General features: G+C 48.2%; 49 protein-coding genes, 12 tRNA genes and 3 pseudogenes (1 of these 64 running past the window's edge). 53 read left to right on the top strand and 11 right to left on the bottom strand.

Annotated features, from left to right (window positions below):
* The 17 genes from EH198_RS22880 to nifH form a co-directional block, all read left to right on the top strand.
* Positions 1 to 63: transfer RNA gene (locus tag EH198_RS22880), tRNA-Val, on the top strand; it begins 13 nt to the left of the window's first position.
* A gap of 30 nt (positions 64 to 93) precedes the next feature.
* Positions 94 to 170: transfer RNA gene (locus tag EH198_RS22875), tRNA-Met, on the top strand.
* A 25-nt stretch (positions 171 to 195) separates the two neighbouring features.
* Positions 196 to 272 (top strand) — tRNA-Asp (locus EH198_RS22870).
* Between the two features lie 19 nt (positions 273 to 291).
* Positions 292 to 367, top strand: a tRNA-Phe gene (locus EH198_RS22865).
* A gap of 20 nt (positions 368 to 387) precedes the next feature.
* Positions 388 to 463: transfer RNA gene (locus EH198_RS22860), tRNA-Thr, on the top strand.
* Positions 464 to 470: 7 nt separating this feature from the next.
* Positions 471 to 556: transfer RNA gene (locus tag EH198_RS22855), tRNA-Tyr, on the top strand.
* A gap of 4 nt (positions 557 to 560) precedes the next feature.
* Positions 561 to 634: transfer RNA gene (locus tag EH198_RS22850), tRNA-Trp, on the top strand.
* A gap of 27 nt (positions 635 to 661) precedes the next feature.
* Positions 662 to 737, top strand: a tRNA-His gene (locus EH198_RS22845).
* Between the two features lie 20 nt (positions 738 to 757).
* Positions 758 to 832 (top strand) — tRNA-Gln (locus EH198_RS22840).
* Positions 833 to 836: 4 nt separating this feature from the next.
* Positions 837 to 911: transfer RNA gene (locus EH198_RS22835), tRNA-Gly, on the top strand.
* Between the two features lie 9 nt (positions 912 to 920).
* A tRNA-Cys gene (locus EH198_RS22830) sits at positions 921 to 994 on the top strand.
* Between the two features lie 41 nt (positions 995 to 1,035).
* Positions 1,036 to 1,114: transfer RNA gene (locus EH198_RS22825), tRNA-Leu, on the top strand.
* A gap of 219 nt (positions 1,115 to 1,333) precedes the next feature.
* A complete protein-coding gene (locus EH198_RS22820) occupies positions 1,334 to 2,683 on the top strand; it encodes a nitrogenase component 1 (RefSeq protein ID WP_124697827.1) in 1,350 nt (449 codons plus the stop codon).
* Between the two features lie 3 nt (positions 2,684 to 2,686).
* A complete protein-coding gene (locus EH198_RS22815; RefSeq protein WP_124697826.1) occupies positions 2,687 to 3,712 on the top strand; it encodes a nitrogenase component 1 in 1,026 nt (341 codons plus the stop codon).
* On the top strand, positions 3,663 to 3,953 hold the full coding sequence (locus tag EH198_RS22810) for a nitrogenase component 1 (protein ID WP_185703031.1): 291 nt from the start codon (positions 3,663 to 3,665) through the stop codon (positions 3,951 to 3,953). The genes EH198_RS22815 and EH198_RS22810 overlap by 50 nt, the downstream gene beginning before the upstream one ends.
* A 271-nt stretch (positions 3,954 to 4,224) precedes the next feature.
* The gene (locus tag EH198_RS22805) at positions 4,225 to 4,692 is read left to right on the top strand and encodes a NifB/NifX family molybdenum-iron cluster-binding protein (protein WP_124697824.1); all 468 of its coding nucleotides are present in this window, start codon (positions 4,225 to 4,227) and stop codon (positions 4,690 to 4,692) included.
* Positions 4,693 to 4,762: 70 nt separating this feature from the next.
* Positions 4,763 to 5,650: a nitrogenase iron protein gene (nifH, locus tag EH198_RS22800; RefSeq protein WP_124697823.1), complete on the top strand. Its 888-nt coding sequence runs from the start codon at positions 4,763 to 4,765 to the stop codon at positions 5,648 to 5,650.
* 107 nt (positions 5,651 to 5,757) lie between these two features.
* Here nifH and EH198_RS22795 read toward each other — a convergent pair whose 3' ends face one another.
* From EH198_RS22795 to EH198_RS22785, 3 genes are all read right to left on the bottom strand, one after another.
* Entirely contained in the window at positions 5,758 to 7,341 is a 1,584-nt protein-coding gene (locus EH198_RS22795) for an alpha-amylase family glycosyl hydrolase (RefSeq protein WP_124697822.1), read from the bottom strand.
* A 48-nt stretch (positions 7,342 to 7,389) separates the two neighbouring features.
* A complete protein-coding gene (locus EH198_RS22790) occupies positions 7,390 to 8,115 on the bottom strand; it encodes a hypothetical protein (RefSeq protein WP_124697821.1) in 726 nt (241 codons plus the stop codon).
* A 239-nt stretch (positions 8,116 to 8,354) separates the two neighbouring features.
* Positions 8,355 to 10,904: a glycoside hydrolase family 31 protein gene (locus EH198_RS22785; protein WP_246014505.1), complete on the bottom strand. Its 2,550-nt coding sequence runs from the start codon at positions 10,902 to 10,904 to the stop codon at positions 8,355 to 8,357.
* Positions 10,905 to 11,538: 634 nt separating this feature from the next.
* On the opposite strand from EH198_RS22785, the gene EH198_RS22780 reads away from it, so the two are divergent.
* The 14 genes from EH198_RS22780 (at position 11,539) to EH198_RS22715 (ending at position 27,898) form a co-directional block, all read left to right on the top strand.
* Positions 11,539 to 13,335, top strand: coding sequence for a glycoside hydrolase family 66 protein (locus EH198_RS22780; protein WP_124697820.1), 1,797 nt, complete (start codon positions 11,539 to 11,541; stop codon positions 13,333 to 13,335).
* An 82-nt stretch (positions 13,336 to 13,417) separates the two neighbouring features.
* Positions 13,418 to 15,205 carry a cache domain-containing sensor histidine kinase gene (locus EH198_RS22775; protein WP_124697819.1) on the top strand — a complete coding sequence of 596 codons (1,788 nt, stop codon included), beginning with the start codon at positions 13,418 to 13,420 and terminating at the stop codon, positions 15,203 to 15,205.
* A 25-nt stretch (positions 15,206 to 15,230) separates the two neighbouring features.
* Positions 15,231 to 16,805 carry a response regulator transcription factor gene (locus EH198_RS22770; protein WP_124697818.1) on the top strand — a complete coding sequence of 525 codons (1,575 nt, stop codon included), beginning with the start codon at positions 15,231 to 15,233 and terminating at the stop codon, positions 16,803 to 16,805.
* Between the two features lie 48 nt (positions 16,806 to 16,853).
* Positions 16,854 to 18,095: an extracellular solute-binding protein gene (locus tag EH198_RS22765; protein WP_124697817.1), complete on the top strand. Its 1,242-nt coding sequence runs from the start codon at positions 16,854 to 16,856 to the stop codon at positions 18,093 to 18,095.
* A gap of 201 nt (positions 18,096 to 18,296) precedes the next feature.
* On the top strand, positions 18,297 to 18,602 hold the full coding sequence (locus tag EH198_RS22760; RefSeq protein ID WP_124697816.1) for a LiaF transmembrane domain-containing protein: 306 nt from the start codon (positions 18,297 to 18,299) through the stop codon (positions 18,600 to 18,602).
* Positions 18,603 to 18,645: 43 nt separating this feature from the next.
* Positions 18,646 to 19,317 carry a PspA/IM30 family protein gene (locus EH198_RS22755; protein ID WP_124697815.1) on the top strand — a complete coding sequence of 224 codons (672 nt, stop codon included), beginning with the start codon at positions 18,646 to 18,648 and terminating at the stop codon, positions 19,315 to 19,317.
* Positions 19,318 to 19,321: 4 nt separating this feature from the next.
* Positions 19,322 to 19,828, top strand: a complete 507-nt coding sequence (locus EH198_RS22750) for a PspC domain-containing protein (protein WP_124697814.1) — start codon at positions 19,322 to 19,324, stop codon at positions 19,826 to 19,828.
* A gap of 3 nt (positions 19,829 to 19,831) precedes the next feature.
* The gene (locus EH198_RS22745) at positions 19,832 to 20,533 is read left to right on the top strand and encodes a PspA/IM30 family protein (protein ID WP_124697813.1); all 702 of its coding nucleotides are present in this window, start codon (positions 19,832 to 19,834) and stop codon (positions 20,531 to 20,533) included.
* A gap of 176 nt (positions 20,534 to 20,709) precedes the next feature.
* The gene (gene liaF, locus EH198_RS22740; RefSeq protein WP_124697812.1) at positions 20,710 to 21,357 is read left to right on the top strand and encodes a cell wall-active antibiotics response protein LiaF; all 648 of its coding nucleotides are present in this window, start codon (positions 20,710 to 20,712) and stop codon (positions 21,355 to 21,357) included.
* Positions 21,358 to 21,381: 24 nt separating this feature from the next.
* Positions 21,382 to 22,428, top strand: a complete 1,047-nt coding sequence (locus tag EH198_RS22735; RefSeq protein ID WP_124697811.1) for a sensor histidine kinase — start codon at positions 21,382 to 21,384, stop codon at positions 22,426 to 22,428.
* A gap of 17 nt (positions 22,429 to 22,445) precedes the next feature.
* Complete coding sequence (locus EH198_RS22730) at positions 22,446 to 23,099, top strand: response regulator (RefSeq protein WP_124697810.1); 654 nt, start codon at positions 22,446 to 22,448, stop codon at positions 23,097 to 23,099.
* Positions 23,100 to 23,374: 275 nt separating this feature from the next.
* Complete coding sequence (locus EH198_RS22725; RefSeq protein ID WP_124697809.1) at positions 23,375 to 24,220, top strand: YwmB family TATA-box binding protein; 846 nt, start codon at positions 23,375 to 23,377, stop codon at positions 24,218 to 24,220.
* Positions 24,221 to 24,469: 249 nt separating this feature from the next.
* The gene (gene zwf, locus EH198_RS22720; protein ID WP_124697808.1) at positions 24,470 to 26,023 is read left to right on the top strand and encodes a glucose-6-phosphate dehydrogenase; all 1,554 of its coding nucleotides are present in this window, start codon (positions 24,470 to 24,472) and stop codon (positions 26,021 to 26,023) included.
* A gap of 288 nt (positions 26,024 to 26,311) precedes the next feature.
* On the top strand, positions 26,312 to 27,898 hold the full coding sequence (locus tag EH198_RS22715) for a peptide chain release factor 3 (RefSeq protein ID WP_124697807.1): 1,587 nt from the start codon (positions 26,312 to 26,314) through the stop codon (positions 27,896 to 27,898).
* A gap of 93 nt (positions 27,899 to 27,991) precedes the next feature.
* Here the strand turns inward: EH198_RS22715 and EH198_RS22710 are convergent, their stop codons facing one another.
* The gene (locus EH198_RS22710; protein ID WP_124697806.1) at positions 27,992 to 28,234 is read right to left on the bottom strand and encodes a small acid-soluble spore protein SspI; all 243 of its coding nucleotides are present in this window, start codon (positions 28,232 to 28,234) and stop codon (positions 27,992 to 27,994) included.
* A 169-nt stretch (positions 28,235 to 28,403) separates the two neighbouring features.
* Here EH198_RS22710 and EH198_RS22705 point away from each other — a divergent pair, with 169 nt between their 5' ends.
* The 6 genes from EH198_RS22705 (at position 28,404) to EH198_RS25525 (ending at position 33,872) form a co-directional block, all read left to right on the top strand.
* Positions 28,404 to 29,096 (top strand): potassium channel family protein, encoded by a 693-nt coding sequence (locus tag EH198_RS22705; protein ID WP_281278029.1) that lies wholly within the window; start codon positions 28,404 to 28,406, stop codon positions 29,094 to 29,096.
* A gap of 43 nt (positions 29,097 to 29,139) precedes the next feature.
* Entirely contained in the window at positions 29,140 to 29,934 is a 795-nt protein-coding gene (locus EH198_RS22700) for a TrmH family RNA methyltransferase (protein ID WP_124697804.1), read from the top strand.
* A 449-nt stretch (positions 29,935 to 30,383) separates the two neighbouring features.
* The gene (locus EH198_RS22695; protein WP_124697803.1) at positions 30,384 to 31,304 is read left to right on the top strand and encodes an NAD-dependent epimerase/dehydratase family protein; all 921 of its coding nucleotides are present in this window, start codon (positions 30,384 to 30,386) and stop codon (positions 31,302 to 31,304) included.
* A gap of 274 nt (positions 31,305 to 31,578) precedes the next feature.
* A complete protein-coding gene (locus EH198_RS22690) occupies positions 31,579 to 32,568 on the top strand; it encodes a hypothetical protein (protein WP_124697802.1) in 990 nt (329 codons plus the stop codon).
* A gap of 26 nt (positions 32,569 to 32,594) precedes the next feature.
* Positions 32,595 to 33,512 (top strand): hypothetical protein, encoded by a 918-nt coding sequence (locus EH198_RS22685; RefSeq protein ID WP_124697801.1) that lies wholly within the window; start codon positions 32,595 to 32,597, stop codon positions 33,510 to 33,512.
* Positions 33,513 to 33,683: 171 nt separating this feature from the next.
* Complete coding sequence (locus EH198_RS25525) at positions 33,684 to 33,872, top strand: beta-galactosidase small subunit-related protein (RefSeq protein WP_124697800.1); 189 nt, start codon at positions 33,684 to 33,686, stop codon at positions 33,870 to 33,872.
* Positions 33,873 to 33,923: 51 nt separating this feature from the next.
* Here the strand turns inward: EH198_RS25525 and EH198_RS22675 are convergent, their stop codons facing one another.
* Both EH198_RS22675 and EH198_RS22670 read right to left on the bottom strand, forming a co-directional pair.
* Complete coding sequence (locus EH198_RS22675; RefSeq protein WP_124697799.1) at positions 33,924 to 34,673, bottom strand: HAD family hydrolase; 750 nt, start codon at positions 34,671 to 34,673, stop codon at positions 33,924 to 33,926.
* A 21-nt stretch (positions 34,674 to 34,694) separates the two neighbouring features.
* The gene (locus tag EH198_RS22670; RefSeq protein ID WP_124697798.1) at positions 34,695 to 35,345 is read right to left on the bottom strand and encodes a GntR family transcriptional regulator; all 651 of its coding nucleotides are present in this window, start codon (positions 35,343 to 35,345) and stop codon (positions 34,695 to 34,697) included.
* Positions 35,346 to 35,534: 189 nt separating this feature from the next.
* Here EH198_RS22670 and EH198_RS22665 point away from each other — a divergent pair, with 189 nt between their 5' ends.
* The 7 genes from EH198_RS22665 to EH198_RS22635 all read left to right on the top strand — a co-directional run bounded on the left by EH198_RS22665 (position 35,535) and on the right by EH198_RS22635 (position 42,675).
* On the top strand, positions 35,535 to 36,674 hold the full coding sequence (locus EH198_RS22665; protein WP_124697797.1) for a mandelate racemase/muconate lactonizing enzyme family protein: 1,140 nt from the start codon (positions 35,535 to 35,537) through the stop codon (positions 36,672 to 36,674).
* Between the two features lie 62 nt (positions 36,675 to 36,736).
* Complete coding sequence (locus tag EH198_RS22660) at positions 36,737 to 37,765, top strand: zinc-dependent alcohol dehydrogenase (protein ID WP_124697796.1); 1,029 nt, start codon at positions 36,737 to 36,739, stop codon at positions 37,763 to 37,765.
* A gap of 15 nt (positions 37,766 to 37,780) precedes the next feature.
* Positions 37,781 to 38,920: an ABC transporter substrate-binding protein gene (locus tag EH198_RS22655; RefSeq protein WP_124697795.1), complete on the top strand. Its 1,140-nt coding sequence runs from the start codon at positions 37,781 to 37,783 to the stop codon at positions 38,918 to 38,920.
* A gap of 65 nt (positions 38,921 to 38,985) precedes the next feature.
* The gene (locus tag EH198_RS22650; RefSeq protein ID WP_124697794.1) at positions 38,986 to 40,071 is read left to right on the top strand and encodes an ABC transporter ATP-binding protein; all 1,086 of its coding nucleotides are present in this window, start codon (positions 38,986 to 38,988) and stop codon (positions 40,069 to 40,071) included.
* 1 nt (position 40,072) lies between these two features.
* A complete protein-coding gene (locus EH198_RS22645; protein ID WP_185703029.1) occupies positions 40,073 to 40,915 on the top strand; it encodes an ABC transporter permease in 843 nt (280 codons plus the stop codon).
* Between the two features lie 12 nt (positions 40,916 to 40,927).
* Positions 40,928 to 41,728: an ABC transporter permease gene (locus EH198_RS22640; protein ID WP_124697792.1), complete on the top strand. Its 801-nt coding sequence runs from the start codon at positions 40,928 to 40,930 to the stop codon at positions 41,726 to 41,728.
* A 17-nt stretch (positions 41,729 to 41,745) separates the two neighbouring features.
* Positions 41,746 to 42,675, top strand: a complete 930-nt coding sequence (locus EH198_RS22635) for a hypothetical protein (protein ID WP_124697791.1) — start codon at positions 41,746 to 41,748, stop codon at positions 42,673 to 42,675.
* Positions 42,676 to 42,979: 304 nt separating this feature from the next.
* Here EH198_RS22635 and EH198_RS24830 read toward each other — a convergent pair whose 3' ends face one another.
* The 5 genes from EH198_RS24830 to EH198_RS22615 all read right to left on the bottom strand — a co-directional run bounded on the left by EH198_RS24830 (position 42,980) and on the right by EH198_RS22615 (position 48,932).
* On the bottom strand, positions 42,980 to 43,156 hold the full coding sequence (locus EH198_RS24830; RefSeq protein ID WP_185703028.1) for a hypothetical protein: 177 nt from the start codon (positions 43,154 to 43,156) through the stop codon (positions 42,980 to 42,982).
* A gap of 166 nt (positions 43,157 to 43,322) precedes the next feature.
* Positions 43,323 to 44,618, bottom strand: a complete 1,296-nt coding sequence (locus EH198_RS22630) for an IS110 family RNA-guided transposase (RefSeq protein ID WP_124697790.1) — start codon at positions 44,616 to 44,618, stop codon at positions 43,323 to 43,325.
* A gap of 187 nt (positions 44,619 to 44,805) precedes the next feature.
* Positions 44,806 to 46,008 carry a Ger(x)C family spore germination protein gene (locus tag EH198_RS22625; protein ID WP_185703027.1) on the bottom strand — a complete coding sequence of 401 codons (1,203 nt, stop codon included), beginning with the start codon at positions 46,006 to 46,008 and terminating at the stop codon, positions 44,806 to 44,808.
* 47 nt (positions 46,009 to 46,055) lie between these two features.
* Complete coding sequence (locus EH198_RS22620; RefSeq protein WP_185703026.1) at positions 46,056 to 47,615, bottom strand: spore germination protein; 1,560 nt, start codon at positions 47,613 to 47,615, stop codon at positions 46,056 to 46,058.
* A 213-nt stretch (positions 47,616 to 47,828) separates the two neighbouring features.
* The gene (locus EH198_RS22615; protein ID WP_124697787.1) at positions 47,829 to 48,932 is read right to left on the bottom strand and encodes a GerAB/ArcD/ProY family transporter; all 1,104 of its coding nucleotides are present in this window, start codon (positions 48,930 to 48,932) and stop codon (positions 47,829 to 47,831) included.
* An 88-nt stretch (positions 48,933 to 49,020) separates the two neighbouring features.
* On the opposite strand from EH198_RS22615, the pseudogene EH198_RS22610 reads away from it, so the two are divergent.
* The 9 genes and pseudogenes from EH198_RS22610 to EH198_RS22570 form a co-directional block, all read left to right on the top strand.
* Positions 49,021 to 49,158, top strand: a pseudogene (locus EH198_RS22610) (putative PEP-binding protein); the annotation flags it as partial.
* 354 nt (positions 49,159 to 49,512) lie between these two features.
* Positions 49,513 to 50,631, top strand: a complete 1,119-nt coding sequence (locus EH198_RS22605; RefSeq protein ID WP_124697785.1) for an ROK family protein — start codon at positions 49,513 to 49,515, stop codon at positions 50,629 to 50,631.
* Positions 50,632 to 50,807: 176 nt separating this feature from the next.
* The gene (locus EH198_RS22600) at positions 50,808 to 51,917 is read left to right on the top strand and encodes an MDR/zinc-dependent alcohol dehydrogenase-like family protein (RefSeq protein WP_124697784.1); all 1,110 of its coding nucleotides are present in this window, start codon (positions 50,808 to 50,810) and stop codon (positions 51,915 to 51,917) included.
* A 26-nt stretch (positions 51,918 to 51,943) separates the two neighbouring features.
* Positions 51,944 to 52,609: an HAD family hydrolase gene (locus EH198_RS22595; RefSeq protein WP_124697783.1), complete on the top strand. Its 666-nt coding sequence runs from the start codon at positions 51,944 to 51,946 to the stop codon at positions 52,607 to 52,609.
* 98 nt (positions 52,610 to 52,707) lie between these two features.
* The gene (locus tag EH198_RS22590) at positions 52,708 to 54,003 is read left to right on the top strand and encodes an MFS transporter (protein WP_124697782.1); all 1,296 of its coding nucleotides are present in this window, start codon (positions 52,708 to 52,710) and stop codon (positions 54,001 to 54,003) included.
* A gap of 388 nt (positions 54,004 to 54,391) precedes the next feature.
* Complete coding sequence (locus EH198_RS22585; RefSeq protein ID WP_124697781.1) at positions 54,392 to 55,990, top strand: xylulokinase; 1,599 nt, start codon at positions 54,392 to 54,394, stop codon at positions 55,988 to 55,990.
* Between the two features lie 161 nt (positions 55,991 to 56,151).
* Positions 56,152 to 56,493: pseudogene (locus EH198_RS22580) on the top strand (hypothetical protein); the annotation flags it as partial.
* Positions 56,456 to 57,151 carry an L-ribulose-5-phosphate 4-epimerase gene (locus tag EH198_RS22575; protein ID WP_124697780.1) on the top strand — a complete coding sequence of 232 codons (696 nt, stop codon included), beginning with the start codon at positions 56,456 to 56,458 and terminating at the stop codon, positions 57,149 to 57,151. The pseudogene EH198_RS22580 and the gene EH198_RS22575, both read left to right, overlap by 38 nt.
* Positions 57,152 to 57,235: 84 nt before the next feature.
* Positions 57,236 to 57,508, top strand: a pseudogene (locus tag EH198_RS22570) (L-arabinose isomerase family protein); the annotation flags it as partial.
* Positions 57,509 to 57,671 lie beyond the last annotated feature (163 nt).

Raw genomic sequence — 57,671 nt, 5'->3', positions numbered from 1 at the left:
AGCTGGGAGAGCATCTGCCTTACAAGCAGAGGGTCGGGGGTTCGATCCCCTCAGCCTCCACCATGATATTACTAAATAAATACTTTTTACTGACGCGGGGTGGAGCAGCCCGGTAGCTCGTCGGGCTCATAACCCGAAGGCCGCAGGTTCAAATCCTGCCCCCGCAACCAATTCTTCTTAGAGAAGAAGCCTCGTGGAACCGTGGTGTAGAGGCCTAACATGCCTGCCTGTCACGCAGGAGATCGCGGGTTCGAATCCCGTCGGTTCCGCCATTTATTTCAATACAGGTTTGGCTCGGTAGCTCAGTCGGTAGAGCAGAGGACTGAAAATCCTCGTGTCGGCGGTTCGATTCCGTCCCGAGCCACCATGAATTTAATAATTGAATAAGCCGGTGTAGCTCAACTGGTAGAGCAACTGACTTGTAATCAGTAGGTTGGGGGTTCAAGTCCTCTCGCCGGCACCATTTTCCTGGAGGATTAGCGAAGTGGCCAAACGCAGCAGACTGTAAATCTGTTCTCTTACGAGTTCGGTGGTTCGAATCCATCATCCTCCACCAGTTTAGGGGCATAGTTTAAAGGTAGAACAGCGGTCTCCAAAACCGTTAGTGTGGGTTCAATTCCTGCTGCCCCTGCCAAATTATTTCAGCATTCCATAACATATGGCGGTCGTGGCGAAGGGGTTAACGCACCGGATTGTGGCTCCGGCATTCGTGGGTTCAAGTCCCATCGATCGCCCCATATTATTTATTGGAATGTATTGGGGATTAGCCAAGCGGTAAGGCAACGGACTTTGACTCCGTCATGCATAGGTTCGAATCCTATATCCCCAGCCATTTTGCGGACGTGGCTCAGCGGTAGAGCATCGCCTTGCCAAGGCGAGGGTCGCGGGTTCGATTCCCGTCGTCCGCTCCATCTTTATACGGCGCCATAGCCAAGTGGTAAGGCACAGCTCTGCAAAAGCTCTATCCCCAGTTCGAATCTGGGTGGCGCCTCCATTGCTTTATTTAGAGGAAATGATCTCATTTCCATGATCCGCGCCGGTGTGGCGGAATGGCAGACGCGCGCGACTCAAAATCGTGAGGGAAACCGTGGAGGTTCGAGTCCTCTCACCGGCATCATCAAATAGGCTTATAAGATTGCTTTAGCGATCTTATAAGCCTATTTTTATTTTTATTTTTGCTTTTCTTTTTTTCTCCGACCAAAACATCAATACCACACTGCATACCACTTCCCCTGTGAAGCACGGACATTGCACCCAAATTCGATGAAATACATTATAAATATTGATAATTAAATATAATTAGATATAAATTGTATGATTGGAGGGTGATCCAATGCATCATTCCGGCTTGTTTGTTGAACCTGCATGCGAACATAATAATTGTCCGGATAAAATGGGCTGCTCCAGTCCAAAGCCGGGGGAGCGGACACACCCCTGCGCTTTTCAGGGCTCACAGTCGGTATTGATGCCGATTATAAACACGGCGCATTTGGTTCACGGCACTGCAAGCTGTCTTCAAAACGGCTGGGGAATGCTGAGGGCGCAGTCGCCTGGCGGCTCGTTGTCCAAGCTTGTGTTTTCGATGGGATTGACGGAAGAAGATTTAATGCTCGGCAGCGAGAAAAAGCTTCTGCAAATGATCGGCCATATTGTCCGTCGGCACCATCCGCCTTGTGTCTTTGTGTATGCGACCTGCGCCACTCTTTTTACAATGGAGGATTTGAATGCTGTGTGTGAAAAGGCGGAGCAGGCTTGGGGAATTCCGGTGATCGCCGTTCATAATCCGGGATTTGCCGGAGGCCAGAACATAGGGAGCCGGTATGCAGGGGAGGCCTTATTCGAGAAAGTGATCGGTACAACAACGGACGTCGAGGACAAAGAATGCACTCCGTTTGATATAAATTTAATCGGCGAGTATCCTTTTTCGCAAGAGATGAAGGAAATCGAAGGCTTATTGTCCGAGACGGGAATTCGTGTAGTGACGCGAATTGGGGGAGACTGTTCCTTTGATGAACTGCGTGCGGCCCATTTTGCGAAGGTGAATATGCTTGTAGGCGGCAGGTCGATGTTGAATTTGGCCAGGCACATGCAGGATTCGTTCGGTATTCCTTTTTGTGAGGGATCTTTCTGCGGGTCCAATGAAATCCGGTTCTCTCTGCGTCAGCTTGCTTACTACTTTCAGGATGCGGAGCTGGATGACAGACTTCAACGGTATATGCGGAAGGAGGAGGCGCGCGTTCGCAAAGAAATTTCCTTGACCTGCAAACCTCTGAAGGGAAAAAAAGTCGTGCTCTTTACGGAAGGGGCGGAGAGCTGGTTGTATATCTCGGCGCTGTATGAGCTCGGTCTGCGGATCGCGGCCATCGGCACCCATTCAAATGCCCGGGAAGATGTGTCCCGAATCAAGGAAAGAATCAAGGATGACACCCTGATCATTACGGAGATTGACGAAAAAAGCATACTTGAGCTGTATGAGGGACGGAAAGCCGATCTGATGATCGTCAGCGGGCGAAGCGCCTATGTGCCTTTAAAAGAGAAAATACCGTTTCTGGATATTGACGGAGAGCGCCTGAAGTTGTACTCGGGATATGCCGGCTTGCGGAGAATGGCCGAGGATCTTATGAATATTTTGGAACAGCCCATTTGGCAAATGGTCCGCCGCCGTTCGCCGTGGGAGGTGTGACCGATGAGTATACATTTCAGTTCGGCTACCGGACCGCTGCCGGGCAATCTCCTGCTTGGCAACCAGACGATTGGCGGCGTGCTTTCCCTTCAGGGAATTTACCGCTCCATCCCTATTCTGCACGGGGTATCGGGGTGTGCTGAATCAATCCGGACGGTCTTGTCCCGCCACTTCCGCGAACCCGTCTCTATACAAAATGTATCCATTCAAGATTCCGATGTCATCCTCGGTGCCGACAAAGTGGTCTGTGAAGCGATCCGGCATGCAATGTCCGAGGATAGCCCGGATGTCATTGCCCTTATCGGCACTTCGTTAACGGAGGCGACCAGAGAGGATTTGCAGGGAATTACAAGCCGTTATTTGGAGGAGAACCGGCCGGTTTTTCAAGACAAGCTGCTGTTGACCCTGTCGCTTCCGGATTATGAGGGCTCGATTGAATCGGGATATGCCCGTGTTGTACATGCCGTAATCGAAGAAATAATCAATTCCCGTCCCAAAGCCCCGCCCAAAAAACACCGCAACCGGATCAACCTCCTGCCTGGTCCTCATCTGACACCGGGAGATGTTATGGAATTAAAAGAAATCATCGCTTCGTTTGGCATGGAGGTTATCGTACTACCCGATCTGTCTTCTTCGCTGACGGGTCATCTGCTGACAGGCCATACCTCTTTATCCCGAGGCGGGGTTCCCTTGGACTATCTGAAAGAAATGGTTTCCTCCGGCTGCACCGTAGCGGTCGGACGCTGCATGGAGCCCTGCGCCAAGCTGCTCAGTAAAGAGCTGAACATCCCTTATCGTGTATTCCAAGGCATAACCGGTCTGCAGGAGACGGATGAATTCTTTCAATTCCTGCTTGAGCTGAGCGGAAGCGAGGTTCAGGTCAAATACCGCTGGCAGCGGCAGTTTCTTCTGGATTGCATGCTGGACACTTGTTCAACGTTCAGAGGGAAGCGGATTGTCGCGGCTAGAGCCGGACCATTTGCGCTCGCTGTCCCAGTGGCTTTCGGAAGTCGGCGTCAAGTCGTTTGAGCATGTCCATGAATCGCTGATATTCGAAAAAGAAACGGCGCAGACAGCCGATTTATGGATCGGCAGCTCTTACAGCGAATCGGTGGCGGAAGAAAGGGGCATTCCTTTTATTCCTTTCGGCTTTCCTGTGTTTAACCGCTTCGGCTCCTCTTTTCATGTCAGTGTTGGCTATCGGGGGACGGCGGAAATGGTGAACTATTTTGGAAATGTTCTGATGAATGGAAGAGAAGTCTTTCGATAAGCGCATCTTGTGCGCTTTTCTTTTTAACAATGTAAGCGATTTATTCCTAAAATGAAAGCGGATAATCAGAGGTTTATGTAAGATAACATGACGCAGTGTTTGAACGATTTGTCAAAGAGTAATGTATGCGCTTAAGTGTCATTGACAGCTTTTGTCTACAAAGTCTAAGATGGCTCTAACGAGTTAAACCAACTCCCGCATCATGTTATGTAATATCACACGCGACTTTCTCATTGCTTATCATTAACCTTTCTTAAAAGGAGGCGTTTCAGTGGAAACGATTGACGCCGCCGACGAAGCAAGCCGTCAGATGGCAGAGAAGCAGCAGGCGGGCGAGGAGCATACTCCGAAATCGGCCGGGCTTCCGGCATCCGAACTTGCCGCGGTCCGAATCGCTGTTGCAACACGGGGCGGCGGGAAAGTTAATGTACACTTTGGTCACGCGAGCGAGTTTTGGATCTATGACGTCTCGGAACAAAAGACGAAGCTTTTGGAAGTACGCAAGGTTGAAGCGTATTGCAGCGGAAGGGCCGAGTGCAGCAGTCCGGATGACAAAAAGAAGATTTTTGACGATACGGCGGCCATGCTCGGTGATTGCCAAATGCTATTGTGCTCGGGGATCGGCGATTCGCCAAGGCGCAAGCTTTTGCAAAAAGGGATTGCAGCACTTTCCGGTAAAGGCGGCATCGAAGAGCTGCTGCTGGAAAGCGTCGAGTTCTACAAAGATTTAGGGATTTGATGACGACGGCCGTTCAGGACTTATATCAATAAATAACCTAAGTATTCTATATAATGGAGGATGATTATTCATGAGTAAGAAACCAAGACAAATCGCATTCTACGGTAAGGGCGGTATCGGTAAATCCACGACTTCGCAAAACACGCTGGCTCAGTTGGCTACTACTTTTGGTCAAAAGATCATGATCGTAGGCTGTGACCCTAAGGCTGACTCCACTCGTTTAATCCTGAACACGAAAGCTCAACAAACAGTGCTTCACATGGCCGCTGAACTGGGTTCGGTCGAAGACCTCGAACTGGAAGACGTAGTAGCAACCGGCTTTGGCGACATCCTCTGCGTTGAGTCCGGCGGTCCGGAACCAGGCGTAGGCTGTGCAGGCCGCGGTATCATCACTTCCATCAACTTCCTGGAAGAGCAAGGCGCTTATGACGGCATGGACTTTATCTCTTACGACGTACTCGGTGACGTTGTATGCGGCGGTTTCGCAATGCCTATCCGCGAGAACAAAGCGCAAGAAATCTACATCGTCTGCTCCGGCGAAATGATGGCTATGTACGCAGCCAACAACATCGCACGCGGTATTCTGAAATATGCTCAAAGCGGCAGCGTTCGTCTGGGCGGCCTGATCTGTAACTCCCGTAACACCGACCGTGAAGACGAGCTGATCATGGAACTTGCACGTCGCTTGAACACGCAAATGATCCACTTCGTACCTCGCGACAACGTCGTTCAACATGCCGAGCTGAGAAGAATGACGGTTACTCAGTACAACCCTGAGCACAACCAAGCCAACGAGTACAAACAACTGGCTGACAAAATCCTGCACAACGAAATGCTGAACATTCCGACTCCGATCGAAATGGACGAACTGGAACAACTGCTGATCGATTTCGGTGTGGTGGAAGACGAAGAAACGGCTCTGAAAAAACTGGAATCCAAGGAAGCAGCCAACGCCTAATCGACGAGAAGGCCTACGGCTGTGCATGAAATCATAAAATAATGGAACAGGCTTGTAAAACCGCTGATTCAGCCGTTTTACAAGCCTGTTTGTACATTAGCCCAACCTTATTTCAAACCGAAGGTTGTTGTATAGGCCGGGATGGTGATGTTCAGCTGATCGCCGGCTTTCTTGATTTTCACTTCATTTGAAGTGGAGAATTCGATCTTGCGCCCCTGCCATGCTTCGTTGGACAATTGGATCGTTACCGTTTCACCGCTCAGATTATGCAGAACGAGTACGGAGTCGTCTTCAAATGTTCTGGAGTATCCCATAATGCGGCTGTCTCCGGTCGGCATCTCCCGGATGTCGCCTTTCATTAGGGCAGGGCTCTCATGACGGAAGCGGATCAGCTCTTTGTAATGGGAGAGCAGGGAGTCCTTATCTTTCGCCTGCGCCTCTACGGAGACGGCGTCCGAACCTGTATTATCGCGGGGAGCCTCCCAATCCGTTTGCCCTTCTCCGCTTTCAGGGTACCACCGGAACGGCTCACGGAGAAACTCATCCGGTTTTTGCCCAAGCATTCCGATTTCCTCTCCATAATAAATGAACGGGTTGCCTGGTAAAGTGAGCAGGATGGAGGCGGCCAATTTCGCTTTATTGACATCCCCGTTCAGTAAGGACATGGTACGCACCTGGTCGTGATTGGTCAGGAAAGGGGCGTCGATTGGATTTGATCCGTTTTGGCGATACAAATCAAGAGCGCTCTTTTCAAACGCTGCCAGTCCATTGTCCGAGCCGTTCTGCACGGCATCCAAAATCTTCGAAGACAAGTCGAAGTTAAATGAAGAATCCAGCGCTTTGTAATAAGGCGCAATTTTGTTCGGACGGTCCCACACTTCTCCAACCAGATAAACATCCGGCTTGACCTCGGCAAGTCCCCGCTTAAACTCATCCCACCATACGACATTCTTATCCGCTTCATCTGCTTTGCTGTAGATATGCATGGCTGCGTCGAGGCGGAATCCGTCCGCTCCCTGGTTCAGCCAATACTTCCCGACATTGATCATCTCTTCACGCAATTTGGGATTGTCAAAGTTCAAATCCGGCATGAAATCGACGAACAGAGCGTAGTAATAGTCCCCGGAGCCCGGGTACGTCTCATACCAGAGCTGCTGTCCCCAGGGTCCTTTTTCATTCAGGTCTGTGTTCTCGTCGGCCCATATATAATAATCCCGGTACGGGCTGTTCTTGTCCTTTGCGGCTTCCTGAAACCACGGGTGCTTGTTGCTGGTATGGTTGAGCGCAAGATCGATCGTCACTTTCATTCCCCGCTTATGCGCTTCTTGCGTCAGGCGGCGGAAGTCTTCCGTGCTGCCATACTGCGGATCTACACTGTAGAAATCCGTCGTATCATACTTATGATAGCTGGGGGAAGGACTGATCGGCATCAGCCACAGCGAATCGACGCCCAAATCTTTCTTCGTATGCGGGTTTCCATCATTTAAATAATCCAGCTTTTGCAGGATGCCGTTCAGGTCGCCGTTTCCGTCTTTGTTAGAGTCATAGAAGGAATTGACGTAAATCTCGTAATAGACGCCCAAGTTAGAATCACTTTGCGGCACGGGATGTACTTCGCTTTTGGCAAGAGCGCCTGTGGCGAAGCTGAACAATAAGGGCAGGGATAAGGCCATGGATGTAACTTTTTTCATCTTTGAAACCTCTTTTCCTTAAAATAATTTGGTTTTTGGTTTTGAATCTTAATTTGCGGAACCGTAATCGGCATCGATGATCGTATCCATGGAATGTCCGCTTTCCGTCAACGTTTCAACTACCGGACCCAAATACAGATCGGTCTGCCAATACCCGGATTCCGGCAGGTCGACTTGTACGGTATGCGTTCCCGGTCCATAGGTTTGGGTTACATTGTCGTACACGTGCTGATTCTCGTAGGGCTTTCCGTCTTCCTGAGGAATAACGCCTTCCGGGTAGATATAGCTGGAGAAGCTGATCTCGACTTCCCCGATGCCTTCAGGGACCGTAAACGTTGCCGTTCCGCCGTGAACATCGGATTTGAAATATTGGTCGAACGGACGCTCGGGCTGGTTTTGTTCAGCGGCTTCACGGGTTTCCTCTACGGTAATGGATTCGCTCCACAATACGCCCGTTCCCGGATGGCCCGAACGCTGATAGGCTTTAAACATATAGTTTCCCTGTTCCAGAAGAGCCGGCGTGAAAGTCAACTCCTGCGATTCGCCGGGAGCTAATGTTTCGACCACGCCTGAGGCAACGACTTCGCCGTTCTTTGGATTACCGGTGTCGCTGCGAAACACCTCATAGACCGTTTCGCCCTGCATCTGGGAGCCGCCATTCTTAATGGTTGCCGAAATTCCATCGCCGGTCGTTTCCTGGCCGGTAAATTGCAATGTACTTTTATCCCACGCCGCTTTAGCCGGCTGGACCTTGCTGCTTTTCTGGTTTTCCATCTGTCCGTTGTTGACTTTTTCAGCAAACGCAGTATGTAAGGGTTGGACAAACGGAAAGGCTAGTAACGATAGGAAAAGGACTGCGGCGGAGACTATTTTTGTATACTTCATATCAGGTACGCTCATTTCTTCGAAGTCTGGTTGGGTAGATGCGGCATCGCCTAAAGGATAGGAAAACGGGTGAAGCCGAAGATGCTTACCCGTTTTCCTTTCTTTCGGCAATAGCCGAGAAATCGTTATTATTGAATTTTTACGCTGCTGTTTTCACCGGCTGGGATCTTGACATACAGAACTTTTTCAGCCGAATCGAAATAGTAGCCACTTTCCTGCCCGTTCAATTGTTCTAAGCTGCCCGCTTGATCATATTTGTGCTCGGCAGCCTGAATTTTCTTCGGCTGCTCGGCATCATGCAGCTTAAGCGTGTAGGACTTAACGGCGGAAGCGTAGTGTTGAGCTTTTTTGTCCTGCTTGAACTCGATGTGGTTGCCTTTCTTATCCACTTGGAATTCAGTGATATTAAATTCGCCTTGCTTGTAGTCCATGGTCTCGGCATCGTCCTCGTAGAAGCTGTAGCTGGCTTTATCTTCCAGGTAAGTGTCGAGAATCAGATTTTCCAGCTTCTTCTCATCGGTAGATTGCTCCACTTCCTGACGAGGGATAATCGAATTGTTTTTCACAAAGATAGGCAGTGTTCCAAGCTCGGCGTTTACCGTGATCGACTGGTTGCCTTCATACTTCTTGCCAGTCCAATAATCCACCCATGTCTCGCCTGCAGGCAGATATACTTCACGGCTCGTTTGGCCTTCTTTGACAACAGGTGCAAGCATCATCGAATCGCCGAACATAAACTGATCTTCGATGTTATAGGTTTTCGCATCGTCCTGGAACTGGTAAACGAGCGGCTGTTGGACCGGCTGACCGTTCTCGGCCGATTCTTTAAACTGGTTGTACAAGTAAGGCATCAGCTCGTAACGCATCGAGATGTATTTGCGGCTGATATCTTCAACCTCTTTGCCGAATTCCCAAGGCTCTTGTCCGCTTCCGAGTCCCGATTTCGCGCTGTTGTCATAGTGGTCGCGGGCAAACGGCAGGAAGGCGCCGACCTCGATCCATCTTGCGAACAGTTCAGGTGTCGGAACATTGCCCGGCGATTTCGCAAAGCCGCCGATATCATTGCCGACAAACGGAACCCCAGACAAACCGACGTTAGCATTCATCGGAATCGACATTTGCAGATGCTCCCAGTTACTTACGTTGTCCCCGGTCCAGAGCGCCGCATAGCGCTGCGTTCCTGCATACATGTCGCGGGTTAACACGAATGGACGGGTGTTCGGTTTGTTTTTGATGAAGCCGTTATATGTCGCCTCGGTTTCAAGATGTCCATAAAGATTGTGAGCTTCCGTATGAAGTTTCTTCTCCCCGTTGTCGTCTTCAAACACGACATCCAGCGGCATCGTATGGAAAGGGCCGTCAAATACGGCAGGCTCGTTCATATCGTTCCAGATCCCGTCGACGCCCTCATTCAAGAGAGTTCCGAGATTGCTGGCCCACCAGTCGCGGACATCCGACTTCAGGAAGTTCGGGAAGGCGGATCTACCCGGCCATACATCGCCGAAGAAGGTAGAGCCGTCCGGATTTTTCGCCCAGTAATCGTTGGCGGTTCCTTCCTGATACATGCGGTAGTTCTCGTCCTGCTTGACGGCCGGGTCGTTGATTGTAATGGCGTGGAAGCCTTCGTCCTTCAGCGTCTTCAGCGCTTGTTTATACTGGTCGTTCCAGGTGAACACGCGGTATCCGTCCATGTAGTCGATATCAAAATGCATCGTATCCAGTGGGATTTTCTTCTCGCGGTATGTTTTGGCCACATTCACGAGTTCTTCCGGTGTGTATCCCCATTTACTTTGATGGAAGCCCAGAGACCACATTGGAGGTGTCTCGGATTTTCCTGTCAGTTCGGTATACCGGTCGATAACGTCGCCGATTTCCGGACCGTTGATGAAGTAGTAAGTAAGTGTGCCGCCATTGGCGTAGAAGTAGTAATAATCGTCTTTTTCGCTAGCCATTTCATAATAGGAGCGATTCGTATTGTCGAAGAAAATGCCGTAGGCTTTTTTATCTTTCAGCCCGAGGAAGAATGGAATGGACGTGTACAGATATTTGGTGTTCTTGTTATAGGAATAAGCGTCCGTGTTCCACATGCCGAGGCTTTTGCCGCGTTTGTTCAGCCCGCCGGATTGCTCGCCGAAACCGTAAAAGTTTTCAGTGGTATCCGTCTTTTTAAACACATACGGCTTGCCGTTTTCATAGCCGGCACCCTGTGCCGCATCTTCGTTGATGACGTTCCCTTGCTTGTCCAGGAATTTGACGCCAAACGGTTGTTTGTTAATTTTTACAGTCAGCTCACCGGTGGAAAGGATGTACTCTTTATCCGTTTCCTTGGAGCTGAATTTTGGCGTCTTCCAGTCCTTCTTGGCAATTCCAGGGGAGATGAACTCGTCTTCGCCGTTTTTAACTACCGAGATTTTTGCCATGTCCTCTGAAAAGAGCCTGATAAATCCCTGATAATCCCCCAAGTTCAACTTTACTCCGTTTTCAAGAGCTTCCAACGATTGTACGGATAATGGCTTAAGATTCTGCTTGTTCAGCGGAGTGTCCGCTTCCGGCTGCGTTTCCGCAAAAGCCACGTTTGCCGGCAGTACCGCAGCAAATGTTCCGGTCAGCAGACTCAGGCACATGGCAGCTTGCGCCAGTTTTTTCGACATGATTGTAGCCTTTAACCTTTTACGCATACGTTTCTCTCTCCCACTCTGAAATAGTTTTGTATAGCAGGCATCCATTCCGAGGAGCGCAAGCTCCCGCTTCCGGCTGCCTATTCCAAGTTAGCAAGGAAAAAACGCTTGAACAATGGGGAGAACCTCCTATGGGATTGTCGAAAAAACCGAGAAGACGTATTTGAAACCGATTTCAAAAATAAGGGCCGATCCGACTAAAACCATGCCTGACAAGGAGTTCGAGCTTTTTTCGCTTTTTATTTTCCTTTCGTACAGTAAATCAATTTATTACCACTAATATGGAAAAATGTGTAATATAATAGTTCCGCAGGTCTAAGGGACTGCCGTTCTGAATCTTTTGCCGGCGAAGAGTCAACCTCTTAAATTATTGGATTTTGTGAAATTGGACACTAAAACCGTCCGATCTTGCAATGAATGCACAATTTTTAATAAAAAAGCCCGGTTTATAAAAAATCAAGAGGGGGTGCAATTTCTTATGTGAATTCGTAAAAATAAGACACCGTGTAAAATTGTCAGCGCATACATGCTTGATATGACAACAAAAACACGAATTGAGTGCTAAAAATGACCATTTGCTCCGGAGAAGGGTTTCCCGGATAATGAACAAAAAGTTAAGAACAGGAGTGAGAGAATGAGACGCGCCAGATTGATGCGGATGGCCATGGTTTTTGCGTTCTGCGCTGCTGTAACGATGACTTCGGCCTGCGAGAAAGCTCCAGACACCGTCCAGAGCCCGCCTAAGAATGCCGAAATTCATAAAGGTTCCCTGTTGAAAGGGCTGTCCACGAATAAAGCGGCTTATTGGCCCGGGGAGGCCGTCCGCTTTCAATTGAAGTTAAAGCAGCCTGCGCCGGGCGGAACCGTCCATATCCGATATCTGCATTTGGACCGGATTATAAAGGAAGAGAGGCTGCAGGCCGAAGGGGACAAGCTGGCCTGGAGCTGGGAGCCACCCCGGGAAGAAGGACAAGGCTATTTGGCCGAAGTAGTCTATGAGCGGGAAGGCGAGGCGGATCAGATGAACATCGCTGTGGACGTTTCCTCCGATTGGGGGGAATTTCCCCGTTACGGTTATTTGGCCGATTTCCCGTACATGAACACGGGCGAGATGTCCCGGGTCATCGAACGCTTAAACCGTTTCCATATCAACGGCATTCAATTCTACGATTGGCAGTACAAGCATCAGGAGCCTATTCGTCTGGAAGAAGGCAGGCCAGCTGCGGAGTGGAAGGATATTGCCAACCGCTCCGTATCGTTTAATACGGTGAAAGACTATATCGGCTTGGCCCACGATCACGGCATGAAGGCCATGAACTATAACCTGCTGTTTGGCGCCTATGCGGACGCGGAACAGGACGGTGTGAACAGAGAGTGGGGCTTGTTCAAGGACCCGGGCGGCAACGATCAGGATAAGCACCCTCTTCCGGACGAATGGGCAAGCGATATTGATCTGTATGATCCCTCCAACCGGGATTGGCAGAATTACTTGACCGGGAAGGAAATCAAGACGTTCGACACGCTTCCTTTTGACGGCTGGCATGTGGATCAGTTGGGAGACAGAGGCGAATTGTGGACCCATGACGGCAAAAGCGTCAACCTCGCCGCGACCTATCCGTCATTCTTGAATGCGGCCAAGGAAAAGCTTGATGTGGATTATGTCATGAACGCTGTCGGCCAGTTCGGCCAGGAAGCTATTGCCCGGGAAGCGCCGGTCAAGTTTCTGTACACCGAGGTATGGGGCAACCATCCGCAGTACCGGAATTTGAAAGAAGTGATTGACGAGAACTCGGGATACAGCGGAAACCGGCTGAATACGGTATTGGCCGCTTATATGAATTATCATTTATCCGATTCGCCGGGAACGTTCAATACGCCGGGGATTCTGCTGACGGATGCGGTGATTTTTGCCTCCGGCGGGTCCCACCTGGAGCTTGGGGAGAATATGCTGTCCAAAGAATATTTTCCTCATAAAAATTTAAGCGTATCACCGGAATTGGAAGAACAGTTAATTCAATACTACGATTTTCTGGTAGCGTATCAGAATCTGCTGCGGGATCACCCCGAAGAATCGAGCCTGAAAGCCGAAGGGACGGAAGTCGCCGTATCGGATCAAGCGGAGCAAGGCAAAGTATGGTCCTTCTCCAAACGCAAAGATGGAAAAGACATCGTGCACTTCATCAATTTCACCGATGCTTCCACTATGGATTGGAATGATGATCACGGAACGCAGACGGAGCCGGCAGAACGGCGGAACGTTACTGTCTCCGTTAAGACGGATCGCCCGGTTTCCAAAGTGTGGTTCGCTTCCCCTGATCAAAACGGAGGCTCGCCCCAGGCTTTACCATTCTCGCAGCGGGACGGCGTTGTGGAATGGGAGCTGCCCGTACTGAAATATTGGGACATGGCGGTTGTCGAATATAAGGAGTAGAGGGGATTCACCTAAAATATAACATTGGTATTGAGTCTTACATTTTGTACAATTTAGAAAGAGACGAAATAGGAGAGGCATTATGCTGAAAAAATTAAGAGTATCCAAAAGCTTTACCGCCAAAATCATAGTGGTCCTCCTGCTCGTTATTTTGATCCCGACCGTCTTTACGAGCTTGTCCTTCTATTGGGTATCGGACGCCATCCTCAAAAAGAACGTGAGAGAGTCTACTCTGCAAATTGCCGAGCAGACGGCGGATTCGCTCTCTTTTATACTAAACGTGGGGATTGACACCTCCGATTTTATTTCCAGCGATCCGAACATCCAGCGCGCCGCATTACAAATTAATGGAAATGCATTCGAAGAGAACTGGAGTTTTCAATATATTAATACACTGCTGAACAATTACGTCTATTCCAACTCCTTCGTTAAAATCGTTTATCTATTGAAAGAAGAGGGAAAAGGATGGGGCAGCGGAACCTTTTCCGACTCCGAACTTAAGCAGATCCACCTTTCTGACCAGGCGTGGGTGAAAGAAGCCAGACGGAAGAACGGAGAGCTGGTTTGGGAGGGCCTTCAGTATGACCATTTAAGCGGCGGGGGAGAAAATACGGACCTGGTTTTGCCGGTTGGAAGAGTGTTGAAGGATTTTGATACGATGAAAAATATCGGGCTGGTTCAGGTTCAATTGGACGGTCAGTCGATTCTGGGGACCGTTCAGAAGCTGAAGCTCGGGAATACGGGCAAGTTCTTCGTCGTCGATTCGGAAGGGCGGATCATGATCGATTCCAACCTCGAAATAATCAACAATAGAGTACGGAATCCCGATTTGTATACCAGTATTGTAGACAATGACAGAGTGGAGTTCGAGTTTGAAATGGAAGGCATCCCCTATTACGGGGTTAAGCAGCTGCTCAGCAATGGCTGGATGCTTGTGGGAACCGTTCCCGTAAACGAAATCAGCGGGCAGCTGGAACGGCTTCAGAGCCGGATATTGCTGACTTCCGCCATATTCTCCATGATAGCGGTCGGCATCGGCCTTTTCGTAGCCGGGATGGTGACCAAACCCGTAAAGCAGCTTACCCAAAGCATGCTGCGCGTTCAGCAAGGAGATCTGGGAACACGGACTGATATTCGTACAGCCGATGAAATCGGATTTTTAAGCAAGCAGTTTAACAAAATGGTTCATGAAATCGGGAAGTTAATGCAGCAGGTGGAGAATGAACAGAACGAGAAGCATCACGCGGAACTTCGGGCTGTAATGCACCGGATTCATCCGCATTTTCTGTTCAACACGTTAAGCACACTGCGCTGGCTTATCGATTCCGGCCAGAACGACCGCGCATCCGAGGTATTGTCGGCGCTAAACCATCTGCTTGAGGCCAATATGGGCAAGAACGGCGTCATGATTACAGTGGATGAGGAGCTCGATATTATTCGGAAGTACCTGATCATTCTGGAGCTGCGCTACGAGAAACACTTTCATCTGGAGCTGAACATCGAACCCGGAACGGAGAAAATCATGATTCCCCGGATGCTGCTGCAGCCGCTCGTGGAGAACGCCATATTCCATGGAATTGTGCCGAAAAATACAGATGGCAGGATCTCGATCACGATCCGAAATAACGGCGAAGGCATCGAATTTCTGGTGGAAGACGATGGCAGGGGCATTGGCGAAGAGAAACTAAGGCTGTTAAATGAAGCGAAGACCGCTGTAGAAAAAGAAGAAATCGGCATCGGTCTGCGCCATATCTATGACACACTGCGGCTCTATTACGACCAAAATTGGGAATGTTCAATTGTAAGCGGCCGCGGGCAAGGAACGGCAGTACGCATTTTATTAAAAAAGCCGAAAGAAACGACCTCTTAGAACTAGTGGAGCGGGGGGGAACACTATGTATAAAGTACTTATCGTAGATGACGAGCCAGTGATCCGCCATGGGATCAGCGCGTTTATCGATTGGGAAAAAGAAGGGATGTCTGTAGAGGACCACTACGCGAACGGTGCGGAGGCGTTGGCTGCGCTGGAGAGCCTGTCTTTCGATATTCTTATAACGGATATCAAAATGCCCTTGATGAACGGCATTGAACTGATGAAGCAGGCGCAGGCGCTTTGCCCTTGGATCAAGGTGATTCTGATCAGCAATTACAATGACTTCGAATATGTTAAAGAAGGGCTTAAGCTGGGAGCCGTCGATTATTTGTTAAAGCTGACCTTGAAAAAGGATGATCTCCTTGCCGTCCTGCGTCGGAGTATTTCCATGCTCGAGGAAGAAAGGAAACAGGATTCCGAGCTGAGCCTGTATCGGCAGGGCGCCCTTTACCTGGAGAGAAAACGCGAGGAACAGGAAATGAAACGATGGATTGTACAGGAGCAGGTCTCACCGGCTGCCGCTGCATGCGCTCCGGTGTGGCTCGAAGAACCCTATGCCTGTGTCTATCTTACGCTGGACGGTGCCGAAGAATGGAGAGAAAATAGCGGATATTTGTATGTTCAGCTCTTGCTTGAGGACCTGCAGGAAGCCTTCTATGAGCGGATGGAGAAGGGAAGCGCGCTGCTGGTGGCGGAAAGCAGCTTGTTCCTTATCTTTCCGAAACAAGAGGAGGAGGCAGCCGTACGGCAGGTCCAAGTGTGGAAAAAGGGAGTTGAAGCGGAATGGAACATTTCAACATCCGCAGGCTTAGCCATAGGGCAGGGGGCAGGCCGCCTTCTTAAAGGATATGCCGAGAGCCGCTTTGCCTGTCAAAGGCGCTTTTTCGAGGGATTGGGCGGCTTGTTCGAAAGCGGAGGACCGGAGAGCAATCATGAACCATCGTTACCGGACCTTGAACATGCCGATGATTGGGAACCGTTTTTTGAGATGATCCGCAATGGAGATCCGGCTTCCCATGCGATTGATTTCGCGCTTGAACGCTGGAAGAACCGGGCTTTGAGCCCGGAGCAAGTTCAGCATGAGGCTTGCGTACTCCTGGCCGGCACTTACCGGCTGAAGGCAGGGGCCAAATCATTGCCTTCCGAACAGCTTGAACTGATCCGCAAGACGGAAACATTGGAACAGCTCGCCTCTTTCATGGTTGGTGAGCTGGAGCAGAATTGCATGTCCATAATTCCCCAATTGTCTGATAACGGTTACGGCGGGCAGCTGATTACCAGGGCGCTGGAATATATAGCCGCTCATTTTACCGAAAATTTGACGCTTCAGAGCGTAGCGGATACCATTCATCTAAGTAAAAGCTATTTCAGCCTGTTATTTAAAAAACAAACCGGCCGGAACTTTATTGATTACTTGATCGAGCTGCGGATTCGGGAAGCCAAGCGGTTGCTCGCCCAGGATGACAGCCGGATTTATGATGTGGCTCAAGGCGCGGGATTTAAAGATGTTAAATATTTCAGCAAAGTATTCAAGAAAGGAACAGGGCTCACTCCGGTGGAATATAGGGAAAGCCTGAAGTGGAGCGCTGAGCCGTAAAGTTAGGGGGAGTTTTCCGTCTTTGTTATCCGTTGGTTATTCTGTTTGATGACGATAGTGTTAACGGCCGGTTGTGCAGGTGCATCCGTAATCTCGGCACCGGACAAGGTTCAAACGCTTCACGGGAATGACAAAACGGTCATTACCTTCTGGCATACGTACAATGATAAGGAAACCCGGCTGCTGGTAAAGGAACTCATACCGGCTTTTGAACGGAACAATCCGGACATTCGGGTTAAATGCATAAATTTGGCTAATTCCAATGAACTGAAATACAGCTTGATTGCACGCGCTTCCTCCAACCGCGGCCCGGATGTGGTGCGAATGGATATTGCCTGGGTGCCGGAATTTGCGCAAAAAGGCCTCCTTGAGCCGCTGGACGGATTTCCGGGGTTTGAGCAGCTTGAATTTGCGTTCTACGACAAGGGGCTCAGCATAGGTTTTTATCAAGATGAATACTATTCTTTGCCGCTTAATCTGTATACCAAGACGGCCATCTTTAACCGGAAGCTTCTGGCGCAGGCGGGATATTCCGAGCCGCCCCGCACGATGGACGAAATTTTGGAACTGGCCCGCAAGCACCGCTTTACAATTGGACTGGGGGGATTGGACCCTTGGGACACGCTGCCCTATATCTACAGCCTGGGAGGTTCGTTCGTGGACTCGGGGTTTACCAGGACCACAGGCTATTTGAACAGTCCAGGCACTGTCCGTGCAGTGGAGAAGCTGACCCGATTATATAAGGAAAAGCTTATTTATCTCTCGGCGGTGACGCTGAACAGCGATAACTGGGAGAAGGTGCGGCATGGAAATATGCTTATTACCGACGACGCGCCGTGGTTCTACAGTTTATTGAAACCTTCAGAGATTCAGCTTGCACTTGGGCAAACCTTGCCCGTGCCTTTCCCGCGATCCATTGTCCCTTCCTCGATTATCGGAGGCGAGAATCTGGTCATTATGAAGGGCAGCCAGCATCCTTCGGAGGCTTGGGCATTTATTCAATGGATGACCGGCAAGGAAGCGCAGCTCATTATGTCCCGGTCGGGGTTGATCCCGGCGAACCGGGAAGCGTTTAAGGCGATGAAGGTCAGCCCGAATTCCTATCTTTATCCTTATGTTGAAGCAGTGGAAGACGGCTTCTTGCGGCCGACGGTCAAGAACTGGGGTAAAATCGAACAAGTCTATACCTTATACCTGCACAAAATCTTTCTGGGCGAGTTGCCCGTCAAAGAAGGGCTGGACCTTGCGGCCGCCGAGATTGACAGCCTTTTGGAAAATCCGAGCTACTGAAGCCAAGACCCTGCGAAGGGTCTTTTTTCAATAACAAGACTTTATAAGCTGAGCGCTTATCACTTTGTTAAAGAACGGAAGTCTTAATGCCGCCCCGCCTTAAGTCCAGTTTCAAAAACCGTCCCCGGTCCGTTTTGAACGGACCCGAATTCTCCTACAATAAGAGCATAAGGTGAAGGACATCGAAAGGCGGTGAGAAAGATGCAAAGAAAAAGAGGAAACGGCCTCGCGTTCATACTGATTGCCATCGGCGCTATTATGCTGCTGGGTATGGCGCTTCCGCTGATCCACGGAATTTTCCGATTGCTGTTCCCGGTGCTGCTGGTTGTTCTCGGTTACTACGGAATCAAGAGCGGACGAAAAGTGATCGGCTGGATCGTCATGTTTATTGGAATCATGGCCCTGATCAGCAAGCTGGCTTGGCTGATCGGACCGCTGCTCGGCGTAGCGCTGGTCGTATGGGGAATATCGGTACTTAAAGGCAAGAGAAGCAACCATTATTTATAAGTGAGCGGAACTAAAATGAACGGCAAGGAGGGAGCGGTACAAGATGAGCGTTTTTCGTCGAATGCGGGACATTACCGTAGCCAATTTAAATGAAAAGCTTGAACAAAGCCAGGACCCCGTGAAGCTGATCGATCAATTTCTGTATACGACCCGCGAGGAAATAGTCGAAGCCGAAAGATTGTTTCAGCAGTACGCGAACCATACGAAGCAGCTTCAGCATCAGGTCGATCAGGCGACTTCTATGAGGAACAAGCGGGAGGAGCAGGCGCTGCTGGCTCTTAAGGCAGGCGAGGACAATCTGGCAAAGCTGGCCCTGCAGGAGAAAATTATTTATGAGGAGAAGCTGGAGCAGTACAGCGGTCTGCTGGAGCAAAGCCGGCAGTCTCTGCTGGAACTGGAACAGCAGCTCGGCGAACTGAAGATGGAGTATCAGTCGGTGTACAGCAAGCGCCAGTATTATGCGGCCCGGATGGAAACGCTCCGGCTGCAGCAGCGGATGAACCAGCGGGCTGCCGCTTACGGCGGCGACATTCCGAAAATGTTCGGGCGTCTGGATGACCGGCTCACGGACTGGGAGCTGGAGGCCAAAAGCCTACGCGACCTGCGGCGGATGGGCCAGGAATACGCGGTTCAGGCGGGTGAGACGGTCGCCGGCGTTCTGGAACGGGAGCTGGCCAAGCTGAAGGATAAGCTAAACAAGGAAGGAAAGGAGTAGCGTTATGACGAGATTGTATCGATCTACCCGCGACAAAGTACTGACAGGACTTACCGGCGGATTAGCGGAGGCGATCGGCATTGACTCCACGCTGCTGCGGATTGTACTGCTGATCAGCATTCCCTTTACGGGCGGCGCCGTTATTCCGGTGTATTTCATCGCAGCGCTGATCTTTCCGAAGGAGCCGGGACCTTATCCCCCTTACGGCTTCGGACCTGAAATGGCGGACGGCCGTTACGGTCCGCATACCAGAGGCGAAGGCGGATACAGCCGCCGGGGCTGCGGATCGCGCGGTCCATTCGGCCACTCCGGTCCATTCGGTCCCGGGGCGCCGCCCTACGATCGGAATGATCATTATGATCCCCGGTACGGCAAAACCGGCGGCTATGCCGCGCAGGATTCCGGTCTGGACGACATGATGAAGGATATTGAGAAAAAAGCGATGCAAAAAGAAATCGAAGAGCTTAAACGCAAGCTTTCCAAATACGAAGATAAGAAGGGAGAAGTGTAAAACATGGGAGTTTTTAAAAGAATCAAAGATATGACCAAAGCATCTGTCAACGATCTGCTGGATAAGGTGGAAGACCCGATTGTCATGCTGAACCAGTATCTGCGCGATATGGAGGCGGAAATTCACGAGGCCGAAGTTACGGTTGCCAAGCAAATGGCCAATGAACGCCGGATGAAGCAGCGTGTGGAGGAAGCGGAGAAATTGTCCGGACAGCGCGGCGCGCAGGCTGAGCTTGCCTTGAAGAACGGCCAGGAGGAAGTGGCGCGCAAGCTGCTTGAGGAGAAGATCTACTTCGACCAAAAATACGGCGAATACAGCGAACTGCATACACAGGCTGAAGCCCATGCCAAGGAATTGGTGCAGCAGCTGCATGAAATGAAGGATGAATTCTACAAGCTGCGCAACAAGCGCAATGAGCTCGTATCCCGGGCCCAAATGGCCAAGGCGAAGAAGCAGATGTCACAAATCAGCAGCGTGCACAGCATCGAAAGCGGCAGCGCGTCGCTTGGATTCCACCGCATGGAAGAGAAGATCATGCAGCTTGAAGCCGAGGCCGATGTGCTGCGCGCTCCGTACCGGCCGACGGCCGCTGCCGCTTACAGCCCTGTCGACGCCGAGAAGCAGCTGAAAGTGGAAGAGCAGCTGAACGCGCTGAAGAGCAAGCTGAACGGCTCTGCCGGACCTTCGCTGAGCAAGGAAGAATAGGCCGAAATACGCAAGGCCGGGATAATGCCTGTTCCATAAATACAGGTTGATATGATATGCTGAAACGAGGGTAAAGCCATACGGATGGATCACCATGCCGGCATGGCTTTTCCGGCCGTTTGGGTCCCAGGTTGCCGAAAGGCTGACCGGACTAATATTACATCAGGAGGTGCGAAATGGAAAAGCGAAACCGTTTGATAGCCATAGGACTGATCGCTGTCGGATGCTTGATGATTTTTGGCAGATGGATCGGTTTCCTTTCCATTGTCGCCCTTTTATTGCTGCTGCTGGGCATTTACCGGACCAAATCGGGGAAGATCAAGCAGGGCTATACGCTGCTGGGTATCGGCGCGGTGATGCTGCTGCTGGATCATCTGGTGCTGGTGCTGGGCATTTGCCTGATTTCGCTGGGGATGTTCTTCGTCAAATCCAAAGGCTTGCAGCAGGGAAAGAACCATCTCCAGAAGCAGAATTTCTCCTCAAGCTTTAACTGGGACCGTTCGCCTTGGGTGATGCACAGTCTCAGCGCCTGGCATGTGCTCGGCGAAACCGATCTGGATCTGTCGCTGGCGATGGCGGAGGACAAGGAAACGATTATGCTGTTTCAGGGGATTTTTGGCGATGTGGACCTGCATCTGGCGGATGGTTATGGCGTGGAGATCGATGCATTCGTGCTGTTCGGCTCCATCGAATTCGGCAGCCAGCGCGATACGGGGATGATGAACCGGTTAAACTGGAAATCTCCGGGCTACGAGAGCAGCGAACATCGGGTGAAGGTCAGCGTTTCTTATTTGATGGGAGATTTGGATGTAAGATTGCCATAGGCGGATAAGGAGGGAGAGCTCCGGATGGATCATAAAAAGAATGCCAATATCGTGTCGCGCAGCATGGGCGAAGGAGCTCTGTTCTCCTTTGTCCTGCTGCTGGTTATTTTGTACATTATGTATACATACGGTTTTTTGCGTCCTTTTGAAAGCTTGAACTTCGGGCTGCGGACGGTATCGCTGCTGCTTCTGCCGGTAGGCCTCGGCGTAGGCTTCGGTTTCTATCAGAGCTTCCGGGTCAAGCGCAGGCTTGAGCGGATGCGGGAGACGCTGCTGCTGTGGGAAAAAGGCAACCTGACGCTGTCCATGCCGGCACTCGGGGAGGACGAGCTTGGGCGGCTTGCGGAACAACTGAATGTGATCGGCGGCAAATGGGAGGACCAGGTAACGACGCTTCAGCGGCTGTCGACGAATAACGCCCAGCTTGCCGAACAGGCGAGGGTGTCGGCGATTATAGAAGAGCGGCAGCGTCTGGCCCGGGAACTCCATGATGCGGTCTCCCAGCAGCTGTTCGCGATTTCGATGACGGCGACGGCTGTCGGCCGGACGCTGGAGAAGGACTTCGACAAGGCCCAGCGCCAGATTGCGCTGATCGAGGAGATGGCCGCCGTGGCCCAATCGGAGATGAGGGCGCTGCTGCTCCATCTGCGTCCGGTCTATCTGGATGGAAAGCGGCTGGAACAGGGCATCCGGGAATTGATCAAGGAGCTGCAGGTGAAGGTGCCGATGGATATCCATTTTGAGATGGACCCTGGCGTACAGCTGGTGAAGGGGATCGAGAACCACCTGTTCCGCATTGTGCAGGAGGCCATCTCTAATACGCTGAGGCATGCCAAGGCGGATAAAATGGAGATTCGCATCCACCGGCGCGGCGATACGGTTCGCATGACCATCCGCGATGACGGCGTCGGCTTCGATATGGACGCCGGCAAGCAGACGTCCTACGGCCTGTCCAATATGCAGGAGCGCATTACGGAAACGGGAGGGGCAATCCAGTTCATAACGGCGCCGGGCAAAGGTACGCGCATTGAGATTACGGTGCCGCTGCTCAGCGAGGACAAGGGGATTTAGTATAGGAGGGAACGACCATGGAGAATGGTGAACCGATTAAAGTGCTGCTTGTGGACGATCACGAGATGGTCCGAATCGGGCTGGCCGCGGTGCTTGGAACCGAGGATGGAATCGAGGTGGTCGGCGAAGCCGGAAGCGGCGAGGAAGGCGTTCGTCTGGCGCAGGAATACAAGCCGGATGTTGTGCTCATGGACCTCGTAATGGAAGGGATGGACGGCATTGAGACGACAAGGCAGGTAATGAAGCTGTATCCGGAGTGTAAGGTGATCGTGCTGACCAGCTATCTGGACGACGAGAAGATGTACCCGGTGATTGAGGCCGGCGCATTCAGTTATCTGCTCAAAACCTCCCGCGCCAGCGAGGTGGCGGATGCGATCCGGGCGGCGGCCCGGGGACAATCCGTTCTGGTATCGCAGGTCGCCTCCAAAATGATGAACCGGTTCCGGAGCGACGCCCGGATGGAGGCTCCGGCACACTCGGAGCTGACGGATCGGGAGATGGAGGTGCTGAAGCTGCTGGCGCAGGGCAAGTCCAATCAGGATATTGCCGACCAGCTGATTATCGGCATCAAAACGGTGAAGTTCCACGTCACCAATATTCTTGCCAAGCTGGGCGTGGAAGACCGCACGCAGGCGGCAATCTACGCTTACAAGAACGGTCTGGCCGAGTAGTGATCCCGAACAGGCGGTAACCGGCATCGTCAGTATCGATAGCCCCATGGCGGGATTATTCGTTACGGGCGGGTGGCATCCAGCAGCGGTAGGGGTCACTTTAGCAGTAAGCAATCGAACTCAATACAAGCGTTAACGTCAGCAGTCGGCGAACCAGCCGGCTTCTTTGCGTATTAACAAGTTTGAAGCTAATTACTTCGCCCGGTATAAAATCTCTCGAACCGGATATCCTGTCTAGTAGATTGCTAGAACGGACCAAGAGGGAGAGAGAAACGATGGGAAACCGGAGAAGAACATGGAACAAGGGAACGCAGCTTATAACCATCCTGTGCTGTGCGGCGCTATTGCTGGCGGGCTTCCGCAGCGGAGCGGAAGCCAGTCCTGCGGAATCGGACAGTGCGAAGCCTGCGGGCCTAAGCGGGGCTGTCCAAGGTTCTGCCGGTCGCGAAGGGCAGGCAGGGACACCGCTCGATTCGGTCGCTCTGCTCACGGATCTCGGACGCAGCGTGACGGAGCCGGGCTCTCCGCTGCGTCTTGTATTTAAATGGCAGGGCTCCTATACAGGTGAAGCCGGTGAATCGTCCGCCGCCGTAAACTCCCTCTCGGAGTCGCTTGGACTGCCGGCGGCCGTCAAATCGGAAGAGGAAGGCCATGCGGCTTACCGTTCTTCTTCCAAGACCGGAGGAATGAAGACCTCCTTATTTTCGAGCGAAATGGGAGACGGCGGGAGTTATGTGATCGTTACGGTGGAGACGAATGATCTGTTCTTCACCACGGGATTGGCAGAGGCTGCAGAGCAGGCCGGCAACATAATGACATCCGTAGGCATTGCCGCGGACTGGAACGTCTCCCTGCAGGGCACTTCCAGGGAGCATGGAGATGCCGGCCAGGCGCTGAAGCTGACGGAGCGGATGCTTGAAGGCAAGCTGCAAGGCATAAGCGCGGCTGAAACTTACGAGGATGCGGCAACCGCCAGCATCTCGTATACCGTGCCTTCCATTATGCATACCGTGCAGAGCGGGGAGCACCGTCTGGCTTTACAGGCGGCAGTACACAAGGATGATGTCCTCGGCGGCAACCGGGTTACCATCGGGCTCCCGTTGATTACGATTGAATACTGATTTTTAGTGAATACTGTTTTTGGTGAATACTGATCCCCGGTTTATATAAGCGCAGATATTAATAATGATAAAAAACAGTAATGGAATTTTGACGAATTCCCAGAGAAACTGTCAGGTAATCTAATAGCATCCTCATCCGGAATATGATAAAATGACATCACGTCGTTGTAACTTTCGAATTGACATTTGACGATGAGAACTGATTTCAATAAACTATTACTATGATTGCATAGAGAAAGATGAGGAGCCATGGCTGAAAATCAAACCTTTGATGAATTGAAAACACCCGGCGCTGTATTTTTTATTTTTGGTGCAACCGGCGATTTGGCCCGGCGCAAACTTTTTCCGGCAATTTATAGCCTGTACCGCGAAGGGAAGCTTGCCGAAGATTTTGCGGTAATCGGCGTTGCGCGCCGCCCCCGGAGTCCCGAGGAATTCAAGGAAGATGTGCAGGCCTCGATCCGCGAGTTCAGCCGTTATCAGGCAATCGATGACAATGAATGGACGGGGTTCGTCAATCATTTTGAGTATAAATCTCTCGATATTAACAATATTGATGGTTTCCGCGAACTGAGAGCGCAGACGGAAGCGCTGGAGGAGCGGTTCCGCATTCCGGGCAACCGGTTGTTCTACCTGGCGCTCGCTCCCGAACTGTTCGGCAGCGTATCTTTCAATCTGAAAGCAGGAGGCATGCTGGAAGGGGAAGGCTGGAGCCGTCTCGTCATTGAAAAGCCTTTCGGCTATGATCTGGAATCGGCTGAGAAGCTGAACGAGCAGATCCGCCAGGTATTCCAGGAAGAGGAGATTTTCCGGATCGACCATTATCTCGGCAAGGAAATGGTGCAGAATATTGAAGTGATCCGCTTTGCCAACGCCTTTTTCGAGCCGCTCTGGAACAAGCAGCATATCGCCAACATCCAGATTACGCTTGGTGAAACCGTCGGCGTCGAAGAGCGCGGCGGCTATTACGACCATGCCGGAGCGCTGCGGGATATGGCCCAGAATCATATGCTTCAATTGCTGACCATGATCGCAATGGAGCCGCCGAGCCGTCTGCTGGCGGAAGATATCCGCGACGAGAAGGTCAAGGTACTGCGTTCGCTCCGTCCGTATTTGACCGGGGAAGAAGTGCGCCAGAACGTGGTGCGCGGGCAGTACACGCAGGGCCTTTACAATGGCAAGACCGCGCCGGCTTACCGTCAGGAAGACAAGGTGAATCCGGAATCCACTACGGAAACGTATTTTGCGGCGCGGGTATTCGTGGATAATTTCCGCTGGGCGGGCGTACCTTTCTACATCCGCACAGGCAAACGCCTGCCGGCCAAGACGACCGAGGTGGTTGTGGAGTTCAAGCGCATGCCTACCAATGTCTACTTGGGCCAAAAGCATAACCTGGAGCCGAACTTGCTCGTCATCCGCGTTAATCCGATGGAAGGCATTTATGTGAAGATCAATGCCAAGAAGCCGGGCTCGGAATCGGACATTCAGCCATTGGCCATGGACTTCTGCCAAAGCTGTCTGATCGGCATCAACTCGCCGGAAGCCTACGAGCGTCTGCTGCACGATGCCGCTCGTGGTGATTCCACATACTTCACCCGTTGGGATGAAGTATCCTCCGCATGGTCGTTCGTAGACCATATCGCCAAAGCCTGGAGAGAGGATCCCAGCGATCTGGCTTCTTATCCGGCAGGCACCTGGGGGCCGGTTGAAGCAACCGAACTGCTTGAACAGGATGGCTTCCACTGGTGGCCGGTCAACGGGCAGGAAGAAAGTAAAGTTGTATGGTCCGTGAACAATAATTAAGCTTGTTAGCTGGATAGATATTAAGAAATCTCCCTGCCTTTGAGCGGGGAGATTTTTTTCACACCGCTTGGTTTTAGGTAGATAATGCCGCCCCGATTTTGATATACTTTAAAGGATGCCCGCGTTATCATGTCCTTCGGCTGTAAAGGGAAGGCCGATTAGGTTGCGGGAAAGAACCGTTAACTGCCGATAGGAGCAAAGAATAATGGCCATGCCGATTTGATACAGGTTTATTTTTAAGTCGTTAATATGGACCGTGAACAATTCAGATATGAAGGGATATGTGCAATGAGCCAAACGATGGATCAGAATTTGCAGCAGGAAGTGGACAAACGCAGAACATTCGCGATTATTTCCCATCCTGACGCAGGCAAAACGACACTCACGGAGAAGCTGCTGCTGTTCGGCGGCGCGATCCGGCTGGCGGGATCGGTCAAAGCCCGCAAAGCAAGCAAGCATGCAACAAGCGACTGGATGGAAATCGAGAAGCAGCGCGGTATCTCCGTCACTTCCTCGGTCATGCAGTTCGATTATCTGGGCCACCGGATAAACATTCTGGATACACCGGGTCACCAAGACTTCAGTGAGGATACTTACCGTACGCTGACCGCCGCAGACAGCGCAGTCATGCTGATCGACGTCGCCAAAGGCGTCGAGGCGCAGACGATCAAGCTGTTTCAGGTGTGCGCCAAGCGGGGTATTCCGATTTTTACGTTCATCAACAAGCTTGACCGCGAGGGCCGCAGCCCGTTTGAGTTGATGGAAGAGCTGGAGCAGGTGCTGGGCATCCGTTCGGTGCCGATGAACTGGCCGATCGGCACGGGACGCGAGCTGAGCGGTGTCTATGACCGCATGAAGAATCAGGTAGAGCTGTTTCAGGGCGATGATCATTCGGTCATCAAGGTGCAGAAGGTCGAGGATTACCATGATTCCGTCATCCGCGAGATGGCGGGCGATTATCTGCACGACCAGCTGTGCCAGGATCTGGAGCTGCTGGATGTCGCGGGAGATCCTTTCGATTACGAGAAGGTCCTGCGCGGCGAGCTGACGCCGGTCTTCTTCGGCAGCGCGATCAATAACTTCGGCGTGCAGACGTTCCTGGAAAACTTCCTGCAGCTCGCTCCGAAGCCGGAGCCGCGCCGCAGCACGGCGGGGATTGTGGAGCCGACGAACGAGAAATTCACTGGCTATGTATTCAAAATCCAGGCGAATATGAACCCGGCCCACCGCGACCGGATCGCTTTTCTGCGCATCGTCTCCGGCAAGTTCCAGCGGGGCATGAGCGTAAAGCATGTGCGCGCCGGCAAGGACATCAAGCTGTCCCAGCCGCAGCAGTTTCTTGCCCAGGACCGCGATATCGTCGAGGAGGCGTATCCGGGCGATATTATCGGTCTGTTCGATCCCGGCATCTTCCGGATTGGCGATTCGCTCAGCCAGGCGGGCGATATCGTATTCGACGAACTGCCTACCTTTTCGCCGGAAATTTTCGCCAAGGTCTCCATTAAGAACGCGCTGAAATCGAAACAGTTCCAGAAGGGAATCGACCAGCTGACGGAGGAGGGCATGATTCAGGTGTTCCGCACGGTCAGCTTTGACGATATTCTGCTGGGCGTGGTCGGGCAACTGCAATTTGAAGTGTTCGAGTACCGGATGAAAGGCGAATACGGGGTGGATGTGCAGCTTCAGCGGATGCCGTATCAGTTCGCTCGCTGGATTGTGGACGAAAACAAGCCGGACCCGAGCAAATTCCGGATTAATTCGACGCTCGTTACGGATAAGAAGGGCAATTTCGTCGTACTGTTCGAGAACGAATATGCGATGCGGACGGCGATCGACAAAAATCCGACGGCGAAGTTTCTGGAAACGGCGCCTTAATTTCAATAAGGCCGGCAGGCGATGCCGGCTGCAAAACAAAAGCCTTCGTCTCCTCGCGTTATGCGCAGAGAGACGGAGGCTTTTTTCAAAAAATCATTGGCCGCCTGTAAGAGAGCCCGGAGTGACGGACTTCAGATGTTCGTGCAGCATAGAGACGATTTCATCTTTTTTGGCGGAATCGAGATCTTTCCAAACCATTTCGAATACGGCACCGAGTCCCGGCAGAGCGGCTTCCGGACCGTCCACCGAACCGTCGATCATTCCCCGCAGATCCTCTTTGGATTGACCATGGACTTTATGGATGATCGCCTGGCGCAAATCGAGCGTGATGGACATGACAACACCTCCTTTTTTCAAAATATTAGAGTATCACGAAGCATCGCTCACATCGGAAGCATAAGGTTGTAGGACGACAGCACAGCCGTTTATTCTTGGTTGGCTGGATATAATATGCCCTGTTGCAGGACCTAAAATTCAAGTTTAATTCTCCTTATGCTATACTGTTTTGAGACAATCGACTGTTACGGGGGGAGAGCAAATGGCCAAGAAGCAATTCGCCATTATTGGAATGGGCCGGTTCGGTTCCAGCGTTGCCAAGGCGCTGAGCGGCATGGGCTACGACGTGCTGGCCATCGACTCGGACGAGCAGCGCGTACAGGAAATCTCCGCAATCGTAACGTATGCCGTGTCGGCGGATTCTACGGACGAGGAAGCGCTGCGCGCGCTGGGCATCCGCAATTTTGACGTGGTGGTGGTGGCGATCGGTGAGGATATTCAATCCAGCATTTTGACCACGCTTATTCTGAAGGATCTCGGCGTGCCGGCCATTCTCGTGAAGGCCAAGAGCGAACTGCATGGTAAAGTGCTGAGCAAGATCGGAGCGGACAAGGTCATTTATCCGGAAAGGGATATGGGAATGCGGGTGGCGCATCATCTGGCCTCGCCGAATATTCTCGACTATATCGAGCTGTCGCCGGATTACAGTATTCTGGATATGAAGGTGCCCGGAGCGATGCTCGGCAAGAACCTCAAAGAACTCGATATCCGCGCTAAATATGGCTGCAACGTAATGGCGATCCGTCGGGGGGACGAAATGAATATTACCCCGAATGCAGACGATAGGCTGATGAGCGGCGATGTGCTGGTCATTGTCGGACACAAGGATAACCTGTCCCGGCTGGAAATGGCCTATCAATAAGAATGAATGAATAAGAATGAATGGACCGGAAAGGTTGAATCCGATGGAAATTATGTCCCCGCAAAATGCGCGGGTTAAAGAATGGGCCGGACTGCTGGAGAAAAAATACCGCGACAAAAGCGGAAAATATATCGTTGAAGGTGTTCATCTTATTCAGGAGGCGCTGCTGGCGGAAGCAGACGTCGAAATCCTGGCTTATGATATTGACAAAGGCATGCCCGCGGAGCTGGGCGGTCTGCTGCAGTCCGTTTCCGGCATGGAGACCTTCGCGGTCTCGCACGCGGTCATTGCCAAATGCAGCAGCACCAATACGCCTCAGCCTGTGTTCGCGGTCGTGCGCAAACAGCGGGATGCAGCGGAAGCGGCGCTGGACAAGCCGGGCAGCCTCGTTGTTGTGCTGGACGGTGTGCAGGACCCCGGCAATGTCGGCACCATTATCCGCAGCGCGGATGCTGCGGGGGCGGACGGCGTCATCCTGGGCCGCGGCTGCGCCGATCTGTACAATCCAAAGACCATCCGGTCCACCATGGGCTCGATGTTCCATCTTCCAGTCGTGGAAGCAGACTTGGCGGAGATCCTCCCGCAGGCGCGGCAGCGCGGCGTGATGCTGGTCAGCACCTCGCTGCAGGGCGTGGACTCCTGCTACAGCCACGATTTCCGCAGCGGCAGCCAGTGGCTGCTGATTGGCAGCGAGGGCCGCGGCATCTCGCCGGAGACGGCGTCCCAGGTTGATAAGAGCATCATCATCCCAATGAAAGGCCGGGCCGAATCGCTGAACGCGGCGATGGCGGCGACGATTTTATTGTTTGAGGCGATGCGGCAGCGGGGGGTTAACTAAACAATAATTCCTGTCCACGATCCTAAATAACTGTCCAGGAGTAAAAATAACTGTCCTCAAACAGACTAAAGACTGGAAAATGCTCAGGCTAATCCCCAAGCATTTCTCCAGTCTTTTTCTTCATCCGAGGAGTTTTGGCACCGATTTGGTATGAGTTGCGGATTGTCACTAGGCAGTCTATTCTATGGGAGTTCTAGTTGACTGCGCTTGGTTATGCTTAGATGAGTGTAACCCATTGTGAGATTATATCAGCGGATGAAGCTGTCCATCTGCACAAGCCTTTAGTTCACTTGTTCATAGAATATAGTATTCTCACAATGAAGGAGTGAAAGACTAATGGCAGAGATTCTGGATTATGCTTCGAATGTGCCTGGTCTAAATAGTGGTGACAATATGGATGCGTTAATGGAGTGACAAATTTATTCGTACATGATGAGGGGGTGAATTAAATGCATAAAGTAATAATCACAGGAGCAAATGGATTTATTGGTAGTTCATTAACGAATTTTCTTGCGAAAAAAGGAGTAACAATATTTGCTGTAGTAAGAAACAAATTCTCTAATGTTGATACAATACTGAAACATGAAAACATCAATATAATCTATTGTGATCTTAATAATGCGGAGCAGTTAGAATATTTGATAGTAGATAGAGATATTGATGTGTTTTATCATCTTGCTTGGACTGGTGCGTCAGGACCAGAAAGGGCAAACTATAAGGTTCAAGTGGATAATGTATCCAATTCCTTGGAGTGCGCTAAGCAATCAAAGCTTATGGGATGTAAGAGATTCATTGCAATAGGTACTATTGGAGAGTTCATGGCAGAGCTAGCCATAAAAAATAATATAATTTCAGAGAATTTCACTTATGCAATGAGTAAGAACTTTTGTCACTCATTGTTAGACATATATTGTTATAAAAATAACATTCCCTACACGTGGTGCACTTTACCAGGTGTATATGGGATTGGGGATAGAACATCAAATATTATTAATTATACAATCAAAAAATTATTACTTAAAGAATTGCCCGAATATACGAAAGCGGAGCAATTATTTGATTTCATTTATATTGATGACTGTATCAAGTGTTTGTTTGAAATTGGATTAAAAAATGATTTTAAAAAATACTATTTTGTCGGAGGCCCTTCTCCGCAACCTTTGAATAAATTTATTGAAGCGGCTAGAAATGTAGTTTCTCCTGACTCGCCATTAGGGTTAGGGGTAAGAAATGAAGATGGATTTGTGTACAAGAAAGAATGGTTTACAATGGATGAAACGATAAAACATTTGGGTTTTAAACATGAACACTCTTTTGAAGAAGGTATAAAATTAACTGCTGAATGGATCAAATCAACGGGCATATACTAAGAGCAATCTACTAATATTCAAGTATGGACTAAATGTCGACCTCTCCGATTTACTCTTCTCGAGGCTCCATTACTTCTAGGCCTACTCCCCTGGCTGTCTACGCTTAACTTCTGAAATTTCCTCCATCCTTCAAAGACTCGCTATTGGTGGCTTGGCTTTATAAATATCAGCGGATGAATTTGTTCATCTGCACAAGCCATTAGCTCACTTGTTCATAGAATATATTATCTCCCAATGAAGGAGTGAAATCCCAGAACAAGGAGGCTCGTCTAATATGATTATCGGAACGGTAGTGGACGCTTCGAGATTGCCACAAGCCAGGCTGATGGCGGCTTCGGTCAAGCGGGTAATGCCTCTAACAACGGTCGTCGTCTGCCTGGTGGAGCAATTTCCGGTAGAACCGCTTCCGGATATCGACTGGATTTTTACGGCTAGAGATATCTCGGCTTATATAGGATTCCACAACTTTGACGGTTATATATTCAAGTTTGGCTCCCTCCAATGTGCTACGGCGATGAAGGCTCAGCTGACCGCTTATCTGCTCAAAGCCTTCCCGGAGGAGGAGCAGATTGTTTATCTCGATCCGGAGATGTATGTAATGAGGCCGTTCAATGAAATATGGGGAATGCTTACCTATTATGATGTGGTGCTGACTCCCCACCATCTTGAGTCCTCGCCCCCCTGGGATTGTTTCCGCGAAATCGGGACGCTGCAGGACGGGACCTATAACAGCGCACTGGTAGGCGTTAGAAACAGCGACGGGGGCCGTCATTTTGCGGACTGGTGGGTGAAGATGACTTCAGGTGATTTTTACGGACAGCCGAAAGGACTGTATAGCGAACAGCCTTATCTGAACTTCGTTCCCACTTTTTTTCATACAGGCATTCTTCGTCATCCCGGCTACAACCTGGCATTCTGGAACCTGCATGAACGCTGCAGAGAACTCTACTGGGTAGAAGATCAGTATGTTTTGACCGACTGGACTCCACTTCGCTGCGTGAATTTCAACAATACGGCCGGACTGCTGGACAGCTGTATGAACGCCTTCATTCCTCACAACTGGGTTTATGCACAAATGTGGAAGAACTACAAGCAGGAGCTGGAAGCATTGCTTCCCTGGCATTCACCTTCCTCCTGGAGTTATGACTTCTTCTACAGCGGGGAGAAAATATCGGATGAGACCCGATTACGCTACCGGGAGGCCAAAATATACCATTCAATGGAAGTTAATCCCTTCACACTTTCTAATGGAAGTAATTTTTGATTAATGAATGAAGAGGAGGACCCGCCATGATCATCTGCTCGGTGACCTGTGCAGACAATCTGCATGAGGCTAAAGTGATGGCAAGAATGGCAAAAGTTCAAATGCCATATGCCCGGGTTGTCATATGTCTTTTGGAGAGGTCGATGCATCCGGCAGCGCTTAACGTTCCATGGTTCGACGAAGTCATTCTGGCCAAGGATTTGGGAATCCCCGAATTTGAAACCAATATTCTAAAATACAGACTTTATGAGGCGGTGACCTCCATTAAACCGGCTTTTCTCCATTTTCTGTTTGACCAGCATCCGGATGAACTCAACATCGTATTCATGGATACGGACGTTATCCCTTACGCTCCATTCGACGATCTGCTGTTTGCCCTGGAATATCAGAACATCCTGCTGTCGCCTCACCTGCTTGAGCCGTGCGGAGATCCGTGGAGCTATTTATGGGTGGGCGCCTTTAACACCGGCTTTATGGCGCTTCGGCGGTCGGAGGAAACCATGCGTTTTCTGGAATGGTGGGGACAGCGGCTGTACAGCTACGGGTATTACCAAGCACCCTATTATTGTGATCAGAAATGGATCGATCTCGCGCCAGCTTACTTTAACGTTACGGTATGGGACCACCCAGGGTACAACGTCGCCTACTGGAATCTGCACGAGTCCAGCCGGAAGATCATTTCGGCCGGGGAAGGGCAGTATTGGCTTGAAGACGGCCTTTCATTCGTCTGTTTTCACTATTCCGGAATAAACAGGGCTCTGCCGTACCATTTGGGGATATGGTTTCCCGATCATTCGTATCCGCTGTATGAGCTGATCCGGCTCTTTCAGGAAGAACTGTGGGTTATGGGAAAAGAGGAGTTTTCCCAGCTCCCCTGGAGCTATGACTATCACATAGATGGCACTCCTATCACAGCGGAAGAGAGAAATAGCTATCGCTGCTGATGTCTGGCTAACTGTTCATCGGTGACTTGGTTTAAACCAGTTCGCTTTGGAATGAATTCCTGGTGGCTAAAAGACCCGCATACAGCTAGCGGTAGATCGTTTTGAAGCAGACGAAGGGTTCTCTGGTTGCCCGCCTTCCCTTGGCAATCTGCTCGGGGGACAAGTCCAAAAATGAGGGGATCATTTTTAATTCTCCGACTCGGGACGACCGGGTGCGCGCGGTTGTCAAATTATTCCTCGGAGGATTTAACCTCGGCTATGCATGCCTACGAATTACAGAAGAGGGAAGAAACTTTCGTTCATCTCGATTATAAAATGAGCAGGGTAGGCTGGAATAAAGGTAAGCGGGATAGAGTATGATCAAGAACAAATAAGCGCCTCTACCTTTTTACAGGTCAGGCGCTTATTTTTTTATTTCACTTGGATCTCCGATAGAGAATGGATTAAAAAATCCGCATGCGGAGACAAATCTTTTTCCGAACCTTCGTACGTAATCAGGCCGATTCCTACGCTGCCGGCGGCTTTCGCCATTGCGACGTCCGCCACGGAATCACCGACAATGGCCAGCTCCCCGGGTGAAATCTTCAGCATCGCGCAAGCTTTTTGCACCATTTCCGGGTCCGGTTTTCCTTTGCTTACTTGTTCGGGGGTTATGACAAAATCAAGCAAGTGCTCGACTTTCAGCATCTGCATGAGCCGTGATGTGCGTTCGTAAGCATCCGATGTCATGATCCCGACGGATATCCCTTGGGAATGCAAATTATGAAATATATCAGGTACGTTATCCGTCGAGTGGAAAGCATGCTCCAATTGAAGCTGCCGGTCGGCGTTTGCGAAAATTTGCTGCGCCCTTTGCTTGCATTCGAACCAGGACCATCCCTTCAGACGATAAAGGAGCCCTGCAGTCAGAATGATTTCCTCCAGCGTCGTGGCTACCGCCAGCACCCCGGTGTAGTCAATGTGATCAGGTTGCGTAAACCCCATCATGGCGCTCCACTCATCACCGTATTCGGGACCTGCTAGACGTGTAAATTCGCTCTTTCTCAATTCATCGATATAGGACCAGAATTTCAGGGAATCGAACAAGGTACCGTCTTTGTCGAAAGCTACCGCCCTAATGTGTAACGATTCGGAACCGACCCATATTTTTTTATCTTGCATCTAAACTCATACCTCCCTTTGCTACTTGATGTGTTTCTGCAAATGCTGTTCGATGCGTTCGTTATCTCCACTGCGAATCAATTGAAGCATTTCGCGGTGTTCTTCCACTACGGTTTGCAAGGAGGAATGGCTGTAACCCTGAATCAGAAAACGCGCGTGGAGCTTGCCGGAGATGCTGTTCCAGATGCGGAACATGGCGGGTGAAACACAGCGTTCTACAATTCGTTCATGAAATTTCAGATCCAGATCCGAGAGACGGTCCAGATCATCCTGATTGCTCGCTTCCTGCATATTCAGAATAATGTTGTCCAAATAGGCAAAATCGTCGTCTGTCAGCACGCTGACAGCCTTCTGTGCCGCAAACAATTCAAAATTGCGCCGGGTAGGCACGAGCAAATGAATAACTTCCTCTTCGGAAAGGTCAACAACAACCGTCTCCCGGTAAGGATGGGAAATGACCAGGCCTTCTTGTTCCAAAATTCGGATCGCCTCGCGAATCGGACCGCGGCTGACGTTCATCTGCTTGGAGATTTCCACCTCGCGCAATCGGGCCCCCGGTTCGAGATGCCCCTTGATAATGGCTTCGCGAATTTCCTTGTAAACAAATTGACGCAAAGAAACGGTATCATTTTTTTTAAACTGAAAGTTTTCCAAATCATTGGGATTGGTCATAAGAATCTCCGATCTGATTATTGTCTACAAAAAACAATGTACTTGTTTTAATAAAATGCTGTCAATCAGATTAATTACCCTGTGAGCAGTGATAAGCATATTATACATCAAAATAGATTGTTGACAATCTACAAATGACATTCTATATTATTGTCATGAAACATCACATTCAGCAGGAGGAGATATGACGTGAAAATCACAAGAGTCGAAGCAATCCCCGTAAGACAAGGCAATACGATTGAATTAATCAATGATAGCGCCCAGGATGGAATCATTATCAAAGTCCACACGGACGAAGGAATTATCGGGATTGGCGAAGTGGATTCGGCTCCGTGGGTGGTCAAATCGATTATCGATACGCCTTCCTCCCACCGTATTTGCCAAGGGCTCGGAGAAATGCTCATCGGAGAGAATCCATTCGAAATCGAACGCATCTGGGAGAAGCTGTATGTTGGAAGCACGTTCTATGGCAGAAGGGGAGTCGTCATCCATGCCATCAGCGGGATCGATATCGCACTGTGGGATATTATGGGCAAGGCACTCAATCTACCGGTGTACAAGCTGCTTGGAGGCGCGCAGCGCGGCAAGGTCCGGGCGTATGCAAGCACGCTGATGCCTTATACCCCGCAGGAAGCGTATGACGAAACGAAGAAGTGGGTCCAGCAGGGCTATACGGCGATCAAATTGGGTTGGGGCGGATTCGAGCAGGGTAACCGGGAGATTGTAGAATTGGTAAAAGCGTCCCGCGAAGCGGCGGGCCCGAACATCGACTTGTTGTTCGATCTCGGCTTTATTCCGTCCGACGACCACCCAATCGACGCCGCCTCGCGCATGGCGCTCGTCAAAGAGCTTGAGCCTTTCGCTCCTTACTGGATCGAAGAACCGCTCTTCGCCGACGATTACGAAGGTTACCGCAAATTGGCGGAATCTACCTCCATCCGCATCGCCGGAGGAGAAAATGAAACGACGCGCTACGGCTTCAAAGAACTGATCGAGCAAGGCGGAGTCGATATTGTCCAGCCGGATGTGACCCGCTGCGGAGGGTTAAGCGAAGCGAAGCGAATTGCCCAGCTTGCTCATGCGCATCATATTACTTGTGTGCCCCATGCCTGGAGCAGCGGAATCGTTATTGCCGCTTCCCTGCATTTGGTCACGGCAATACCGAACGGCGCCTTACTGGAATACTGTGTAGCCGAGACGCCGATCCGTCAGGAAATGCTGCTCAGCGATGTTACCGTCAAGGACGGGTACGCTGAAATTACAGACAAGCCCGGTTTGGGCGTCGAGTTGAATGAAGAAGCGCTGGAAAAATACCGCTGCGACCGTTAAACCAGGAGCTTATTTTACGGAAACAGTCGATTGAAAACCAGGATGCCAATGGAGGAGATCGAATGGCGGGCATGATGAGAGCACTTATATGGGAAGGGGACGGGATTCTAGCTTTAAAAGAGGTCCCAATTCCTGAGATTCGTCCCACCGAGGTACTGATCCGTGTAAGCTATACCGGTGTCTGTGCCACGGATGTTGAAATCATAAACGGCAAGTTCCCCTATTCCCCGCCTTATATATTAGGCCATGAAATAACCGGGAAAGTGATTGAGACAGGCGGTAACGTCAAAGAATTGAGAGAGGGAGACAGAGTCGTAATCGATCCGGGGGTGCCTTGCGGCGAATGCTTTTTTTGCAAATCTTCACAGCCGGAATTTTGCGCGAATTATTGTGAACTTGGGATCAACGAAAACGGCGGATGGGCCGATTACGTCAGGGTTCCGGCAAAAAGCGCACACAAAATTCCGATTGAGATGAGCGATGTTTCGGCTGCGATTTTCGAACCCATGGCTTGTCCCTTTGGAGCTGTGGACAACGCAGGCCTCCTGCCAGGGGAACATGTGCTCATTTACGGAGACGGTCCCGCCGCCTTGTATTTTACGCAAATCGCCAAAATGATGGGAGCCGGACGCATCTGCGTAGTTTACAAACTTCCGGAGCGCATGGAATTACTCCAAAGATTCGGAGCAGACGACCTGATCCCATTCGACGGGCAGGACGCTGCGCTCAAAGAGCATCCGAGCATACGTGACAGAGGTGGCTTTCAATTGGTTATCGACGCCGTCGGTTTGTCGGATACCGTGAAAGATGCAGTTCGATATGCCAGCACAGGCGGAAGGATTATCTTGTACGGTTTTAATGATAGTCATACCGACCATTTTCCGCACAGAGAAATCATTTTTAAAGGCATCAGCATTTTCGGTCGGACCAATTCTCCTGCCGTCTGGTCCAGGGCGATCGAATGTGTGGCGCGTAATCAAATCGTATTGAATCCATTGGTCGAACGGGTGATATCCCCGGAAGTGGCGAAAGAGATTCTGCTTGCCGGAAACCTTAATGGTCTAAAGACAATCATTTGTTGGGCAGATTAAAAAGGGGGAAGAACAATGAGGTTGAAAAATGTACTGATTTTGCTGATGTCTATCGTCATTTTGGTTGGGTTGAGCGGATGTGGCGGCAACGCAAGCTCCGAAAATACTGGCGCCGGCAAGGCGAGCCCCACTGCCCCCTCGAACGGCGGCGAGGATCTGGCGAAGTTCAAAGGTGAAACGATTAATGTGCTATCTTGGGAAGGATATCAGGAAGATGAATGGGTGAAGCCTTTTGAACAAAAATACGGCGTAACCGTTAAAGTCACTTATGCCGGCAGCGTTGATGAAATGTTCGCCAAAGCGGCGTCCGGTTCTGTAAAATACGACCTGATTTTCATGGATGGGGGGTCCGTGAACCGTTACCACAAAATGAATTTGATTCAACCGATTGACTTGACGAAGCTCACGAATACGAAGCAGCTAATCGAAAATATGAAGTCGCTCAACGATAAGCATGTGGTAAAGGACGGAGAGACCTACGCGGTTCCGTTTGCCTGGGGTTCGCTGCCTATGATGGTCAACACGGATAAAATCAAAGAACCGATAGACTCTTGGAACGCACTCTGGGATTCGAAGTACAACGGAAAGATTGTTACCCTGGACGATGCGGCCAATCAAACGGCGATGACGGCGCTTCTTCTTGGCTTCGAAGATCCTTATAACCTGACGGATGAGCAATTGGATCAAGTGAAGAAAAAGTTGCTCGAGCAGAAACCGCTGGTTCGTACGTATTACTCCGGTTTTGAAGACGGAAAAAATCTGATGGCGAGCGACGAAGGGTGGATCGGCTTCTCCATGGGACCGACAATGATTACAGATCTTCAAAAAGAAGGAAAGAACATCGTTGAAGTGATTCCGAAAGAAGGGGCTTTGGTATGGATTGACAATGCAGTCATCGGCAAGGATGCCAAAGATCCCGAACTGGTCCACGTTTATATCGATTATCTGATTTCATCGGAAGTACAGGCGCAGTTAATCAAGAAGACGAGCTACGGCGGAGTGAATGCCGACTCGGCAAGCATGCTGACCGCTGAGGAGAAAAAGGTTTCGCATATGGACGATCCGAATTATTTCAACAATCTTGTATACGTAGCTTTTCCTGAAAGCTTTGAAAAACGCGTGAAACTGTGGAATGAAATAAAAGCGGCACAATAACCGAATCATCTGTATGGAAGGGAGCGGCTTTGCGGCCGCAACCTTGCTTCGGAAAGGAGATATCCATGATCAATCAAGAACAGGCTGTAGTGGAGCTTCGCCAGGTGTCGAAACGATTTGGCAATTACGAGGCAATCAAAAATTTAAACTTGTCGATAGGCAAGGGAGAATTTTTCTCCATCGTGGGACCGAGCGGTTGCGGTAAAACGACAACGCTGAAAATGATAGCGGGATTTGATCATGCGACTGAGGGGTCTGTGTATTTATCCGGAACCTCGGCTAACCATATTCCCCCCTATAAGCGGAACGTAAACACCGTGTTTCAAAACTATGCCCTGTTCCCCCATATGACAGTCTATGACAACGTAGCCTATCCTCTGAAAATCAGGAAGGTGCCTAAGAATGAGATTCGTCCCAGGGTGATCGAAAGCTTGAAGATGGTAAGTATGGACCGGTTCCTCGACCGCTCCCCGAATCAGCTCAGCGGCGGGCAGAAACAGCGTGTCGCATTAGCCCGGGCACTCATTTCCAAACCGGAAATCCTGCTGCTGGATGAGCCGCTTTCCGCGCTCGATTTTCATCTAAGACAAGAAATGCAGCGGGTGCTCAAGCATCTGCAAAGGGAAGTGGACATCACTTTCGTGTATATCACGCATGATCAGGGTGAAGCGTTGAGCCTGTCGGACCGGATTGCCGTAATGGAGAACGGTGTGCTGCATCAAGTGGGTTCGCCCGAAGAGATTTACGAGACGCCCAGAACGAAATTTGTCGCCGGTTTTATCGGAAAAACCAATCTGATTAAAGGAAAAATGGAAGGTCCGTCTAATTTTGTGAGCGATGCTGGGTTTCAAGCGATGACAAATGATGCTTCGGGTCTCTTGGGAGAGCCGCATGTGTATATTTCCGTTCGTCCGGAGAAGCTACGGGCGTCCAAAGAAGATGATCGGTACGTTAACCGTCTAAGCGCGGTATTTGTGGAAGAAACCTATTATGGGTCGGATAAAGAATTAACCTTCAGAGAGGCCGGAGGAACGCATATTCTGATGAAGCAACAGCAGGACGATGGGAATATGAGATTCTCCGCGGGAGAGAGCGTGGATCTGTTCTTCCGCCCGGAGGATGCGATTATCGTCAAAGAATGGGGGAGCTAAGATGTACGGGAAAAACCTGATGCTGATTATTATTTCCATATGGGTACTCCTTTTCATCGTCCTGCCTGTTTCTGCGATGCTGTTGTTCAGCTTCTGGAGCGTCGAAAATTTCCAAGTCATTCACAGCTTTAATATTCAAAATTACGCTAAATTTTTCCATGATCCAATATACTTGTCGTTGTTTGGGAAAACGATCAAGCTGGCTCTGATTGTCGCGGTGCTGTCGGCGCTCATCAGCTATCCATTGGCGCTGTTCGTCAACCACCGGGGAGGCACCTATAAGACTATCCTGTTTCTTGGGGTATTGGCTCCTTTGTGGGTCGGTTATTTGGTGCGAATCTACTCCTGGAGGTCGATTTTGGGAGAATCCGGGTTCATTAACTCGCTCTTGGTATTGACGGGTATTTTAAAACAGCCTTCTTCGTCACTTTTGTTCAACAGTTTCGCGGTCGTCATCACGATGCTGTGCATCTCGATACCTTTCACTTTTATCCCGATCTATAGTGCCATCGAGAAAATTCCCGGCAATCTGGCGCAGGCCGCGGCAGATTTGGGGGCAAACGGATCAAGGGCGTTTTGGACGGTTACGTTTCCGCTCAGTTTGCCGGGTGTCGTTACGGGGTTTATGTTCGCCTTCATCACCTCGTTCGGCGATTATATGACACCGTCGCTGGTCGGAGGCACATCGGGGATTATGTACGGAAACATCATTCAAACGCAATTCGGCAACAGTTATAACTGGCCGCTCGGCGCTGCGCTTTCGATGATCATGCTGTTGTTCATATTGGCGTTAATTGCGGCGACGCGTAAAATCGGGAACGTGCAGGCCATCTTTGAGGAGTAGGGAGGGCTGTTCATGAAGCATATAAAATATGTAGGAGCGCTGTTTTTTGCATTCATCGTATACACCTTCTTGTATCTTCCGATCCTGGTGACGATCCTGTTTTCATTCAACGAATCGAAAATCCAGGTGCTGCCGATCAAGAAGCTGACATTCAATTGGTACGAAGAGTTGTTTTCGAATACGGAACTTTGGGTTGCCGCGAGAAACAGTTTGATGGTGAGCCTGCCCGCTACTTTTTGCGCGATTGTATTTGGCACACTGGCGGCGTATTTGTTTCAGCGGTACCGGATACGCGGGGGAGCGGCGCTGCAATTTTTGATTGTTCTTCCCTACATTTTGCCGGGAATTATTATTGGGACATCACTCAATCTGTTGTTTAAGTTTCTGAATGTGGACGCCTCTCTGATGACAGTCGTTATCGGGCATATCACGTTCATTACGCCGGTTGTGATGTTCTTAGTAATGGACCGTTTGAAAAGATTTGATCGGAATCTGGAGTTCGCCTCCATGGATCTGGGCGCCTCGCCGCTGCGCACTTTTCTGCTCATCACACTTCCGAACATCAAAAGCGCGGTGCTCGCCGGGGCGCTGCTCGGGCTGACGATTTCGTTCGACGAAGTCATCGTGTCATTCTTTCTGATCGGGACGGACAATACCTTGCCCATGCTCATCTGGTCCATGATCCGCCACGGCTATTCGCCGCAAATTAATGCGGTCTATACGCTAATCGTCTTATTTTCTTTATGCTTGATCGCAATTGCAGGCCGCGGGCTATTTGCGCAGCGTAATTCGAAGGCAACTACAGAGGAATGACCTGCGAGGAGGTCAAAATGGCAGAGCTATGCGTGCGGCCCATCGTCTATGGGAAGTTTGGAAAATGTGTGGAAGTCACAAACGGCATCGTCCAACTCATCGCTACGGTGGAGTTCGGACCGAGAATTATCCGCTTTGGCTTTATTGATGGCGACAATATTTTCTTTGAAGATACCGAGCGGCAGTTTAAAGAAACAGGCGAAGATTTCTCGGCTGTCGGCGGAGGCGAATGGCATATTTACGGAGGACACCGGTTATGGACGAGCCCGGAGTCCGTCCCCAGAACGACATACCCCGATAACGGGCCCGTGCAGTGGCGAACAGCCGGAAATGGCATTGTATTGACCCCCGATGCGGAAACCTGGACCCATGTGCAAAAAGAGATTGAGGTTCAAATGAATCCCGAAAATGGTGAAGTTACGATTTATCACCGTATTACCAATACAGGGGCATGGCCTGTCATGTTTGCACCCTGGGCCTTGTCGGTCATGGCTGAGGGCGGTAAAGCGATCATTCCCCAGGCCAAACGGGAGACGCTCACTCTGCCAAACCGGGTGCTTGCTTTATGGCCCGAAAGTCAAATGAACGACCACCGTGTCTATTGGGGTGATCGTTTTATCCTGCTGCAGCAAGATGAAACGTCGAAACCTTTTAAATTCGGAACGAATAATGAAGAGGGCTGGGCCGCCTATTTCAACAAGGGCCATTTATTCATCAAAACTTACCATCACGACGTTCATGCGGCTTATCCGGATTATGGCGTTTCGTTTGAATGCTATACGAATCACCTTTTTCTGGAACTGGAGACGCTCGGTGAATTAAAGAGCGTAGCGCCGAGGGAGACGGTATCGCATACGGAAAGTTGGAAATTGATTGGAAATGCAAGCTTGTCATTGGACAATGAAAACGAATTGGAATCGGCGATCCGTCCGTATTTGGACAATTAATATAACATTAGCCCGGAATCAAAGAATCGGGGCTACAATAACCTGCTGCAAACCGCAAGCGCGAATGCCGTATGACGGCTAAGCCCATGTGCGAAAGTGGCAGGTTTTATTGTCGCGGTTCTTAACTGGAGATTCTTCCATTTCATTCGCGGCGATGATTGTCAGCGAGTCGACCCTTGATATATCAGGACTTTTAATTTTGTGAATACACATTTTAGTTTACATTTATATTCACTTTAGTGTATGTGTTTATTCTCATCTAGAATGAAATGAGTTAAAAATTGGATAAAAATATATAAAAAAATCATTCCTCTTCCTGTTGCTTTAAACCCATAGACGATTCGGTAACAGGTTCTATATAGCCCGCAACCGGATTTATTCCTTCATTAGCGGAAACCATCATAAATTCCCGTAGTGTAACCGAAGTCTTAGAACCTAATTTCTCCATTTCCTTCATTGCTACGGCTGGATTTCGTTCCAAAGGATAGGCCACCTTTAGAACATCCGTTCTGCCTCTCAAAAGGTGGACGCCGTTTCTTGCTCCTTTACAGGGTCTTTGCCCTTATGGAATAGTTTCCTACGGCTGCTCCATGCTTCATTTGTCTTTGGTCATTCCAGTCCGGTGAGAAACATGAATTCGGTTTTTCTTAAGCTGCCATCTGTAACTGGGCCTGACGTACCGGCCCTAAAACGTCGTTTGCATTATACGGAAGTTGCTTGGTGCCGAGCGTATGAAGGACGCGAATCAGCTTCCCACACAAGGCGACAATCGATTGCTTTTTCTTGAGCGGATTTTGACTTCGCTTCGTGAAGTACTGGTGCAGCGCCTTAAACTCGGCGTTCTTTGCTACCATGGGCATCACTGCCCGAAACAGCAAGGCCCTTAGCCTTGCGCGTCCACGTTTGGTAATGCTGGATTTGCCTTTTTTCTTTCCTGAACTGTTCTCTTTGAGATTCAGTCCGGCCAGCCGAATAATCTGCTGTCCATGCTCGTAACCGCTCAGATCTCCGACTTCCGCCAGGAACCCCGCCAAGGTGACCACAGCCACGCCCGGCACGGTGAGCATCTCTTTCGTTCCCGGGATTTGCGAGAGTAGACGTTCCACCTCGGCCAGAATCTCTTCGAGTTGTCTGGCGAACATTTCGTACTGCTCCAGAAGCGTTTTAATCTCTATTTTTGCTACAGGAAGTCCTTCGGTCAGACCGATGGAACTTCTCGCCGTTTCCATGAGGTGCTGAGCTCGTTTGCCTCCTACGGCTCGTTTCACGTCTTTCTTCCACCGCTGAACGATGGCTTCTGTGCCTAACTCTACGATTTCACCTGGCGTCGGAAACTCGCCCAGCGTAATGAGCGAGGCTTTACCCTCCCAGTCTTTAAATACCTCTGCGTATTCCGGAAAGAAGCGATCCAGCCAATTCTGTACTCGCCTTTGCACCTGTCCGAAGTTCACCATGATCTTCTCCCGAAGATTCATGAGAATCCGCAGATCTGCATAGATGTTCGTCGGCAATTTGGGTTCGCTGTACTTCCCGTTACGCACTAAGTCGGCAATGACTTTAGCATCTTTATAGTCGTTTTTTATCGGTGAATTGTCTTCCAGTTCCTTGCTTTTGTACACATGATGCGGATTGACGATGACCAAAGGAATGCCTTCTCGTCCTAAATATTCAGCCAGTGCAAACCAGTAGTGTCCGGTGGGTTCAATGCCGAAGAGGACGTCGCTCTTGGCATGCTCCCGCTGAAGCTCCTTCATCCACTGAACCAGTTGCTCGAGTCCGGTACGGGTATTGGAAAACACACAATCCTTTCCGAGTTCAATCCACCGAAAGTCGATGGCCCGGGCTACATGGGTTTCTTTAGCAATGTCTGCGCCTACGACAAGGGTCTTGTCGGAAATTCGTGTAATCCGTTGATTCTGTTTCTTCGATTGTTTACACTTCATAGTGAGCGTCCTCCTTTTAATTCGGGCATGAATGTGACTGCATTCGAGACCCAGCATACAGGGGGCGCTTTTTTTGTTCAAACCTCAATTTAATTCATTACAGGAATGGCTCCTTAAAAGCATTCAAGGTATGTTTTGCATTGGCGAACAATCTGTCGAAGGATTAACGCCATCAGTAAATATGTCTTCATTCCTTTTTGACCTCATCTTCCTTTATTTGTAAAGGTGCGCCTGACATACCAGAACGGCGGACAGTGAGATCTATTGCGATAGAGAATTCAGCCTCGGAAAACTTTTCATCCCATTGTTCCTTCAGGGATTTCCACAGTTTCGGATTACTTCGGTTAATTGCCTGGCCAAATCCGAATATATCTACATGGAATTTATTTTGTGCTGCTGATAAGGTGCGCCGCATGCGTTGTTCAAGTGACTTGCACAAGGCATCTTGCACAATTTTCATATTCTGCGGTTGGCTGAGGTCTAAATTGGTATTGTTCTCAAAAATATCTCCTTCCGCTTTCAACGCTATATTAAACTTTATTTTGTTTTCCCGTAAGTACGGATGAATATGAAGCTTCTCCTTAGTTATATTAAGACCGACATTTCCGGGCACACCCGGAATATTTTCCGCTGTGATCGATCCTCGCTTAAACTTTCCAGTCAGTGCAATTAAACCTCCTGTTTCTTCACTATCTAAATAGCCTACGAGTTTGAAATTTTTGAAAACTGCCGTTCCTTTCAACATCAGATTGTCCGGTTCCTTTTGTTCCTCTTCCTGTTGCTTTAAACCCATAGACGATTCGGTAACAGGTTCTATATAGCCCGCAACCGGATTTATTCCTTCATTAGCGGAAACCATCATAAATTCCCGTAGTGTAACCGAAGTCTTAGAACCTAATTTCTCCATTTCCTTCATTGCTACGGCTGGATTTCGTTCCAAAGGATAGGCTACCTTTAGAACATCTCGTCCATCTGTTCCCCTGGCAATTAAAATATAAGTCCGTAAACGTGATTCGGGGTTACGTCCGTACCAATCTAAAATATCTCTAATTCCGTGTTTAGCCAACCGTTCTCCTATAATAAGAACGCTTCGATGAGCTATATACATCTTACGGGACATTTTCTCCTGCTCTTTTTGATCTAAATCGATATTGTTTTTTCCAGTAACCGTCATTGTGATAATTTTCTGTCCGCCGCCCGCCCCGCCTTGACCGTTCTGTCCTTCGCTAGTAAGGTTTGCAGTCTGGATCGTTTCAACCAATTTTCCGTCTTCTGTTAAATCCAATGATGTAGCCATCACAAAAGCAAGATCGTTCACCTCAACACGATCCCAACAACCGGATGTTATAGGTAAAAATAAAAGTAACATGAAGTAAAGGTATCTTTTCATCCTCATGATTTTTCTCCTTTAAAATTAACCGAGTATCGAAAACCAAATTAATTACCATCTTTTCCGCGTTTTGGACTCGGTTTTTGGCCTTCAGGTATACGCTTTGGATTTAGATTTCTTATTATGCGTTCTCGAAAATTCATAGCCCACCAGGGTTTACGTATAACAACATCTTTCAAATCCCCAAGCGAAAGCGGTGAAATGGGGCTGAAATAAGGAACTCCAAATGATCGAAGACTTGCGACATGCAAAAGGAGAGTCAAAATTCCAAGCAAAACTCCATAAAGCCCCAGCGTACCTGCCAAAATAATCATTGGAAAACGAAGCAATCGAATAGCGTTGCCAAAATTGAAGCGCGGAATCGTAAAATTCGCAATTCCAGTAATCGCTACGACAATGACCATCGGAGTAGAAACGATTCCTGCCTGAACAGCTGCTTGTCCAATTACCAATGCTCCAACAATGCTCATTGCTTGGCTAACCGCCCTCGGCAAACGGACCCCCGCTTCGCGTAACGCCTCAAATACGATTTCCATAATCAACGCTTCGACTAATGCAGGGAACGGGACATTTTCTCGTGCAATCGCAATGCTAATAAGCAGGCTTGTTGGAATCATTTCCTGATGGTATGTAGTAAGAGCTACATAAAGAGAAGGCAGAAACAAAGCGATAAGTAGAAAAAGGTAGCGAATCCACCGAATAGAGGTAGAAAGCATGAAACGTTCGTAATAATCTTCGCTTGATTGGAGGGCTGACCAAAAGGTCATAGGGATTATTAACACAAATGGAGTTGTATCCACGAAGATGGCTACTTTTCCTTCCAGCAGCATAGATGCTACAACATCCGGTCGCTCTGTATTATGTACTTGCGGGAAAGGGGAGAACGGAAGATCTTCTATAAATTCTTCGATATACCCGGATTCCATAACCCCGTCGATTTGAATAGAGCTAACTCTTTTCCGGACCTCCTCAATGATTGAATTGGTGGCAATTCCGTTAATATACGCGATGGCCAGATCCGTTTGTGATAGCTCACCAATTGTAAACTTTTCGATTTTTAGGCGCGGGGTTCTTAATCTTTTTCGTAACAGAGCTAAATTAGAAGCAATATTTTCAATAAAAGCCTCTTTCGGCCCACGGATAACCAGCTCGCTCGAAGGTTCTTCAAGACCACGTTTTTCCAAATTTAATACATTTACTAACAATGCTTTATTTTCCCCTTGTGCCAAAACAGCTACATGGCCTCTTAAAACTTGTTGAGTAATATCAGTTACTTTACATAAAGTTTTTGCACCTAAAGCAGAGGTGATTTGTTCCTGAAATAATTGTCTAATACTACTCAAATTACCCAATCCATTTGGCTGATCTTCGTACATCAACGGTTTCAGGATCACGCTTTCAAAGTGCTTCGTATCGATCAGTTCCTCGATGTAAATTACAAGCAAATGAGTATGATCTTTGATCTCAAATGACTGAAATACTACATCAGAACAGTTTTCGAATATGTTAGTAAAAATTTGCTTGTTTTGGGTGATATCCGTTGTCAATTGTATAAGATGATCATCAGAATATTGAGTTTCCTGTTTTGATATAAATTTTTGATTCATACAGAAATCCCCCATTTTAAATGTTAACTACGAATTAAACTATCACTTCAATCCCCTGATTTCTTATTAATCCAGGTGATAATCGAAAACATAAGAGCTAAGACGACCAGAAACATTTGCATAAACCAGGGGTATTTTAACATCATATCCGAATGCCATGGAAATTCCATTTTCATTTTGTTAGCATCCTCCATCATATGACAATTTTAGCGTTCAACCCTTATTTTGATTGAATAGCTTTTGTCGAATCAAGGCTACAACCAGCAGCATGCTGGGGAAAACAAACCATAAGGGAATCGTAAAATAAGGAGCCAAAATTTTCATATGAACGCCATTGATATGCGACGCAACGTTGTCAGTCATTGTTAACCCCATAAATAATGAGCTAATGATAACCGGTAATATAAATTGGCGGCTGTTTTTCGAATTTGTCAAAAGTTGAATGGCACGGATTGAGCAAAAGAGGTGGAGAGAAATTTTAAAAAACGCAGTGACAACAAAATACAGCACACCAATCGCGTCTAGGTTTTCAATAAAATCAGCAAGACTTATTTCTCTGATCAATGAGTACAAGGGATAAGTACTGCGTTGAAATGTTATTTCACCAAATACAGAGATGGCAAATATGTTGGATAATGTCAGTACTGTACCCGTGAGGATTGTAGCGAATAACGTTGTTTTAACAATCTTGTCCTGTTGTTCAACAAGAGGCCAAATCATCGCAAATTGAACAGTTTCTCCGAATGTTTGAGTGAGACCGACAGGCCAAATAGGTTTTAAAACCCGTTCCAACCCTTCCCCGGCAATCGGAAATAGATTTTCTGCATGTACGACTCCAGAGCTAATAAGTAAGATGATCTCGGTACAAAACAACACGAGAAAGAACGGCAGCAAAAATTCTCCAACTCGTCCGAAAGTTTCGATTCCGAGATATACCCCATAAGCAATTACTAACATCAACACTGTAAGAAAAAATATAGGGGGAGTGCGAGGCAAAATCGTTGTTGGAACCAGATCCTGTAAATCAGCGAGCATCCGACCGCCCCCGTATATTTGATACAGCGGATACAGCCAGGCAATGGGTGTACCAAGCCACTTCCCAAATTGCTTCGGATACCACTCAACAAGGGTCAAGCCTGGATGCAAACGCATTAGTACAAGATAAACTGAAATGATGAATATCCCTATTAATGTAGAAATTAGCATACTAATCCAGGCGTCTCTGCCTGCAGCGGAGGCGAAGCCGAATATAATTGTAGTTCCAATTTGAAATAAAATTGTAAGAACAAAAAGTTGATAATTCGATATTTTTTGCATAACTTCGACATCCTCCAGCTATAGAACAAAAGTTTATGAAGCATATACTTTCCTAATATTTTGGAATCTATTCAACATAATTCATGGACATCGGATGGAGTTCCTCTTTATGAGACGCAGCTCTATGCCTGACGAAGTGACACAGTTTCAGGCCTATAAGACCGCCGCCGAAGCGATGGATGGCAGGCCCGTAGTCATCCGGACGGTGGACATCGGGGGGATCAAGTAGCTCCCGTATCTGGACCTGCCACATGAAATGAAACCGTTCCTCGGCTACCGGGCCAAGTGGAATCCGACGATCTTACAGCAATATAAATCATGATACCGGCCAGGTATAGCCAACCTTCGCGGGTCGTATTTCAATAAACTATTCAAAGAGAAAATCGGAATGTCTCCACTTGAATATCAATGAAATTTAGTTCTGGTAAATCTATTATGTATACCTGCAGGAACAGATGTATCTGGTTGGAAGATGAAACAATGACTGGAGGCTCACTTGATGTTTTTTTATAAAGGTATTATGATAAATAAAATATTCTAGTCATCTTTTATAAAAGGGTTTAATAAATGGAGGCTTCCAATGGAAGAGAAAACAGTTAATATTAAAGATTTTAACCGAAATCGAATTTATAAGTTGCTGCGTCAAAAACAAAGTTTATCTAAACAAGACATCGCTTATCAATTGCAATTAAGTCTTCCAACAGTTACGCAAAACTTAAATCACTTACTTAATCAAAACTTGATCGCTAATACAGGCAGAATTGGAAATACAGGGGGGCGAAATGCCCAAGCTTTTTCATATATTAATGACGCCAAAGTAGCAATAGGCTTAGATATTACAGGAAATTATATAATAACCGTGGTTGTAGATTTAAGTGGAAATATTATAAAGATAAATCGAAGAAGGCAGAGTTTTGAAGTTTCGGATTCGTATTTCCGCATTTTAGGGGATATAATTCAAGAGATAATCAAAGAATCGAATCTAGACGAATCCAAAGTATTAGGTGTTGGCATCGGTGTTCCAGGTTTGATCACGGAAGATTACCAGACTGTTTTTTATGGGAAGATCCTAGATTTTACGGGAGAAACCTTACAACGATTTGCAAAATACATTCCATATCCGGCAATATTGATCAATGATGCAAATGCAGCCGGGTTTTCTGAGATGTGGGTAACTCCGGAAACGAAGAATGCTTTCTATATTTCTTTGAGTACAAATATTGGAGGGGCCGTATATATTGGGAATAAGGTATTTGCTGGAGAAAATCAAAAAAGTGGAGAAATCGGCCATATGACTATTATGCCTGACGGGCTTCCTTGTTATTGCGGGCAAAAGGGTTGTCTAGAAGTATATTGTTCTGCTGCAATATTATCAAACGCGGCGGGGGACAGTCTAGAAAAGTTTTTCGAGCAAGTAAAGGAAGGAAACCCTGAAAAGGTAATGTTGTGGGATAAGTATCTAAGGTATCTATCGATCGCCATTAATAACATTAGATTGTTATTTGATTGTGACATTATTCTCGGAGGTTATGTAGGCTCTTTTATGGACGATCATATTGATACTTTGAAAAAGTTGGTTGCTGCAAGAAATACGTTTGAAGATCATGCAGACTTTCTGCGTATATGCAATTATAAAACGGCAGCAATTGCTGCCGGAGCGGCTCTGCCTTTTATTGACCAGTTCATAAATGAAATCTAAAAAAGTTGAAATGAAACAATATTGCATGGAGTTTGATAAGGAACGCTCAGTTCCAAAAATTATCAAACCCATGCTTTTTTGTGTTGACAACAAAGTTTAGAGACAGTATGATTACATCAAGTGGTTTTATAAAACCGCTTTACAAAAAGACTTTATTATCGAAAGGTGGATTTAAAATGAATGAGCAAGCTTCTAGACTAAAGGTATTAAACCGAAAAGTACCGCCAACTATGAAAGCGCTTGTATCGTATGGTAAAGATGACTATCGTTTTGAACCCGAGTATCCGACGCCTGAGTGTGGACCGGACGATATAATCATTAAAACTGAAGCATGCGGCGTATGTGCAGGTGATTTGAAATGTCAGCATGGAGCAGCCATGTTCTGGGGGGATGAGACGCAACCCCAATGGGTAAAGCCGCCTTTTATTCCAGGTCATGAGTTTTTAGGAACAATCGTTGAAGTTGGAGAAAATGTAACCGGATTCATATTGGGTGATCGTGTAACAGCGGACCAAATAGTACCGTGCCAAGAATGCAGATTCTGTAAAAGCGGCCAATATTGGATGTGTCAACCTCATAATATTTTCGGGTTCCAACAAGAAAATAACGGGGGGATGGCTGAATATGTCCGGTACCCAAAAACTTCTCTTGTTCACAAGGTGCCAAATGAGATGGATTTGGAGTCTGCATTATTGATTGAACCCTATGCCTGCTCTAAACATGCAGTTGACCGGGCGTTAATCGGATGTGAAGACATCGTTGTTATTTCGGGTGCTGGACCGTTGGGCTTGGGGATGATCACCTATGCGCGAATGAAAAATCCTAAGAAACTGGTGGTTCTTGATCTTATTGATAATCGCCTGGAGAAGGCTAAGGAATTTGGTGCAGATATTGTATTGAATCCTCGCGAAACAGACGTCATTCAAGCCATTCTTGATATGACGGATGGTTACGGATGTGACATCTATATTGAAGCTACAGGACACCCTTCTAGTGTTACACAAGGTTTAAGTATGATAAGAAAGCTTGGACGTTTTGTGGAATTCAGCGTATTTGGTGCACCGACTACAGTGGATTGGTCCATCATCGGTGACCGCAAAGAACTGGATATTTTAGGTGCTCACTTAAGTCCGTATTGTTATCCTTTCGTAATTGATAATATCTCCAACGGTAATCTTAAAACCAACGGTGTCGTTACTCGTTGTTTTCCGATTGAACAATGGGAAGAAGCTTTTGAATATGCTTCCGGAAAATACGGTGATTTGAAGGTGGCAATAACATTTTAAGAGAAGGAAAATGTGGAGAGCCCAATATGACGATTAAATTGGTAATCTTTGATATGGATGGAGTTATTGTCGATAGCGAACCATTTCATGAGATTGCTAAACGAAAAATCCTCCATGAATTAGGGATCAACAAAGAGATGGATTTTACGTGGTCAATTGGTCGACCCAATAAGGAGTTCTGGGATCGAATGATTGATGCGTATCAGTTGCGGCAGAGTCCTGAAGAATTGGAAAAGCTTCAATATGATCATATTGTTGAACAGATGAGATCTCTCAGTGTAAGTGCAATGGAAGGATTATCCGATGTGCTTCAGTGGTTGAAGACAAACAATATCCTGATTGGACTTGCTTCTTCTTCCAATCGGTATTTTATCGATCAAGTCCTCAATCATCTAAGGCTTACTGAATGTTTTAACTTCACCACAGCTGGGGATGAGGTTTCCAACAAAAAACCGGCTCCTGATGTCTACAAAAAAGTATTATCAGAAGCGGGAGTTTTGGCAAAGAATGCTGTGGCAGTTGAGGATTCGGCTGCAGGCACCTTTTCTGCTGTTGCTGCAGGTTTAACTTGCATCGGTTACTGGGACCCTAAAACACCTTTTCAAGATTTATCTCTTACTACGACCATAATATCTGAGCTCAAACAAGTCATAACTGTTATAAATGAAATGATAAATCCCCAAAAAGCGTGATTTTTGATACTTTCTCTAGTCGGTGACAGATTGCGGAGAGAAGAACAGTTTCTTCTCTCCGTAGTCGAGTTACTTTAAATCTAATAGCAAATAAAATGATGAAAGAAGGGAAGTATATGAGAGGGATATACTTTTTAGATCGAATAGGGATTCCTTCCTCCTTAGCATGGGGTTATATTGGAATACTCATTTTTATGATGGGTGATGGTTTGGAAGCAGGATGGCTAAGCCCTTATCTGGTAGAGCAGGGGCTTTCTATACAACAATCGGGTGTATTGTTTACTGTTTACGGCATTACTATTGCGATATCATCTTTCCTTTCAGGTGTATTGGTCGATTTCATGGGTCCTAGAAAAGCAATGCTTGTTGGTTTAGTACTGTATATACTTGGCTCAGCCGGGTTTGTTGGGTTAGGGATCACGACGTTATCTTTTGAAGGAATGTTACCTACTTATGCTCTTAAAGGTCTTGGTTATCCTTTGTTTGCTTACTCTTTTCTTGTTTGGATTGTTTATCGAACACCACAAAATAAGCTTGGTTCCGCTGTTGGTTGGTTCTGGTTCGTATTTACTGCTGGAATGAACGTACTTGGGGCCTATTATTCAACTTGGGCTCTTAAAAATCTGGGACCGGTCAACACATTATGGAGCGCAATGGTATGGGTTCTGATTGGAGCACTTTTTGCCCTTGTATTCAATCGTGGTGAAAAACTGAATATTACGAAATCATCAAAGGGCGGCAGTAAACTAAAAGATATAGCCGGCGGATTAGCGGTAGTCAAAAGAGAGCCGAAAATTGCACTGGCAGGTATTGTGAGAATAATTAACACAGCAGCCCAATTTGGTTTTCCTGTATACATGCCCCTCTATATGGAGAGTCAAGGTATTAGCACTTCTTCCTGGCTGCATCTTTGGGCAATGATTTTTATAGGCAATATTGCTTTTAATTTATTATTTGGGCTTATAGGAGATAAATTCGGTTGGAGAAATACAGTAATGTGGTTCGGTTGTGTTGGGTCAGCGATCTTTGCTTTATTGCTTTTTTATAGTCCTCAGATAGTAACTGGAAATGTATATCTTGTTCAAGTCATTGGGGTTCTATGGGGAGGATGCTTGGCTGGATACGTGCCATTGTCTGCTCTTGTACCTTCTTTGGTCAAGGCAGAAAAAGGGGCGGCAATGTCAATTTTAAATTTGGGAGCAGGTTTGAGTGCTTTCGTAGGGCCTGGCCTTGTTACATTGTTTGTCGGAATCCTTGGTTATACTGGAGTAACATGGATGTTTGCAGGTCTTTTTCTAGCATCTGGCGTTATGATGATCTTTATTACACTGCCTGCAGAGAAAAATGAAGTTGTTGCATCTGTTATAAACAAGGAAATTGTAAACGCTAAATAAGTAGTATTCCCTTAGAGTAGTGAAATAACAAAGAAACTTACTTCTACGGAGTAGATCGCCGGAATCATTTCCAGTTGCTATATGAGTACAATAAGATTTGGTTCAGGAATAATCTTTTGAGAAGAACTTTGATCCGAGGTTGTAGCAACAGCAAGATATTCATTCAATGATTATTGGGCTAAAACACCTTCCATGCAAAATTGCTCTTAAGCGTGCCAGCATGGCAAGGGTAAGGCATAAACTGTCACTATTATTACACCATTTCAAACAAGCAAACCCCAGATTTTTCGCCGCCAGCGCACATTTAATAAAATGTATAGAATATTTCATAAATAATATTAATTATCTGTATTGTCAAAATTATTGGTTTTAAAATGGAGGAAAATTCATGAGTCTTGATGTGAAAAATGCCATTCAGAGCGGCAAAACAATACTTGGTATTGAGCTTGGTTCAACCCGAATTAAGGCAGTTCTCATCGGTGAAGATCAGGCACCTATCGCTTCCGGTAGTCATGTCTGGGAAAATAGCTATGTAAACAATATCTGGACTTACAGCTTAGAAGATATCTGGAAGGGTTTACAGGACAGCTATCAAAAGATGGCTAACGATGTGAGACAACAATATGGGGTAACGTTACAAACTATTGGAGCACTTGGTTTAAGCGGCATGATGCATGGCTATATGGTTTTCGACAAAGCTGGAGAACTACTGGTACCCTTCCGCACATGGCGAAACAATATTACCGAAAAAGCTTGTGAAGAATTGACAAAAGTGTTTAACTACCATATTCCTCAACGATGGAGTATTGCTCATCTTTATCAAGCTATCTTAAATGAGGAAGAGCATATAGCTGATATTAGTTACCTAACAACTGTATCAGGATATATCCATTGGAAATTGACTGGAAGCAAGGTTCTGGGCGTTGGTGATGCATCCGGTATGTTTCCTATAGATGTGAATACAAAAAACTATAATGTAAGGATGATGAATCAGTTCAATGAGTTGATTACGTCCAAAAACCTTCCATGGAAGCTTGAGGATATTCTTCCTAATGTTTGCGTAGCTGGTGAAGGGGCTGGCATACTTTCAGAAGAAGGAGCTAATTTTTTGGATATTACCGGTGAGTTGAAGTCCGGCATTCCGCTTTGTCCGCCGGAAGGTGATGCAGGAACCGGTATGGTAGCAACCAACAGCGTAGCAAAGCGGACCGGTAATGTATCTGCCGGAACCTCCGTATTTGCAATGGTTGTACTCGAAAAAGAATTGTCAAAGGTATATTCCGAGATTGATCTCGTTACAACTCCTGCTGGTAACCTGGTAGCAATGGCTCATTCCAATAACTGCTCCACAGACCTGAATGCATGGGTTGGATTATTTGAGGAATTTGCAAAAGCAATGGGTCTGGATGTTGACAAGAATAATTTATATGGAACTTTATATAACTTAGCACTTCAAGGGGACCCGGACTGTGGCGGCTTATTGGCTTATGGCTATCACTCCGGAGAACATATGACCCATTTTGAAGAAGGTCGTCCATTGTTTGTGCGTTTATCTGATAGTAAATTCAACTTGGCTAATTTCATGCGTGTACATTTATTTACTGCATGGGGCGCGCTAAAAATCGGAATGGATATTCTTCTCAAACAAGAAGGAGAGAAATTGGATCAAATCTTAGGCCATGGCGGCTTATTCAAGACTCAAGGTGTTGGACAGAGTATCATGGCTGCTGCTCTTAATGTTCCCGTTTCCGTTATGGAAACGGCTGGAGAGGGTGGAGCATGGGGTATCGCGCTGCTTGCATCCTATATGATCAACAAGTCGGAGACTGAGACGTTAGAAGAGTATCTAAACCAGAATGGATTTGCAGGAAAAAAAGGTGTGACGATTTCACCTGATCCTAAGGATGTTGAAGGCTTTGAAGAATTTATGAAACGTTATACCAAGGGACTTGCTATCGAAAGAGCAGCAGTAGATTATCTTAAATAGATTATAAACCTGAATTTCGAAAGTGACTCTGTTTGAAAAATGAAAAAGATGCTCAAATCTTTGGTAGAACGGTGTTTGACGAGAACATCACCCACGAAGAGAGGAACACCTTTTAGGTGAAGTCTATCACATCTACCATCAAAATCAAGAGCGTATTTTGTCCTATCGTCGGACAAAAAATTGTTGCAGCAGCAATGAACGTTCCGGTCTCCGTTATGGCAATAGCCGGAGAGGGCGGGGTGTGGGGAATGGAGATTTTGGCTACTTACATGATAAACAAAGAGCAACAGGAAAGTCTGGAAGATCTCCTCGATCAACAAGTCTTTAAAGGGGTTGAGGGGCAAGAAATTTTTCCGGATGGTTCTGATGTTAAAGGATTTGAGGCTTTTATGGAACGATACACGAAAGGGTTGGCGATTGAGCAGATCGCTGTAGATTATCTCGTAGAGAACTGGAGGGCTGTACGTGTTAGAGCGACTCAAAGAGGAAGTATACCAGGCTAATCTGGACTTGCCTAAGCATGGACTCGTGAAATATACCTGGGGTAATGTAAGTGCGGTTGACCGTGAAAGTGGCTTGTTCGTGATCAAGCCCAGCGGAGTCAGCTACGACAAGATGAAGCCCAGCGATATGGTGGTCGTTGATTTTGACGGCAATGTGGTTGAAGGAGAGCTCAGACCTTCTTCCGATACACCGACTCACGCCGTGCTTTACAAGCATTACGCCGAGATCGGCGGCATCGTACACACGCATTCCACCTGGGCGACCGTTTGGGCCCAAGCCGGCCTCGATGTACCTGTAATGGGGACTACGCATGCCGATACCTTCTATGGTTCCATCCCTTGTGCCCGCTTCTTGACACAGGAAGAGACTGATCGCGGTTACGAAGCCGAAACCGGACGTGTAATCATCGAAACGTTCGAGCAGCGTGGGCTGGATATTATGGCTGTTCCGGGTGTCTTGCTTAAGGGGCATGCTCCATTCACCTGGGGCGAGGATGCGAAGTCAGCCGTAATGAACAGCGTCGTGATGGAAGAAGTCTCGAAAATGAACTTGTTCGCACGCGAATTAAATCATTTTGCCGAAGAACTGCCGCAGCGGATTCTGGATAAGCACTATCTGCGGAAACATGGGAACGACGCTTACTACGGCCAAAAGTAATACACCAATCAAACAAAGGGAAAAGGATTAGCATAATGTCAACAGTAGCTACCAAAGAATTCTGGTTTGTCGTAGGTTCACAGCGCCATTAAACGTTTCCTTGATGATGGTGGTTACAATGCCTTCATAACTAACTTTGAAGATTTATATGGTATGAAACAACTTCCTGGTCTTGCCGTCCAACGTTTTGATGGCAAGAGGATATGGCTTTGCTGGTGAAGGAGATTGGAAGACTGCAGCGCTTGATCGCTTGCTTAAAGTGATGAGCCATAATTAACTGGCTTTATAGAAGATTAAACCAATAAATTAGCTGTCGGTCAAGAATCTGGCCTGCAATCACACATGCTTGAAGTAGACCTTTGGCAAGTAACATACCCAAAATTATCGATTCTCTATGGTGCTACACGATGTCAAGACAGTGAATTTGAATTCTTTAAGGTGTGAAAATAATTACAAAGTCAGTGTACCACCCGGGGAACAGGTGGAGGGCAAAGCCCAAGCGAAGGCGCGGGAGGGGAAC

It is taken from the genome of Paenibacillus rhizophilus, assembly GCF_003854965.1.
GTDB lineage: Bacteria > Bacillota > Bacilli > Paenibacillales > Paenibacillaceae > Paenibacillus_AQ > Paenibacillus_AQ rhizophilus.
The sequence above is the reverse complement of the archived record's forward strand: the minus strand, read 5'-3'. Positions and strand labels throughout refer to the sequence as shown.

Excerpts from the sequence above, each read along its gene's own strand:
- EH198_RS22615 (WP_124697787.1), bottom strand. The coding sequence starts at position 48,932 with ATGCAAAAAATATCGAATTATCAACTTTTTGTTCTTACAATTTTATTT.
- EH198_RS25525 (WP_124697800.1), top strand. The coding sequence starts at position 33,684 with ATGAGGGGATCATTTTTAATTCTCCGACTCGGGACGACCGGGTGCGCG.
- EH198_RS22795 (WP_124697822.1), bottom strand. The coding sequence starts at position 7,341 with ATGAAAAAAGTTACATCCATGGCCTTATCCCTGCCCTTATTGTTCAGC.
- nifH (WP_124697823.1), top strand. The coding sequence starts at position 4,763 with ATGAGTAAGAAACCAAGACAAATCGCATTCTACGGTAAGGGCGGTATC.
- EH198_RS22750 (WP_124697814.1), top strand. The coding sequence starts at position 19,322 with ATGACGAGATTGTATCGATCTACCCGCGACAAAGTACTGACAGGACTT.
- EH198_RS22645 (WP_185703029.1), top strand. The coding sequence starts at position 40,073 with ATGTACGGGAAAAACCTGATGCTGATTATTATTTCCATATGGGTACTC.
- EH198_RS22600 (WP_124697784.1), top strand. The coding sequence starts at position 50,808 with ATGAATGAGCAAGCTTCTAGACTAAAGGTATTAAACCGAAAAGTACCG.
- EH198_RS22605 (WP_124697785.1), top strand. The coding sequence starts at position 49,513 with ATGGAAGAGAAAACAGTTAATATTAAAGATTTTAACCGAAATCGAATT.
- zwf (WP_124697808.1), top strand. The coding sequence starts at position 24,470 with ATGGCTGAAAATCAAACCTTTGATGAATTGAAAACACCCGGCGCTGTA.
- EH198_RS22620 (WP_185703026.1), bottom strand. The coding sequence starts at position 47,615 with ATGAATCAAAAATTTATATCAAAACAGGAAACTCAATATTCTGATGAT.
- EH198_RS22745 (WP_124697813.1), top strand. The coding sequence starts at position 19,832 with ATGGGAGTTTTTAAAAGAATCAAAGATATGACCAAAGCATCTGTCAAC.
- EH198_RS22695 (WP_124697803.1), top strand. The coding sequence starts at position 30,384 with ATGCATAAAGTAATAATCACAGGAGCAAATGGATTTATTGGTAGTTCA.
- EH198_RS22785 (WP_246014505.1), bottom strand. The coding sequence starts at position 10,904 with ATGCGTAAAAGGTTAAAGGCTACAATCATGTCGAAAAAACTGGCGCAA.
- EH198_RS22700 (WP_124697804.1), top strand. The coding sequence starts at position 29,140 with ATGGAAATTATGTCCCCGCAAAATGCGCGGGTTAAAGAATGGGCCGGA.
- EH198_RS22780 (WP_124697820.1), top strand. The coding sequence starts at position 11,539 with ATGAGACGCGCCAGATTGATGCGGATGGCCATGGTTTTTGCGTTCTGC.
- liaF (WP_124697812.1), top strand. The coding sequence starts at position 20,710 with ATGGAAAAGCGAAACCGTTTGATAGCCATAGGACTGATCGCTGTCGGA.
- EH198_RS22685 (WP_124697801.1), top strand. The coding sequence starts at position 32,595 with ATGATCATCTGCTCGGTGACCTGTGCAGACAATCTGCATGAGGCTAAA.
- EH198_RS22735 (WP_124697811.1), top strand. The coding sequence starts at position 21,382 with ATGGATCATAAAAAGAATGCCAATATCGTGTCGCGCAGCATGGGCGAA.
- EH198_RS22820 (WP_124697827.1), top strand. The coding sequence starts at position 1,334 with ATGCATCATTCCGGCTTGTTTGTTGAACCTGCATGCGAACATAATAAT.
- EH198_RS22770 (WP_124697818.1), top strand. The coding sequence starts at position 15,231 with ATGTATAAAGTACTTATCGTAGATGACGAGCCAGTGATCCGCCATGGG.
- EH198_RS22755 (WP_124697815.1), top strand. The coding sequence starts at position 18,646 with ATGAGCGTTTTTCGTCGAATGCGGGACATTACCGTAGCCAATTTAAAT.
- EH198_RS22595 (WP_124697783.1), top strand. The coding sequence starts at position 51,944 with ATGACGATTAAATTGGTAATCTTTGATATGGATGGAGTTATTGTCGAT.
- EH198_RS22710 (WP_124697806.1), bottom strand. The coding sequence starts at position 28,234 with ATGTCCATCACGCTCGATTTGCGCCAGGCGATCATCCATAAAGTCCAT.
- EH198_RS22815 (WP_124697826.1), top strand. The coding sequence starts at position 2,687 with ATGAGTATACATTTCAGTTCGGCTACCGGACCGCTGCCGGGCAATCTC.
- EH198_RS22765 (WP_124697817.1), top strand. The coding sequence starts at position 16,854 with ATGACGATAGTGTTAACGGCCGGTTGTGCAGGTGCATCCGTAATCTCG.
- EH198_RS22655 (WP_124697795.1), top strand. The coding sequence starts at position 37,781 with ATGAGGTTGAAAAATGTACTGATTTTGCTGATGTCTATCGTCATTTTG.
- EH198_RS22590 (WP_124697782.1), top strand. The coding sequence starts at position 52,708 with ATGAAAGAAGGGAAGTATATGAGAGGGATATACTTTTTAGATCGAATA.
- EH198_RS22585 (WP_124697781.1), top strand. The coding sequence starts at position 54,392 with ATGAGTCTTGATGTGAAAAATGCCATTCAGAGCGGCAAAACAATACTT.
- EH198_RS22675 (WP_124697799.1), bottom strand. The coding sequence starts at position 34,673 with ATGCAAGATAAAAAAATATGGGTCGGTTCCGAATCGTTACACATTAGG.
- EH198_RS22725 (WP_124697809.1), top strand. The coding sequence starts at position 23,375 with ATGGGAAACCGGAGAAGAACATGGAACAAGGGAACGCAGCTTATAACC.
- EH198_RS22635 (WP_124697791.1), top strand. The coding sequence starts at position 41,746 with ATGGCAGAGCTATGCGTGCGGCCCATCGTCTATGGGAAGTTTGGAAAA.
- EH198_RS22650 (WP_124697794.1), top strand. The coding sequence starts at position 38,986 with ATGATCAATCAAGAACAGGCTGTAGTGGAGCTTCGCCAGGTGTCGAAA.
- EH198_RS22730 (WP_124697810.1), top strand. The coding sequence starts at position 22,446 with ATGGAGAATGGTGAACCGATTAAAGTGCTGCTTGTGGACGATCACGAG.
- EH198_RS22640 (WP_124697792.1), top strand. The coding sequence starts at position 40,928 with ATGAAGCATATAAAATATGTAGGAGCGCTGTTTTTTGCATTCATCGTA.
- EH198_RS22625 (WP_185703027.1), bottom strand. The coding sequence starts at position 46,008 with ATGAAAAGATACCTTTACTTCATGTTACTTTTATTTTTACCTATAACA.
- EH198_RS22775 (WP_124697819.1), top strand. The coding sequence starts at position 13,418 with ATGCTGAAAAAATTAAGAGTATCCAAAAGCTTTACCGCCAAAATCATA.
- EH198_RS22630 (WP_124697790.1), bottom strand. The coding sequence starts at position 44,618 with ATGAAGTGTAAACAATCGAAGAAACAGAATCAACGGATTACACGAATT.
- EH198_RS22670 (WP_124697798.1), bottom strand. The coding sequence starts at position 35,345 with ATGACCAATCCCAATGATTTGGAAAACTTTCAGTTTAAAAAAAATGAT.
- EH198_RS22715 (WP_124697807.1), top strand. The coding sequence starts at position 26,312 with ATGAGCCAAACGATGGATCAGAATTTGCAGCAGGAAGTGGACAAACGC.
- EH198_RS22790 (WP_124697821.1), bottom strand. The coding sequence starts at position 8,115 with ATGGAAAACCAGAAAAGCAGCAAGGTCCAGCCGGCTAAAGCGGCGTGG.
- EH198_RS22660 (WP_124697796.1), top strand. The coding sequence starts at position 36,737 with ATGGCGGGCATGATGAGAGCACTTATATGGGAAGGGGACGGGATTCTA.
- EH198_RS22760 (WP_124697816.1), top strand. The coding sequence starts at position 18,297 with ATGCAAAGAAAAAGAGGAAACGGCCTCGCGTTCATACTGATTGCCATC.
- EH198_RS22690 (WP_124697802.1), top strand. The coding sequence starts at position 31,579 with ATGATTATCGGAACGGTAGTGGACGCTTCGAGATTGCCACAAGCCAGG.